We start from the raw sequence: 42590 nt of genomic DNA, 5'->3' as shown, positions 1-42590 counted from the left end.
GGGCCGGATCCGCGAGATCTCGGGCGTGGCGACCTCGATCGCGGCGGCGGTGGAGGAGCAGGGCGCGGCGACCCAGGAGATCGTGCGCAACGTCTCGCAGGCCTCGACGGGAACCGGCGCGGTGACGGTGAACATCGCGGGGGTGGCGGGGGCGGCCGAGGAGACGGGCGCTGCCGCCTCCCAGGTGCTCGCCGCCGCCTCCGAGCTGTCGCGCCAGTCCGAGCACCTCGCCGCGGAGGTCGGCCGTTTCCTGGCCGGCGTGCGCGCGGCCTGAGGTCCGCGGGTCCGCGCTTCGACGGAGCGGACCCTGGAGCGCTCTTGCGCCGAAGTGGACGCCGGTTCGGCGCAAGAGAGCGCGTCAAGACAAGAGGTTAGAGCCGTTCCCGATCGCAACGCGATCGGGAACGGCTCTAGGCATCGGACCCGATCGTCCGGTCCGAACGCGCCGGCCCGCCCGCGCGGGATGCGCCGACCGAGGGAGGGCGGAACCGAGAGACGATGGGATAGACCGCCGGCAGCACCACGAGCGTGAGAAGCGTCGCCGTGATCAGGCCGCCGATCACCACGGTGGCGAGCGGGCGCTGGACCTCGGCGCCGGCGCTGGTCGAGAGCGCCATCGGCAGGAAGCCCAGCGTCGCGACGAGGGCGGTCGTCATCACCGGGCGCAGGCGCATCTCGGCGGCGCGCGTCGCGGCCGCCTCCGGTGCGAGCCCCGCGCGCTCGAGCTCGCGGATGTAGCTCGTCAGCACCACGCCGTTCAGCACCGCGATGCCGAAGGTGGCGATGAAGCCGATCGCCGCCGAGACCGAGAAGGGCAGGTCGCGCAGGTAGAGGGCGAGGATGCCGCCGGTCGCCGCCACCGGCACGTTGAGGAAGATCAGCCCCGCGAGGCGGATGTCGGCGAACATCACGACGAGGAGCACCAGGATGGCCGCCATCGCGGCCGGCACCACCACGGAGAGGCGGGCGGTCGCCTCCTCGAGGTTCTGGAACTGGCCGCTCCACCGCAGGGCGTAGCGGGGCGGCAGGCCGACCTGGCGCCGCACGGCCTCCCGCGCCTCCGCGACGAAGCTCTGCACGTCGCGCCCGCGCACGTTGGCCTGGACCGAGATGCGCCGCTGCAGGCGCTCGCGGCTGATCTGGGCCGGGCCGGCGGCGACCTCGACGGAGGCGACGAGCGACAGCGGGACGAGGGCGCGGCCGCTGCGCCCCACGGGCAGGGCGCGGATATGCTCGAGGTCGCCGCGGTCCGCCGCGGCGAGGCGCACCACGATGTCGGTGATGGCGTTGTCGTCGCGATAGACCATCCCGGCGGTGCGGCCGCCGATCGCCTCGACGGTGTCGAGGACGTCGGCGGCGGTGATGCCGTAGCGGGCGGCCGCCGCGCGATCGACCCGGATCGACAGGGCCGGCATCCCGGCCTGCGCCTCGGCCTTCACGTCCGCCGCGCCCGGCACGGCCGAGACCGCGCGCACGATCGCCTCGGCCTTCTCCTTCAGGATGCCGAGATCGTCGCCGTAGAGGCTGATCGCCACGTCGCCGCGCACCCCCTCCAGGAGGTCGTCCATGCGCATCTGGATCGGCTGCGAGAAGGCGTAGGCCACGCCCGGCACCTCCTCGCGCAGGCGCCGGTCGAAGGCGGCGACGAGCGCCTCCTGCGTGCCGGCGGTCGTCCAGGTCGCGGGGTCGGCGAGGGTGATGAAGCTGTCGGTCGATTCGACGCCCATCGGATCCGTCGGGATCTCGGCGCTGCCGGTGAGCGAGACGACCCGCTTCACCTCGGGAAAGGACCGGAGCACCGCCTCGATCCGCCGGACGACCTCCAGCGAGGCGTCGAGGTTGATGCCGGGCAGCTTCTCCGAGGTGACAACGAGCGAGCCCTCGGAGAGCCGGGGCAGGAACTCGCCCCCGAGGCGCGTGGCTAGCCAGCAGCTTCCTCCGAACAGGGCGAGCGTGAGGAGGATCGTGGCGCCGGCCCGCCGCTCGGCGAGCCGCAGCACCGGCCTGTAGGCGGCCCGCATCCCGAGGACCAGGCGCGTCTCGCGCTCACCCACGCCGGGGCCGGAGAGGACGAGCGCGGCGAGCGCCGGGATCAGCGTCATGGTCAGCGCGAGCGATCCGGCGAGCGCCAGGATGACGGTGAGCGCCATCGGCCGGAACATCTTGCCGGCCACCCCTTCGAGGGCGAGCACCGGCAGGTAGACCAGGATGATGATCGCCACCGCGAACAGGACGGGCCTGGCGACCTCCGCGGTCGCGTCGCGGATCACCGCGTGGGGAGGCTCGCCCGGCCGCTCGCCGCGGGCGCGCAGCACGTTCTCGACCATCACCACCGCGCCGTCGACGATCAGGCCGAAATCGATCGCGCCCAGGCTCATCAGGTTGCCCGAGAGGCCGAAGAGCCGCATGCCCGCGAAGGCGATCAGCATCGAGAGCGGGATCGCCGCCGCGACGACGAGGCCGGCGCGCAGGTTGCCGAGGAGCAGGAGCAGCACGGCCACGACCAGCACCGCGCCCTCCAGCAGGTTGTGCGCGACCGTGCGGATCGTCCGCTCCACCAGGGCGGAACGGTCGTAGTAGGGCACGATCGCCACGCCCGGCGGGAGCTGCGGGCCGAGTTCGGCGATCGTGGCCTTCACCCGCTCCACGACCGCGCTCGCGTTCTCCCCCTGCTGCATCATGGCGATGCCCACGACGGTCTCGCCGGCCGCGTCGCGGCTCACCGCCCCGAGCCGGACCTTGGGCGCCTCCACCACCGCGCCGAGGCTCGCCACCGTGACCGGGATGCCGCCGGGATGGGTCGCCACCACGATCTCGGCGATGTCGGCGGGGCCGCGCGCGAGGCCGAGGCCGCGGATCACCTCCTGCTGGTCGTTGTGCTCGATGTAGGCGCCGCCGCGCGCCATGTTGTTCTCGGCCAGCGCCGCGTAGACCTGGCCGAGGGTCACGCCGTAGCGGTGCAGGCTCTCGGCGGAGACCTGCACCTCGTAGGTCGGGAGCTGGCCGCCGTAGATGTTCACGTCGGCGATGCCGGGCGTCAGCTTGAGGCGCGGCGCGATGGTCCATTGCAGGATCCGCTTCAGCTCCATCGGCGCGTAGGCCGGCCCGCGCAGCTCGAACTGGTAGATCTCGCCGAGCCCCGTCGCCATCGGCCCCATCTGCGGCTCGCCGACACCGGCCGGCATCATCGCCCTGGCCTGGGGCAGGCGCTGGAAGACCTGGGCCCGCGCCTCCGTGAGGGCCACGCCGTCCTCGAAGGTGACGTAGACCGCCGAGACGCCGTAGCGCGAGGTCGAGCGGATGCCCGTGAGGCCCGGCGCCCCCGCCATGGCGCTCTCGACGGGGAAGCTGACCAGGCGCTCGACCTCCAGGGGCCCGAGGCCCGGCGAGAGGGTCAGGATCATCACCTGCTTGGGCGAGATGTCGGGCACCGCGTCGATGGACAGGCCCTGGAGGTTGACGAGGCCGCCCGCGGCGCCCGCGAGCGCGACCACGAGGACGAGCCAGCGGCGGCGGATCAGGAGGGCGAACCATGTCCGCATCGGCTCTAGTCCGTCGAGCCGAGGAGGGCGCGCAGCAGGACGGCCTTGAGGCCGAAGCTGCCCTCCGTCACCACCTGCTCGCCGGGGGCGACGCCGTCCGCCACCTCGACCCAGTCGGCCCGCTGCACGCCGAGCGTGAGCGCGCGCTTCTCGAACCGGTCCTCGCCCGCGCGCACGAAGGCGACGGGGCCGCCCTCCGTCTGCTGCACGGCGGCCGCCGGGATCGTCACGCCCGTGCGCCCGAGGTCGGCCTCGATCGCGACGGAGACGAACATGTTGGCCCGCAGGGCGCCCGCCGGGTTGGCGATCTCGATCCGGGCGGGCGCCGTGTTGCTGACGGGATCGACGGCCGCGTTCACGGAGCGCACCCGGCCCGCGAACTCCGGATGGTCCGGCACGGGCGCCCGCACGCGGGCGGCATCGCCCGCCCGCACGGCGGCGATGTCGCGCCCGTAGAGGTTGGCCAGCACGAGGATCTGCGCCGGATCGGCCACCGTGAAGGCGTCGCGGCCGGTATCGACCATCTCGCCGAGCGTCACGGACGCGCTCGTGACGACGCCGTCGATCGGCGAGACGAGGGCGACCGTGCCCGGCGCCGCCCCGGGCTCCGGCGCGAGGCGCTCGTACTGCGCCGTGTAGAGCTCGACCTTTGCCTCGGCCGAGAGCGTGGCGGCGCGCGCCCGGGCGCGCTCGACCTGGCGCCGGTCGACCTCCGCCTGGGCGACGCCGCCGAACTTCAGCAGGTCCTGGCCCCGCTTCAGGTTCGTCTCCGCGACCTGCTCGGCGGCCCGCGCCTCGGCGAGGCTGGCCCGGGCCTCCGCGAGGCCGTTGCGCGCGTCGAGGAGACCCGCGGCGTCGAGGGTGGCCAGCGTCTGCCCGGCCCGCACCGGATCGCCCGGCTGGACCGCGAGGCTGAGGACGCGCCCCGGCGTGCGCGGCTTCAGATGGGTGACGCGCCGCTCGTCGAAGGCGACCGTGCCGGGCGCGCGCACCGGCAGGACGATCCGCCGGGTCTCTGCCCGGCCGAAGGCGAGCCCCAGGCGCTTCTGGCCCGCCGCGTCGAGGATGACGCGGTTCGGGTCGGCCTCGGCGGGCGCGTCGGGCGCGGCCCGATCGTCGGATGCCGCCGCCTCGTCGGCGCGCGATGCGCCGAGCCCGAGCCGGACGAGCACCGGCCCGAGACTGGGTTCCCAGGCGTCCCTGTCCCACCAGGCGACCGCGCCGAGGGCGCAGGCGAGCGCGAGCAGGACCAGGCCGCGGACGGGCGGGCCGCCCCGTGGCCTCCGGCGCGACGGATCCGGCGAGACCCGGTGCCCGGCATCGGACCGCTCGGGGCACCGCTCGGCCTCGTCCGCGACGCGCGCGACAGTCTCCACGGCCAGCAGCACGACCGCTCCACGTTTCCAGATTAGAGATATTCCAACATCTAGGCCGAGGGCCCGGAGCCGCCATTAAATTCGCGTTCACGCTCCGGCCCCGCCCGCGACGGCGGCGTTGTTCCGTGACAGGACATCCGGGCAGGCGGAGGCAGCGGGACGGGGACGTGGCGAGGCTCCTTCTGATCGAGGACGATGCCGAGACCGCCGGGGAGGTGCTCGCCGACCTGCGCGAGCGCGGGCACGTCGTCGGCTGGGCGGAGACTGCCCCGGACGGCGCGGCGCGGATGCGCGCGGCGACCTGGGACGCGCTCATCCTCGACCGCATGCTCCCGGGCGGCGACGGGCTCGGCCTGCTTCAGGCGCTGCGGCGGGAGGGGGACCGCACGCCGGCCCTGGTGCTCAGCGCGCTCGGCACGGTGGACGAACGCATCCGCGGCCTGCGGGCGGGGGGCGACGACTACCTCACCAAGCCCTTCGTGCTCGCCGAACTCGCCGCCCGGATCGAGGCGCTGCTGCGCCGTCCGGCCGACACCCGCGAGACGATCCTGCGGGTCGGCAGCCTGGAACTCGACCTGATCGCCGGCACGGGCCGGCGGGGAACGCGCGACCTCGCGCTGCTACCGCGCGAACTCAAGCTGCTCGAATACCTGATGCGGCGCCCCGGGCAGGTCGTGACCCGGGCCCTGCTGTTCGAGGAGGTGTGGAACTACCGGTTCACGCCGAAATCGAACCTCATCGACGTCCATCTCGGCCGCTTGCGCCGGAAACTGGAGGCGGAGGGCGAGCCGCCCCTGATCCACAGCACGCGCGGCGTCGGCTTCACCCTCATGCCCGATGACTGACCTCATGCGCTCCACCACCGCGCGCTGGGCGCTCGGCATCGCGCTGTGGTCCGTCCTGCTCGCGCTGGCGACCTTCGCCTTCGTCTACTGGCAGACCGCGGCCTTCCTCAGGGAGGAGCTGGCCGAGACCCTGCGCCTGGAGGTGCGCGCCGCCGCGGCCGACCCGGCGGGCGCGGCCGCGCGCGTGGACACCTGGGTCGCCATGGACCTGCACGCGACGCATTACGGCGGCCTGTTCGGTCCGGACGGGGGGCGCCGCTCGGGCAATCTCGACGCGGTCCCGCCGGATCTGGCGCGGGACGGCGAGGCCTACCGGGTCGGTGCGCGGGTGGACATCGCCGGGCACCGGCTCGACGACGAGATCTGGGCCGCCGCCCTGGCGCTCGCCGACGGCAGCACCGTGGTGGTCGCCCACGACGCCGACGAGATCGACCGGGTGCGGACCCGGAGCCTGCGCGCCCTCGGCCTCGGGCTGGTGCCGACCCTTGTGCTCTCCGGCTTGGGCGGCCTGCTGCTCGCCGGCCGCGCGCGCCGCCGGCTCGCCGCCACCGAGGCGGCGGTGGCGCAGGTGATGCGGGGCGACCTCGGCCGGCGCCTGCCGGTGGGGCGCCACGGGGACGAGTTCGACCGGCTGGCCGGCAACGTCAACCGGATGCTCGACGAGATCGAGCGCCTGCTGGGCGAGGTGCGCAGCGTCGGCGACGCGGTGGCGCACGATCTGCGCACGCCGCTGACCCGGCTCAGGGCGCGGCTGGAACGGACCCGCGATCACGCGGGCAGCGTGGCGGAATTCCGCGCCGCGATCGACCAGGGCCTCGCCTGGATCGACCAGACGCTCGCCATGGTCACCGCGGTGCTGCGCATCGGCGAGATCGAGCACGGGCGGCGCTCCGCGGGCTTCGCGCCGGTGGACCTCGCGCAGGTGGTCCGCGAGGTCGCGGAGTTCTTCGAGCCGATCGCCGAGGACAAGGCGGTCCTCCTCCGCGCCGCGGTGGAGGCGGGCCTGCCGCCCGTGGACGGGGACCGCGACCTGCTCTTCGAGGCGCTGTCGAACCTCGTCGAGAACGCCGTGAAGTTCACCCCGCCCGGCGGAGCCGTGCGGGTCGGCCTGGCGCGATCGGGCATGCACGCCGTCGTCTCCGTCGATGACACGGGGCCGGGCCTTCTCCCGGGCGAGCGCGATCAGGTGTTCCGACGCTTCTACCGGGCGGAGCGGGCCCGCCAGACCCCGGGCAACGGCCTCGGCCTCGGCCTCGTCGCGGCGATCGCCGCGCTGCACGGCTTCTCGGTCGAGGCGGAGGCATCCGCCGAGGGCGGCGCCCGCTTCGCGATCACCGCCCCCCTGCGGGACGAGGCGGCGCGGCGCCGCGCGCAGGCCGAGCCCGCGGATCCGATGCCGTCGCGGGCCGCCGGGCCGGAGGCCTGAGGGCGCTGACGCAGCTTCCGCCCCGAGCGGCCGAGGCAGCGGGACGATCGAGGCGCAGGGATCGCTCGGGCGACGTGCGGGCTTGTCGGCGGAGAATTCTTTATAGTAATTCTAATTCTGAGATGGACGGTCGCGAACGATTGGCGCTCTGGCGTGCCCTCACCCCCGGGCAGCGGGCGATGCTGTGCCGGCTGGATCGCGACGGGCCGCTCCTCACGCTGAAGCCATGGGAGATGCGCACCATCCGCTCGCTGCTCGAGCGCGGGCTGGTCAGGCCGAGACCGCCCTCCCGCGTCGGACGCGAGACCGCGGGGCTGTGGCACCTCAGCGCCAGGGGCCTGCGCATCCTCCCGCGGCCGCCGGCCGGCGGCGGCACCGCGGAGGTTCGCGACAGCCCATGACCCTGCACGGGCTGCTCGACCGGCTCCTCGTTCTCTGCATCGTCCTCGTGCTGGCCGGCACCTGCGCGACGCTGTCGGCGGCGGGCTTCGAGCGCGTCGGCGAGAGCGTCGGGCTCGCGGCCCTCGTGGCCGGCCTCGCCACCGCGTGGTGGCGAGGCTGACGCGGGCCGGGGCAGGCGGAAGGGGCCCTGGACGGAGCTGGGGCGTGCCGCCGCTCCCGGCGAATGCCGCGGCCGCGGCCGGTGCCGTATGGTCGGCGGCGCGATCCGAATGGTCCGCGAGGCGATCCAAGACCGCACCCGACCCTTCCCCGGAGAGAGCGACGACCATGCGCGCCCCGCACGCCGAGAGGCACCTCATCGACCGGATCGGCTGGCTCCGCGCCGCCGTGCTCGGCGCCAACGACGGCCTCGTCTCGACCGCGAGCCTGATCGTGGGCGTCGCGGCCTCCTCGGCCGGAACCGGCGAGATCCTGGTTGCGGGCTGCGCCGGCCTCGTGGCGGGCGCCATGTCGATGGCGGCGGGCGAGTACGTCTCGGTGAGTTCGCAGGCCGACACCGAGCAAGCCGACCTCGCCCGCGAGCGCCGGGAACTCGCCGACGATCCCGCGGCGGAACGGGAGGAGTTGGCCGGCATCTACGTCGCGCGCGGCCTCGACCATGCGCTCGCCCTGCAGGTCGCCGACCAGCTCATGGCCCGGGACGCGCTCGGCGCCCACGCCCGGGACGAGCTCGGGATCTCGGAGATCACGGCGGCGCGCCCGGTCCAGGCGGCGCTCACCTCGGCCGCCACCTTCTCGGCTGGGGCCGCCCTGCCGCTGGCCGTGGCGGCGCTCACGCGCGCCGACCTCGCGGTCTACACGGTCTCGACGGCCTCGCTGGTCTTCCTCGCGATCCTCGGGGCTCTCGGCGCGCGGGCCGGCGGCGCGGGTGTCGCCCGGGCGACGGCGCGGGTGGCCTTCTGGGGGGCGCTCGCCATGGCGGTCACCGCCGGCATCGGGGGGCTCGTCGGCAAGGCGGTGTGATACGGGATCCGGTTGAAGCGTTCGGTTTTGCGGATCCTCTCAGGATGCAGCTTGGGTCCCCTCTCCCATAGGGGAGGGCGATCGCATATGCCGAGCGAGCCTAGCCCCGGTCAGGCGTGGGTCCCCTCTCCCATAGGGAGAGGGACAGGGTGAGGGGTATGAGGCGTCCGAACAGGGCTCGACCTGAACGCGCGTCGATGGCGTGCTCCGTCCTGAGGCGTCATACCCCTCACCCCAACCCTCTCCCTATGGGAGAGGGGGCGCGGCGCGGTTCCAGTGGCGATCTCGGAGACGACCCACGCCATATGCGATCGCCCTGCCCTATGGGAGAGGGGGCACGGCGCAGTTCACCTCACGCGGCCGAACCCATCGACCGGCGACTGTATGAGACTCGCCCAGGATCGCGGGCGCATCCGCGGCAGGGATCCACAAAAGATCCAGGCCGCCGGGCGAGAATCTAGGGGGCGGGGGCGACCCCGCGATAGCCGGGCGTCCGGGCGACCTGGGCCTTCACCGCGGCGATCAGCGCGTCGAGGGCCGGCGCGTCGAGCGAGCGGCTGGCGGCGAGATAGTAGGTCTCCCAGCCCACCGACAGGAAGAACAGGCCGAGCCTCTCGGCCGCCGCGCGCACGCCCAGGCCCGCATCGGCCGCACCGCAGGCGATGGTCGCGGCCACCGCCTGATGGGTGAACTCCTCGACGCCGTAGCCCCGGATCGCGCCCGGGGACAGCCCGGCCTCGTCCAGCAGGCGATCGAACCATTGCCGCGTGCCCGAGCCCTTCTGGCGGTTGACGTAGCGGGCCTCGCCGGCGGCGAGGTCGGCGACCGAGCGGATGCCGAGCGGGTTTCCGGGCGCGAGCAACAGGCCCTGCTCGCGCTCGAACAGCGGGTGCGCCACGAGCCCGGCGCTCGCGTTGACGGCGGAGAACGGCGCGCCCGCCGCCTCCGGCGCCAGGGCCCCGCAATGGAAGCCCGCCGCATCGACCTGCCCGTCGAGGAGGCGCGTCACCGCCGCGTGGCTGCCCATCACCGAGACCTCGATGTCCGCGCGCCCGCTCAGCACCTCGACGAGGAGCGGATCGTGGCTCGCGGCGAGCGCCAGGCCTCCGGCGCCGTCGCCGAGGAGGCTGCGCAGGCGATGCTCGAGGACGCGGGTCTCGCGCCCGAACCCGGCCTCCAGGCCCTCCGCGGCGGCGGAGACGGCCTCGGCCAGCGCGCTGCCGAAGGCGGTCAGCTCCGTGCCGTGGCCGCGGGTCTTGTGCACCAGCGGCCTGCCGAGCGCCGCCTCGTAGGCCTGCAGGCGCGCCCAGGCCGCCCGGTAGGAGAGGCCGAGCGCGTCGGCCAGGCCCTGGACCGAGCGCGCACGCCCGATCGCCTCGAAGACGATCTTCAGGTCCGAGACCGGGATGGCGTTCCGGCCGATCCGCACGGTCCCACCGAGACCGAGCACCACCGACGGGGCTCCCGCGTCTCCGCCCCGCCTCGGTTCCGCACGCTCGTCGGTCTTCTCCACGGCCAGATCTCCCGCGCCGGGCGGGGCCGCATCCGGGCGGGCCTGCCCGAGCCGAACCGCCGTCCCGTGCCCGTCAAGCGGTCGGCCCGCCGCGGACGCCCGCGCCGGGCCATCTCCTAGAGCCCTTCCCGGTCGCGTTGCAATCGGGCCCGGGTCCGAAGCCCGGCTCCGGCGCCGCCCGGTCAGGGGCGCACGGCCGGCGTCTCCAGCGGCAGCGGCGCGGCGCGCGTCGCGAGGTAGAGTTCGAGGGCGACGTAGTCCGGCGCCCCGTACGCGAAGGGCTCGGCCCGCATCCCGGTGAGGCAGTTGCGCAGGCGCCGCTGCAGCGAGCCCATCCCCTGCCATTCGAGGCGGTAGAGCGGGTAGCCGGTCGGCTGCCCCTGCGGGATCACGGCCGCGCCGAGGCGGCGGCCCCAGTGGTCGTCGTGGCAGATCGCGCAGGAGAGGCCGAGCTGGCCCTGGCGCGCCTCGAACAGCGCGCGGCCCTCGGCCCGCGCGGCGCCGAGCCGGGGATCGTCGGGCGGGGCGATCGGCATCCCGCGGGACTGGGCGGCGACGAAGGCCGTCAGCGCCAGCAGGTCGGGGCTCTCGTAGGCGAGGGGATCCGCGCCCTGGTGCGTGCGCCGGCACGCGTTGACCCGGTCCTGAAGATCGATCGGCCGCCCGGTCCGCGCGTCCCAGGCGGGGTAGCGCGCCGCCACGCCGCGCATGCCGACGGCGGCCTCCCCGTGGCAGCCGGCACAGGGCTGCCGGCCGGGGGCCGGCGGCGTCGCCCAGAGCTCGGCCCCGTCCGCGACCGCGAGCATGCCGGGATTGGCGGTCTCGTCCCGCTGCATGGCCTGGATCTCGGGGCCCATCTGGTCGAAGCCGGAGCGCCGGTCGGCCGGCGCGATCGGCTCGGCACCGGCCGGAGCGCCGACGAGCAGCAGCGCCAGGACCGCGGCCGGCGGCGGGAGGCCAGGGCGGCGCGGCACGGCGGGGCTCAGGCCACCGCGATCGGCGCGGACTCGGTCTGGTCGAAGCCGTCGTCGCCGCGCCACGTGAAGGTGAAGCGCCCGCTCGCCGTCGCGACCCAGGTGAAGGTGAGGTAGGGGTTGGCCGCCGAGGCCGGGAACAGCTCGGCCCGGAAGATCTCCTCGCCCTCGAAGCGGCAGACGAACTCCGTGACGATGTTGCGCGGCAGGATGCGGCCGTCCGCGCCGGGGCGGAAGCCCGTCTCCATCGGGTGCGAGATCAGCGTCTTGATCGTGATCACGTCGCCGGCCCTGGCGGTCTTGGGCAGGTTGATCAGGGTGCGGGCCATGCGGGGTCAGCCCTCCAGGCAGGCGGCGAGCGTGACGATCGCGTCGGCACTCGCCGACCAGTAGGTGCCGTCGCTCATCTCGGCGATCGCGGTGATGCGCTGCGTGTCGGCGAGCCGGATGCGCGTCGCGACCTGGGCGCGGCCGGCGCCGGGCCGCAGATGGAGCGTGACGACGTTGGGCTGCGGGTTCCGCTCGTTGAACACGCCGATGCGGCGGACATGGTCCGCCTGCGTCATCGGGCTCTCGACGGAGATGGAGAGCGGCACCGTGTTGCCGTTCTCCACGAGCGGCGGCAGGTCGAGGCTGACGCGGCCCGGCCGGATCGGGTTGTCGCCCGCGAAGCGGCGGATCGCCGATTCGGTCGTCTCGGTGCGCGGCTGCGCCGCCGCGGCCGGCCGCAGGGCGAGCGCCAGCACGCTCCCGGCCGTGCCCGCGAGCACCCGGCGCCGATCGACGGTCCCGCTCCGTCCCGGCTTCATCGTCCTCATGGTCTCCCCTCGGGCTCGCGCAGGGTCGCCAGGAAGGCGACGACGTCCTCGATCTCGCCCGCGCTCAGGATCGGGCGGCCCCGCCACGCCCGGCCCACGCGGGCGAGGCCCGACAGGCTGTAATAGGATGGCATGATGGTGTCCGGGTTCAACGCCCGCCCATCCACGAGCCGCAGGCGCAGCTGCGCCGGGCTCCGGCGGGCGCCGACGCCCGCGAGATCCGGGGCGAGGTTGCCCTGGAAGCGCTCCTCCGGGAAGGGCCCGGCATGGCAGAGCAGGCAGAGCCCGCGGGTGCGGTCGGCCACGATGGCCCGGCCGCGGGCCGGGTCGCCGGCCAAGCCCGCCAGGGGCTCGGGGATCGCGTCGCCGACGACCGCGTAGGGGACCAGGCCCTCCTCGGCCCGCGCCGGGCCGAGCGCGAAGGCCAGCACGGCCGGGAGGAGGGCGGCCCGGCGGCCCCGCCTCACCCGAACACCTCCCGGGTGATCGTCCGGTACCAGCTCTCGCCGTAGGCCGCCTCCTGGCGGCGCACCGCGTCCGGGGCGTCGAGGGGGCTGATCCCGCCCGCGCCCGGCACGTCCGCGAGCTGCCCGTCGGTCGGGCGGAACACGCCCGCGATCGAGATGCCGTCGTCGGGCGCCACGAGGCTGTAGCAGGTGTTGATGAGGCGCGGGGTCTCCGGCTCGCGGCCGGCCAGCAGGTCGATCACCGCCTGCGCGCAGACCTTGCCTTGCGCGTTGGCCGAGAAGGCCGACTTCGGCATCGCCCCGGCGATGGCCGCGTCGCCGATCACGTGGATGCCCGGCACGAGGCGGGACTCGAAGCTCACCGGGTCGATCGGGCACCAGCCGCTGCGGTCGGCGCAACCCGCCTGCGCGGCGATGCGGCCCGCGCGCTGGGGCGGGATGATGCAGGCGACGTCCGCCTTGATCTCGGCGAAGTCGGTGCGCACGACCATCGCCGCCGGATCGACCTCGCTGACCTGCCCGCCTCCGGCGAGCGGCACGACTTCGAGCACGTCCCGGTAGAGCCTGGCCCAGGCCGCCTCGAACAGCTTCTGCTTGGAGAAGGTGTCCTTGGCGTCGAGCAGGATGAGCTTGGCGCGCGGCTTCCGGGCCTTGAGGAAATGCGCGATCAGGCTGGCGCGCTCGTAGGGGCCGGGCGGGCAGCGATAGGGGTTGGCGGGCGCCGAGAGTACCACCGTGCCGCCTTCCGGCATGGCGGCGAGTTGGCGGGCGAGCAGCACGGTCTGCGCGCCGGCCTTCCAGGCGTGCGGCATGGCCTCGGCGGCCGCCGCATCGTAGCCCGGCACGGCATCGAACCGGAGATCGATGCCCGGCGACAGGATCAGACGGTCGTAGGGCAGGGCGGTCCCGTCGCCGAGGCTCACGCGGCGCGCGCCCGCATCGACCGCGCGCGCCGTACCGTGCACGAAGGTGAGCCCGGCGCGGCCGAGCGCGTCGTAACCGAGCGTCTGCGCCTCGATCCCGCGCAGGCCCGCGACGACCTCGTTGCTGCGCGGGCAGGCGACGTAGTTCGGCGACGCCTCCACGAGGGTCGTGTCGACGCCGCCCGCCGCCAGCCAGCGCGCCGCCGTGGCGCCGCCGAACCCGGCGCCGACGACCACGACGCGGGGACGCGTGCCGCCGAGGGCCGGGCAGGCGAGCGTCGCGGCGGCAGCCCCGCCGAGGAGGGCGCGGCGTGTCGGCCCGTGCGGCATCGCGCGCATCAGTGCGATCCTCGGGCCGCGAACCAGGCGGCGATGGCCCGGCTCTCGTCCGCGTCGAACCCCCGGGCGATGCGGTTCATGATGGTGGCCGGCCGCTCGCCCGACCGGAAGGCGGCGAGCGCCGCCACGATCTCGGCCTCGCTCCGTCCCTCGAGCGCGCCCATCGCGGCGCCTTGCGCGTGGCAGCCGGTGCAGGAGGAAGCCCCGGGCGGCGGGCGCAGCTCCGCCGCGCGCGCGGCCGTCCCGCAGGCGAGCGCGAGGGCGAGCAGGAACGGGCTGTACCGTCTCGACATCACCGCCGCTTTCCCGGACGCCCGGAGCGCCAGCGGAGGGTGATCCGGGACCCAGCCGATGCAAGTCGCGAAGCGTCCTGATTCTGCACCGGTGCTGGAGATCGAGCCGCTTCGCGGCACGTCATCGTCTGGATCCCGGATCACCTTCCACTCCGTTCCAGGCGTCCGGGAAAAGGCCGCGCGTCGTCCGTCGGATTCGGCGCGGCCGGTCGTGACCTCATGCCCGGCGCAGGTCCGTGTCCTTCAGCGGCAAGTGCCGCACGCGCTTGCCGGTCGCGGCGAAGACCGCGTTGAGCACCGCCGGGGCCGCCACCGCGATGGTCGGCTCGCCGACGCCGCCCCAGAAGCCGCCGGAGGGCATCAGGATGGTCTCGACCGCCGGCATCGCGTCCATCCGCATCACCGGATAGCTGTCGAAGTTCGTCTGCTCGATGCGCCCGTCCTTCACCGTGCAGGCGCCGTAGAGCGCCGCCGAGAGGCCGTACACGAAGGAGCCCGCCACCTGCGCGTCGATCTGCTGCGGGTTGACCGCGTGGCCCGGGTCGGTCGCCGCGACGATGCGGTGGATCTTCAGCTCGCCCGCGTCCGAGACCGAGACCTCGGCCGCGCCCGCCACGTAGCTGCCGAAGCCCATCGTCTGGCAGATGCCGCGGAACACCCCCTCCGGCGGCTTGCGGTCCCAGCCGATCCTCTCCGCCACCGCCTCCAGCACGGCGCGGTGCTTCGGGTGGTTGCCCATCAGCTTCAGCCGGAAGGCCAGCGGATCCTGGCCCGTCGCGTGGGCCAGCTCGTCCATGAAGCATTCGAGGTAGATGGCGTTCGGGTTCAGGTTCACGCCCCGCCAGAAGCCCGGCAGGATGTGCGGGTTGCGCATGGCGTGATCGACGAGGATGTTCGGGATCGTGTAGCCGATCGCCGCCTCCGGGCCGCCCGGGTTGAGCCCCTGGAAGGTGACGGGATCGCGCCCCTCGACCATGCGCTGGGGCGCGACCGAGGCCAGGATCGATTGGCCGGAGATGCGCATGTGCAGGCCGGTGAGGTTGCCCTCCGTGTCCAGCGCGGCGCGCATGCGGCACTGCGTGACCGGGTGGTACCGGCCGTGCGTCATGTCCTCCTCGCGGGTCCAGATCAGCTTGACCGGCGTGCCGGGCATCTCCCGGGCGATCAGCACCGCCTGCCGCACCCAGTCGTGCGTGGCGCCCCGGCGACCGAAGCCGCCGCCGAGATGGATCTTGTAGACCTCGCAGGACGTGGCCGGCAGGCCGGCTGCGTCGGCGGTCGCGGCGAGCGCCGCCTCGCCGTTCTGGGTCGGGGTCCAGACCTCGCAGCGCTCCGGCGTCCAGAGCGCGGTGGCGTTCATCGGCTCCATCGTGGCGTGGTTCTGGAACGGCACGCCGTAGACGGCCTCCACCACCTTGGCGGCGCCCTTCAGCGCGCCCGCCACGTCGCCGGCCCGGTTGCCGACGAAGGCCTGCTCGGCGTCGAGGCCCTCGCGCAGCACCGCGGCGATGCTCTCGCTCGAAACCTTGGCGTTCGGGCCCTCGTCCCAGACGATCGGCAGCGCGTCGAGCGCGGTCTTGGCGCGCCAGAACGTGTCTGCCACCACCGCGACCGCGCTGTCGCCGACCTGCACGACGCGCTTGACGCCCGGCATGCCCGTCACGGCCGCCGCCTCGAAGCTCTTCACGCCGCCCCCGGTCACCGGGCAGTCGCGGATCGCCGCGTTGAGGAGGCCCGGGAGCTTCAGGTCGATCCCGTAGACCTGGCTGCCGTCGAGCTTCGGCAGCGTGTCGAGCCGCTTCAGCGGCTTGCCCGCGATGGTCCAGTCCCGCGGGTCCTTCAGCGCCACGTCCTTCGGCGGCTCGATCGTCGCGGCCTCGCCCGCCACCGCGCCGTAGGTGGTGCTGCGGCCGGAGGCGGCATGCGTGATCGTGCCCCGCTCCGTGCGGCACTCGGCGGCCGGGACGCCCCAGCCTTTCGCCGCGGCCGCCACCAGCATGGCGCGGGCGGCGGCGCCCCCCTTGCGCACGTACTCGTGCGAATCGCGGATGCCGCGGCTGCCGCCGGTCGAGTAGTCGCCCCAGACGCGCTTGCGCGCGAGGTTCTGGCCCGGGCTCGGATACTCGGTGGTGACGCGGGCCCAGTCGCAGTCGAGCTCCTCGGCGACGAGCTGGGCGAGGCCGGTGAGCGTGCCCTGGCCCATCTCCGAGCGGGCGACGCGGATCACCACCGTCTCGTCGGGCTTGACCACCACCCAGGCGTTCACCTCCGGCGCGGCGGGCGCCCCGTCGCGGGTCGCGGCCCGCGCCAGGAACGGGATGTGGAAGCCGAGGCTGAAGATCCCGGCGCCGGCCAGCAGGGCGCGGCGGGAGGGGCGGGGGGCCCGCGAAGGGGCCTTCCGGTCGATGCGCATCGCTTCTCCCCTCAGCCGGACTGGCCGCGCTCGGCGGCGAGCTTGATGCCCGCGAGCACGCGGTTGTAGGTGCCGCAGCGGCAGATGTTGGTGATCTCGGCCCGGATCTGCTCCTCGCTCGGGCGCGGGGTCTGCGCCAGCAAGGCCGCCGAGGCCATGATCATCCCGGGCTGGCAGAAGCCGCATTGCGGCACGTCGAGTTCGGCCCAGGCCTGCTGGACCGGATGGTCCATCCCCGGCGCGAGCCCCTCGATCGTCACGATCTTCTGCCCCGTCTCGATGGCCGAGAGCGGCAGCGAGCAGGCCCGCACCGCCGCGCCGTCGACGTGCACCGTGCAGGCGCCGCACTGGGCGATGCCGCAGCCGTATTTGGTGCCGGTCAGCCCGATCTGCTCGCGGATCACCCAGAGGAGCGGGGTGTCGGGCTCGGCATCGACCTCGCGCACGACGCCGTTGACGGTGAGACGCGCCATCGAACCCCTCTCTCTGGAACAGGCGTAATGTATACCGTATCGCCACACGAGGCCGCATCTCAAGGGGCGACACCGGGCGATCGCGGGGCACATCCGCGCAGAGGCCGATGCTCCGCGGGGCGGGGGCACTCGCGCGCACGAACGTCCGCCCGAGGCACGGCCGAGCTGCGAGGATGGGGTGAAGGGTTCCGGAACGATGGAGACGCGCCCGCCCATGCACGCGCTGCCGGCCGCCGTCCTGCGGGCGGAGCCGACCGTCTGGCTCAACCCGCACCGGCGCCCCAGCGCGGCGGTCCTGCCCGGCCTCGCCCTCACCGAGGCCGACCTGCGGGACGCGGAGGCGCGCTGGCACCGCTTCGCGCCGCTGCTCGCCCGGCTCTTCGCGGGGCTCGCGGACGGGCGGATCGATTCGGCCCTCGCGCCGCTCGCGCCCGATGTCGCCGCCCGCGTGCTCGGCGGCGCGCCGGGCACGGTCTGGGTCAAGGCGGACCACGACCTGCCGGTCACCGGCTGCATCAAGGCGCGCGGGGGCGTCTACGAGGTGCTGGCCTACGCCGAGCGGCTCGCCGAAGAGGCGGGTCTGCTGACGGATGGGGCGTCCTACGCGGCCTTCGCCACGGGCCCCTTCCGCGACCTCTTCGCCCGGCACACCGTCGCGGTCGGCAGCACGGGCAACCTCGGCTTCAGCGTCGGCGTGGCGGCGCGGGCGCTTGGCTTCGCGGTCGAGGTGCACATGTCGCACGACGCGAAGGCGTGGAAGAAGCGGCGCCTGCGCGCGCTCGGCGCGCGGGTCGTCGAGCATGCGGGCGATTACGGCCGCGCGGTCTCGGCGGCGCGGAGCGCCTTCCGCGACCGCAACGACGCGCATTTCGTCGATGACGAGAACTCTCTCGCCCTGTTCCTCGGCTACGCCGCGGCGGCGCGCGACCTGGCGCGCCAGCTCGGGCAGGCCGGGATCGCGGTCGATGCTGAGCATCCCCTGTTCGTCTACCTGCCCTGCGGCGTGGGCGGGGCGCCGGGCGGCGTGGCCTTCGGGCTGAAACTCCTGTTCGGCGACGCGGTGCGGCCGGTCTTCGTCGAGCCGGTGGCCGCGCCCTGCATGCTGGTGCAGCTCGCCGCAGGGCTCGAGCGGCCCGTCAGCGTCTACGACGTCGGCCTCGACAACCGCACCGCGGCCGACGGCCTGGCCGTGGCGGGCGCCTCCATGCTGGTGGCGCGGACCGTCGGCGCGCTCGTCGAGGCGATCGTGACGGTGACCGACGACGCGCTCTTCGCCTGGGTGAAGGATCTCTGGGACCGGGCGGGGCTGCGCCTCGAACCCTCCGCGGCCGCGGGCTTCGCCGCCGTCGGCCCGTTCGTCGCCGAGGCGGACGGAAGGGACCGGACCCGCGCCACGCACGTGGTCTGGACGACGGGCGGCGCCCACCTGCCGGACGCCGAGTTCGCGGCCGCGCTGGCGCGCGGCTAACGCGCTGGCGCGCGGCTAACGCGCTGGCGCGCGGCTGACGCGCTGGCGCGCGGCTGACGCGCGGCGGGCGCCGCCCGGGCGCCCGCCGCCACCCCGGATCCGCGGCACGGCGTGGTCAGGCGGCGAGCTTGACGGCGTGCTTGCTCTCGATCGTGCGCCGGATCAGGCGGCGGGTCCGTTCGGTGAAGGCCAGCTTGTCCGCGAGGCAGCTTTCCAAGAGGACGCCGACGCCGAAATGGCCGCTCACGTCGGCCATGGCCACGAGGGCCACGTATTCGGCGATGCGCAGGTGCATCAGGTGGTTCGCCTTGACCAGGATGAACAGGGCCTTGGCCGCCGGGGCCTGGATCTCGGCCAGCTCGCGCCGGAAATCCTCGAGGAAGACTTCCTGCAACCGCCCGTTGACCGTGAGCGGCTTCTCGCCGATCAGCTCGAAGCAGCGGTCGAGCGACTTGATCGTCTTGTCCTGGATGAAGGCGCGGGACTGCAGGGCCTCCTGGATGGCCGGGTCGTGCGCGACCTGGCCCAGCTCCTCGTAGATCTTCGTCGCGCGTTCCGCGTGATGCCGCGCATCGCTCAGCATGCGCACGAAAAGCTCCCTCGGTGTCTTGACCGGCATGGCCGTCTCCTCACGCTGTGTCGTTTCGGACGAAGGCATCCCTCGAATGCCGAGACCGCTTCGCGCCCTCGGCCCGTTCCCTGGCCGGACCGGAGGCGGCCTGCCGTCGGCCGCCGCGATGCGCGGACTGCGCCGCACACCGTGACGCCGCGATCGATGCCGCAGCGAAGCGGAGGGTGGATTATGCGTCCGGGACGATCCTCTGCTTGATCGGGCGAGACATCGGCCGCGGCGGGGGCCGTGCGCCCCGCGACCGGGCCGCGCGTCCCCCCGGATCAAGCGGGGTCGGCAGCTCGGCGCTACCGTGCGGCCGACGGCTTGCGAGCGGGCAGGGGACCTCCGAGAGGGCAGGCGGCCTCGCGCCTCGCTCGGGACGCGGTCCTGGTCCCGTCGGCAGGTCCTCCTCTTCCAGCCCGGAGACACCCTCATGAGAACATTGCGGATCGCGTCTTTGGCCTGCGCCGCCCTGCTCGTGGGCGGCGCGATGGCCGAAGCGCGCGGCTTCTATGGCGGGACAGGCTTCCGCGCCGGCGGCGTCCGGGGCGGCGGCATCCACGGCTACCGCGGCGCGGTAGCGGGGGGCTATCGGGGCCGCTACGGCGGGGTCGGCCGCTACGGCGGGGTCGGCCGCTACGGGGCGGTGGGCCGCTACGGCCGATACGGTTACGGATACGGCCGCTACGGATACGGCGTGCGTCCCTACGGCTACGGCCTGGGCGCGGCCGCCGTCGGGGCCGCGGCCGCTGCCGGCTACGGCGCCACCTACGGACGCTGCGGGCCCTACGCCACCTACGATGCCTATGCGGGCATCTGCCGCGCGTACTGACACCCCGCGGACGCGCCTGCGACAGGGCCGAGGCGTGAAGGCCCCGGCCCCCGATCATCCGGCCTGAGCCGGCGGTCCGAGCGGCCCGCCCGGCCGACGGGCCACAGAACGGGTTCGGTCACGCCATGGCCCTCCGGAACGTCGCACCCCTCCTCCTCGCACCCTGCCTCTGCGCGCCCGCGCTGGCGCAGCCGTCCGGCCTGCAGCAGCCCGCGGCGCTGATCCACGGCAATTACTGCGGCGTCGGCAACAACGCGCCGTGGCCGCCCGTCGACGCCCTCGACGCCGCCTGCGCCCGCCACGACGCCTGCACGCCCACCGGCGCCCTGCCGTCCCGGGCCTGCAACCTGCGGCTCGCGTGGGAGACGGACCGCATCTCCCGCGATCCGCGGCAACCGGACGACGTCCGGGCGCTGGCGGGCTTCATCGCCGCCGGGGCCGCCCTCCTGCCCTTCGACCCGAACATGCCGGCGGCGGTCCGGATCCCGGCCGCAGGGCCGGTCCCGGTACGCTACGGCGCGCCCGCGGCCCCGTCCTATCGGCCGGTCCATCGCGCCTACTAGGGTGCGTCCCCGGCGGCGGGAGCCGCGCCCGGCCGCTCGGGCGGGCGCGGCTCGCACGCGGGGACATGCGGGGCGGGCGGCGCGCTCAGCGCCGGAAGCCGCCCCTGTAGCCGCCCCTGTATCCGCCGGCCCGCCCCGCGTGGACGGCCCGGCCGCCATAGACCCGGCCGCCCCGGTAGACGGCGCCACCCCGGTAGACGCCGCCCCGGTACACGGCGCCGCCCCGATATCCGTACCGGGCGCCCCCGCGGTATCCGTAGACCGCCCCGCCCCGGGGACCGTAGACGCCCGGCGCGACGTAGGCGTTCGGGCGGCAGGCGCCGTAGGGGCCCCGGTGGAAGCCGGGCCCGCACCCGCCGGCCGCCTGTGCCGCCGGAATGCCGAGTCCGCCCGCGTCGGGGCTATTCAGGCCGATGAGCGCGGCCAGCGTGAGGGCTGCGAGCGGGATCACCCGTGTCGTCGTCATTGGGACCTCCTCGTTCTCTCCGTCGCGGTGACGTCGTTCGACGATCCTCGACCGGATCCGGGTGCCGCTGCCTCCGGGGGGCGGCTCGCCTCTCTCCAGACGCTCGGCGTCGTGCCGGACCAGCGTCGGAACGCGTGCGTGAAGGCGGCCGCCTCGGAGAATCCCAGGCAGGCCGAGATCTGCGCCAGCGACATGTTGGTGTCGGCCAGGAGCTGCTTGGCGGTCTCGAACCGGATCTGCGCGGAGACCGAGCGGAAGCTCGTGCCCTCGGCCCTCAGGCGGCGGCTGAGGGTGCGCCGATGCACCGCGAGATGCCGGGCGACGGCCTTGCCGGACCACGGGTTCGGGATGAACTCCGCGCGGAGCAGCCGCCGCAGCTGCTGCGAGACCGGGAGCGGGGCCGCGGCCTCCCGGATGCGCGGCTCCGCCATCCGCCGGGCGATCCGGTCCGCGCCCGCGACCGGCTGCGCCAGGAGGCGCGCCGGGAAGGCGAGGGCCGCCCATTCCTGGTCGAACCGGACGGGTGCGCGGAAGAAGTGCCAGTAGGCGTCCGTCTGGTCCGGCGGCGCCCGCGGCAGCAGGAGCTCCGAGGGCGACCAGCGGGGGCCGCACAGCACGCGCACGACGTTGACGACCGTGGCGAGCGCCCCCTCCGCCTGGAGGCCGACCGCCGTCGCGCCGGGCTCGCAGGGAAAATAGTGGAGCAGCGCCAGGTCGGCCTCGACGCAGAGCCTGACCGCGAAGCCGCATGACCAGGCCCAGGGCCGAGTCTCCAGCACGTGCAGCGCCTCGCCGACCGTGTCCGCGTTCCGGACCAGTCCCCTGCTCGGGCCGAGTTCGGCGAGCCCGATGCGCTGTCCCACGAGCAGGCCGAGATGGCCGCATCGGATGCGGCGCGCGCCCAGCTGGAGCAATCGTCCGAGCAGGGCGCTCGGGATCGGTGGCCCGTCGTCCCGGACCGTTGCGGGGTCGAGGCCCGCCTCGCGGAGCAGGCGAGCGGGATCCGCGCCGTGGTCCGAGAGCACCGCACAGGTCGCGCCCGGGACGCCGCGGAGGCCACCGACGCCGCCGCGGCCGGTGAGAGGCTGGACCGCCTCGCGCAGCCGGAACGCGCCGAGGAGATCCCGACTGTCTTCGCGCGCCGGGGCAAGTCGATCGACCATTATAGAAGTCCCATTCCGCGTGCGGGCCGGGCGACTTCAGGGGACCTGCGGGATCTCTACATTGCGATGGATCAATGTCCAACCGCACATGGAGCGAGCAGCTTGCCTCTGGATTATAGATCCTACATTTGATCGAAGCAGATCGACGAGCACGACTTCGCTTGCACCGGGCCCGTCGCCCCGTCTCCGACGCGCGGAAGGGCCCTCGGCCTGCCCATCGCCTCATGCGGCCTCCGGTCGATGGGTTCGGCCGCATGCGGTGAACCGCGCCGCGCCCCCTCTCCCATAGGGAGAGGGTTGGGGTGAGGGGTATGACCTGACAGGACTGAGCACGCCATCGACGCGCGTTCAGGCCCCCGCCTCTTTCGGAAGCCTCATACGCCTCACCCTGTCCCTCTCCCTATGGGAGAGGGGACCCGCGCTTCGTTCCGGGACGATGCGCTAGACCGAACCCATCAACCGGAAACGGTATCAGAACATCCACCGGAAGGCGCGCCGGATGCGGGCGCGACCCATCCGGCCGTCGTGCAGGTGGCGGCGGAAGAGCGTCTGCAGGGCGGATGCCGCGAGGTCGTACTCGGCCCCGCATTGCGCGGCGCGCCCCCTGGGCAGGGTGCCGTCGTCCACGAGGTAGCCGAAGGTCCCGCGGTCGGCGCCGTAGGCGAGGCAGAGCAGGTTGTAGAGGCGCTGGGCGGTCAGGCTGTGGTCGTCGGCGAGCGTCTCCCGATCGGGCGTCTCCTCGGCGGCCTGGCTGCGCATGAGCTGGGCTATGCCGTCGATCGCGTGCCGAGCCTGCCCGGGCGGCAGTTCGAGCAGGACGAGGGCCGCGAACTGGTCGGCCGCGTCCTCCTCCCGGCCGAGCACCGGCACGGCGAGGAGATCGTAGAGGGCATGCCCGAGTTCGTGGAGGAAGACCTGCGCCACGGGGCCGAAGATCGCGCCGTGCCGGGGCGCCCCGGACGCGGACGCGCTCCTGGCGGCGGTCTCCCGCACCTCCCGGACATATTCGTAGCAGACCGTGATGGTCCGGTTCTCGGGCGCGTACCACGCATCGGGCTCGCCGCCGCAGGCCGACAGGCGCAGCGTCAGGGCGTAGGGCAGGCGCACCCCCCTGACGATCGTCCGCAGGCCTTCCAGCACGCGGCGCGCCTTGAGGTCACGGTAGATCGCGCGCGTCTCAGCCTGCGCGGGGCGCTGATAGGCGATGCGGATCGCCGCGCCCCCGGGGCGGGCCGCCCAGGCCGGGAGGGCGGCGGCGAGGGCCAAGCCTGCCGCAAGGCCGAGAGCCCACCGCATCCGGCGGCCTCCGGACCCCGGGTCTCAGTGGGACAGGACGCGCACGACCCGGCGCGAATCGAGATCCACCACCACGGCCTTGTCGTCGGGCGAGATGAAGTAGCCGTAGTAGCCCGACGGATCGAGGCTCGGCACCGACTGGTTGCGGAAGAGGCCCATCTCGATCCAGTCCGGGACGGGGCTGCCGATCCCGACCCGGCGGCCGAACCCGTTCGCGGCGGTGTAGCGCGGCCCCACCTCGAACAGGGTCGCCACGGCGACCGGGGTACCTCCGACCTCGATCTCGCCGGTCGTCGGTCCGCGCGGGTTCACCTGCACGACGAGCGGCTGCGCCCGGACCGACAGGCAGCACAGGGCCGCGATCGCGCCGAGGGCGATCCGGGACATGTTCCGAGATCCAGTCGTCATGAGAGCCTCCGACCTGCGGCCTCCGCGTCGGACGGAGACGCGTGGCCTGGAGGAGGATAGGTCCGCTCCGGACGCGCGCTTGATCGAATGCGCCCTCGGCCGGTCCCGCTTCTTTCAGGACGGCCCTTCCGGCGCGAGCCGTCCGGCGCGAGCCGTCCGGCGCGAGCCGTCCGGCTCGCCCGGCCACGGACGACCGCCGGGTCGGGCTCGCCGGATCCCCTAGGCCGGCAGGACCACGACCTTCGTCTTCACCGGGGTCCGCGCGTAGAGGTGGATCATGTCCTGGCTGAGCAATCCGACGCAGCCGCTGGTGATGCCGCTGCCGATCGATTCGGGCTCGCTGCTGGCGTAGATCGTGTAGAGCGTGTAGGCGCCGTTCTGGTAGAGATGCAGCGTGCGGGCGCCGAGCGGGTTGTCGAGGCCGCCCGGCATGCCGCGGGCGTACTTGGCGGCCTCGGGCTGACGCCGGATCATCTCCTTGGGCGGTGTCCAGGTGGCCCATTCGGACTTGCGGCCGACATAGGCGTCGCCGCTCCACAGGAACCCGTCGCGGCCGACGTTGGCGCCGTACCGGGTAGCGGATCCGTCACCCTCGATGCGGTAGACGTAGAAGTTGCGCGGATCGACGACGATCGTCCCCGGCGCTTCCTTCGATTCGTACCGAACCGTCCGGCGATAGTACTTCGGATCGACCTTGCGGACATCGACCGCCGGGATCGGGAACTTCTCGTCCGGCATCGGTCCGTAGATCCGGGTCGCCTCGGCGAGGATCACGCCGTCGGTGGTCGCGCAGCCGCCCAACCCCAAGGCGCCGAGACCGGCGGCCGAGCCGAACAGAAACGAGCGGCGGTCGAGACGCCTCGCCCGAGCCCCGGGCGAGGCGGTCCCGTCCATCGCGCCGACCTCGGCATTCCCGTCATCCGCCATCGTGATCCCGAACGTTCCCCGGCCGGCAGCGCGCGCCGCGGCGCACGCCCGGCGGCCCTGCTGTCAAGCTGAGAGTGCGGCGCCTCGGCGCTCCAGGCAAGTGCGGCACTCGCCGCCGGTCCGCCGGCCGCCCATCCGCACTCGTCCGGGCGCGTCCCGGGCTGCGGGCGCCGTCCGGTCCCGCCGCGGCGGCCCGCCCCTCGGGCCGTGGCCGGCCCCTGTCGGAGGCCGAACCCTTCGGCTGAACCCTGTCCGGAGGACCGTGACCGAAACGGCAGCGCCGGTCGCACGGCACCCTCGCTTATTGCAGTGCACGGCATTTGTGCAGCTGCACATTTTTGCAGTGCAGTAAAAATCGGGTTTGCCGCGCCATTTGGTCGGCTCTATCGATACGTATAGATAGGATTGTCCGACCGATTCTCAGGATGGTGCCATGCTCGACCGCCGCTCCTTTCTGGCCACCTCGTCCTTCGCCCTCGCATCCCTGACGTCGCCGGCCCTGCTGCGAGGCGCGCGGGCCGCGGGTGCCGACCTCGTCGTCGGGGCGCCGCTGCCGATGTCGGGTGCCTTCGCGGCGAACGGGAAGTTCGCCGCGCTCGGCGCGGCCTTCGCCGCCGAGGAGGCCGGCACGGTTCTGGGACGCAAGGTGGTGGCGCGCGACCTCGACACCGAGGGCAAGCCCGCGACCGCGGCCCGGCGGGTGCAGGAGGCGATGGCCGAGGGCGCCCGGCTGTTCGCCGGCGGGATCCTCTCCTCGGAAGCGCTCGTGATGGGCAAGGAGGTGACGAATGGCGGCGGCGTGTTCTTCACCACCGCCGGCGCCGACGAGATCACCGGCAAGGAGTGCAACCGCGGCACCTTCCGCTGGAGCGTGCCCACCCACGGGGCGATCGCCCAGACCGTGCGCCCGCTGATCGAGCGGATGCCGCAGGCCAAGCGCTGGTACACGATCACGCCGCAATACGTCTTCGGCGAGGGGCTGCTCGGCGCCGCCAAGGCGGTCTTCCAGGAGAAGGGCATCGAGCATGTGGGCAACAGCTACCACGCGCTCGCCGAGAAGGAGTTCAGCGGCTACCTGACCAACGCCATCGCGGCCAAGCCCGACGTGCTGCTGATCCTGAGCTTCGGGTCGCAATCCTCCGACACCCTGCGCCAGGCGGTGAGCTTCGGCCTGAAGAAGCGCATGACCATCGTGCTGGCCTGGGCCTCGGGCCTGGAGCAGTTCGAGGCCCTGGGGCCCGACCTGTGCGAGGGCGTCTATTTCGGCGCGCAGTACTGGCACGGCATCGACACACCGTCGAACAAGGCCTTCGTCGCGAAGGTGCGGGCGACGCGCAAGTTCAGCCCGAACTACTCCTTCGCGGGCTCCTACCTGATGACGAAGCTCCTGCTCGACGGCGCCGCGAAGGCCGGATCCGCGGAAGGGCCCGCCGTCACCAAGGCGCTGGAGGGCTTGACCTATGCGGGTCTCACCGGCGACGAGGAGATCCGCGCCGCCGACCATCAGGTCATCAAGAACTATTACCTGCTCAAAGGAAAGCCCAAGTCGCAGATGGCCGACAAGGACGATTTCGTCGAGATCGTCAGCTCCGGCAAGTCGTTCCTCTCGTCCGAGGCCGCCGGCTGCAAGATGAGCTGAGGCGCGCGGCGGATCGGCCCGGCGGCGCGGAGGCTCGCGTGACCTACCTGTTCCAGATCCTCAACGGCATCGGCCTGGGGATGCTCTACTTCCTGCTCGCGGTGGGACTGAGCATCATCTTCGGGCTGCTGCAGTTCGTGAACTTCGCGCACGGCGCCTTCTACATGCTGGGGGCCTACCTCGCCTACACGATGGTCGAGCGGGGGGTGAGCTTCTGGCTCGCCCTGCCGCTCGCCTTCCTGGCCGTCGGCGCGCTCGCCGCCCTGACCGAGGCCGTGCTGCTGCGCCGGATCTACGCCCAGGCGCACACCTTCCACATCCTCGCGACCGTCGGCCTCGCGCTGGCGGTGCAGGAGATCGTGATCATCGTCTGGGGGCCGATCGGCGCGAACCTCGCCCCGCCCGACAGCCTCTCGGGCGTCGTGATCCTGGGCGACTTCATCTACCCCGAGTACCGCCTCTTCGTGATCGCGCTGACCGCGCTGCTGGCCGGAGGATTGTGGTGGCTCCTGGAGGGCACGCGGCTCGGTGCCATCGTGCGCGCCGGCTCGGAATCGCCCGAGACCATGGCGCTCCTCGGCTACGACACGCGGCGCATCAACACCGCCGTGTTCGGGCTCGGGGCCGGGCTCGCGGGCCTCGCCGGGGCGCTCGCCGCGCCGATCCGCGGGGTCGATCCGTTCATGAGCGTCGAGGCGCTCAGCGTCGCCTTCGTGGTCGTGGTGGTCGGCGGCATGGGGAGCTACGCGGGCGCGCTCGCGGCCGGCCTCGCGGTCGGCATCGCCCAGAGCCTGATGGCCACGCTCTGGCCCGAGGGGGCCCGGCTGATGATCTATCTCGGCATGGCGGCGGTCATCGTGACGATGCCGCGCGGATTGTTCGGACGCGCCTGAGGAGACGAGCGATGACCCGCCTCCTCGAACGCCCCATCGTCCATTTCGGGCTCGCCGCGGCGACCGTGCTGGTCCTGCCGCTCGTCCTCCGCTCGGGCACGCTCGCGAGCGAGATCCTGATCTACGGGCTGGCGGCGGCCGCCTGCAACCTGCTCCTCGGCTATACGGGCCTGCTCTCCTTCGGGCAGGGCATCTTCTTCGGGCTGGGCAGCTACGCGGCCGGCCTCATCCTGCTGCGCGCCGGATGGCCCGCCCCGGCGATGCTGCCGGCCGTGGCGCTCGTCGGAGCCGCGACCGCGACCGCGGTCGGCTGGCTCTCGATCCGGCGGCAGGGCGTCTACTTCGTGATGCTGACGCTCGCCTTCTCGCAGCTGTTCTACTTCCTGGCCTACACGCTCGGCGACCTGACCGGCGGCGACAACGGCCTCCTCAACGTGCCGCGCCCCGCGCTCGGCGGGAAGCCGCTCTCGGATCCCTGGGCCTACTACGCCTTCGTCGCCGCGCTCTTCCTCGGGCTGTTCGCCGCGCTCCAGCGGGTGGCGCTCTCGACCTTCGGCCGCACCCTGCTGGCGATCCGGGACAACGAGGCCAGGGCCAGCGCCATCGGCTTCCCGGTCCGCACCTTCAAGGTCGCGGCCTTCGCGATCTCGGGGGCGGTGACGGCGCTCGCGGGCGCCCTGCACGCCATGCTGATCGGCGTCGCCCCGCTATCGAACATCGAGTACCACACCAGCGAGACGCTGCTGATCATGACGATCATCGGCGGGGCCGGAAACCTGTTCGCCTCGGTGCTCGGCGCCGCCTTCTACCTCGTGGCCGGCGACCTCCTCTCGGCGATCTGGCCGCGCTGGCTGCTGCTGCTCGGCGTCCTCCTCGTCGCCGTCGCCCTGTTCATGCAGCGCGGCCTCTGGGGCCTCGTCGAGCGGGCCGCCGCGCTCGTCGCGCGCGAGCCGCCCCCGGAGCCCGCATCCGCGGACGCCACCCTGCCGGAGGAGAGCCGCCCGTGACCGCCGCCTCCAAAGCCGTCGCGTCTGCCATCGAGCCCCCCGTCGAGCCCGCCCTGGCCGCGGACGGGCTCGGCGTGCGCTACGGCAGCTTCGTCGCGCTCAAGGACATCACCCTGCGGGTGCGCCCGAACAGCGTCCACGCGATCATCGGGCCGAACGGGGCGGGCAAGACCACCCTGTTCCACGCCCTCACCGGCCGTGTCCGCGCGGCGAGCGGGCGCATCACGCTCGGGGGCCGCGACATCACCCGCACCCGCGACGACGACCGGGTGCGCCTCGGCCTCGCCCGCTCCTTCCAGGTCACGAGCCTGTTCGCCACCCTGAGCGTGCGCGAGAACCTGCGGCTCGCAGCCCAGGGGCGCACGCCCTGGGCCGCGCTCGCGCCCTGGCGCGCGGTCTCGGAGCGGGACGCCGCCTTCGCCGTCGTGGACGCGCTCCTCGCGCGCCTCGACCTCGCGGGCGTCGCGGGCCGCCCGGCGGGCGAACTCTCGCACGGCCAGCAGCGGCGGCTCGAGGTCGGCATGGCGATGGCGGCCCGGCCCCGGGTGATCCTGCTCGACGAGCCGACCTCCGGCATGGGCACGGACGACATCGGCGCGATGACCGACCTGATCCGCGACCTCGGCCGCGACCACACCGTGCTGTTCATCGAGCACAACATGGGCATCGTGATGAACATCAGCGACACCGTGACGGTGATGCGCGCCGGGCAGGTCCTGGTCGAGGGGCGGCCCGCGGCGGTGCGCGACGACCCGGAGGTGCGCCGGGCCTATCTCGGCAACATGATCACGGGGGACCTGCGATGAGCGCGGGGGCGGCTCTGCGTCTCGACGACGTCCACGGCTTCTACGGCAAGAGCCACATCCTTCAGGGCGTCAGCCTCGAGGTGGGCCCGGGCGAGATCGTCTGCCTGCTCGGCCGCAACGGCGCGGGCAAGACCTCGACCCTGCGCAGCGCCGCCGGCCTCCTGCCGCCGCGGCGGGGCCGCGTGACCTTCGGGGGCGCCGAGATCGCCGGCTGGGCGCCCCACCGCATCGCCCGCGCCGGCCTCGGCCTGGTGCCGGAGAATCGCGGCATCTTCGGCCTCCTCACGGTCGAGGAGAACCTGCGGATCGCCGTGCGGAAGGGCTCGCCCTGGGCGCTCGCCGACGTCTACCGGATCTTCCCGCGCCTGGAGGAGCGGCGCCGCAACGGCGGCGCGCAGCTCTCCGGCGGCGAGCAGCAGATGCTCGCGATCGCCCGCGCGCTCCTCACCGGCCCCAAGCTCCTGATGCTCGACGAGCCCGTCGAGGGCCTCGCCCCGGTCATCGTCGAGGAGATCGTGGCGCAGATTCGCCTGATCCGGGACGCGGGCGTGCCGATCCTGCTGGTCGAGCAGAACCTCGCCGTCTGCATCAGCCTCGCCGACCGGCACTACATCCTCGAACTCGGCCGGATCGCCTACCACGCCAGCGGGCCGGACTTCGCGCGGGACGAGGCGGCGCGCGACCGCTTCCTCGGCGTGAAGGCCCACTGAGCCCTCTGGCCCGCCCACTCTCGGAAGCCGCCATGCGCATCGTGACCGCTCGCCTGAACCACGAGACGAACACCTTCTCGCCGCTGGCGACGCCGCTCGAAGCCTTCCGGCCCCTCTGGGGCGAGGCGGCCCGCGCGGCGGGCACGGGCAGCGCCACGGCGCTCGGCGCCTTCCTGGCCTTCGCGGAGGCGCGCGGCGCCGGGGTGGCGGTTCCGGTCTCGGCCCACGCCAACCCGAGCGGGCCCGTCGCCGACGCCGCCTTCGAGGCCCTGTCCGGCGCGATCGTGGCGGCGGTCTCCGAGGGGTGCGACGCCATCCTGCTCGACCTCCACGGCGCGATGGTGACGGAGAGCCTGGACGACGGCGAGGGCGAGCTCCTCGCCCGGATCCGCGCGGTCGCGCCGGACGTCCCGCTCGGCGTGGCGCTCGACCTCCACGCCAACGTCACGCCCGGCATGGTCGCGGCCGCGGATGTGATCGTCGGCTTCAAGACCTACCCGCACGTGGACATGGCCGAGACCGGGGCGCACGTCGCCCGTCTCGTCGGCCGCATGCTCGACGCGGGTCTGCGCCCGCACCAGGCTTGGTGCCACCCGCCCCAGCTCGCCCACACCCTGCGGATGGACACCCGCGTGCCGGGACCGATGGCCGACCTCGTGGCCGCCGCGCGCGCCGTCGAGGCGCGGCCCGGCATCCTCGCGGCCACGCTGTTCGGGGGCTTCTCCCTCGCCGACCAGCCGGAGGCCGGCGCGTCCTTCGTCGTCGCGGCCGAGAGCGCCGGGCTGGCGCGGGCCGCGGCGGAGGAACTCGGAGCCGCGCTCTGGGCGCGCCGGGCGGACTTCGTCTACGCGGAGGCGCCGCTCGCGGAATCCCTCGCGGCGGCCCGCGCGGCCGCCGAGGGCCCGGGCGAGGGGCCCGTCCTGCTCCTCGACCACGGCGACAACTGCATGTCGGGCGGCACCTGCGACGTGATGGACGTGCTCGCCGGCTGCCTGGAGGCCGGCCTCGACGGGATCGTCGCCGGGCCGATCTGCGATCCCGACTCCGTGGCCGCCCTGTTCCAGGCCGGGACCGGCGCCGCGGCGGAGATCCGGCTCGGCAACAAGGTGGCGCTGCCGGGCTTCCCGCCCCGGGCACCGCTCGCCCTCGCCGGCCGGGTCGCGGCGCTCGGCGACGGCGGCTACGTCGTCACGGGCCCGACCTATACGGGACAGCGCTTCTCGATGGGCCGCGCCGCCGTGCTCGACACCGGCCGGGCGCGTGTGCTGGTCGTGGAGGAGCCGCACGAGCCCTGGGACCGCGCGATCTTCACGCAGAACGGGCTCGATCCGCGGGCGGCGCGGTTCCTCGTCCTGAAGTCGCGCATGTATTGCCGCCCGGTCTTCGAGCCGATCGCCCGGGCGGTGGTCGAGTGCGCCAGCGCCGGGGTCACCAGCTCCGATTACCGCCTCTTCCCCTTCGCCAAGCTGGCGCGCCCGGCCTACCCGCTCGATCCGGACGCAGCCTGGGGGCCGCGGTGAGCCTCGACGACGACGCGGAGGCGGCACCGCTGCGGCGGATCAAGCTCTCCGATCAGATCGCCGAGGATCTGCGCCGACGCATCGCCCGCGAACGGATGGAACCGGGCCAGCGCCTGCCGAACGAGCGCGCGCTGATGCAGCATTACGGCTGTGCCAAGGGGACGATCCGGGAAGCGCTGAAAGCCCTTGAGGTGCAGGGGCTGGTGACGATGCAGCCCGGCCCCAACGGCGGCGCGGAGATCCGGCCGGTCTCGCTCGATGCCGCGGCCCAGCAGCTGCGCCGCTTCCTGCATTTCCGGCAGCTCGACTTCGCCCAGGTCTACGCCGTGCGGCGCAGCCTCGAAGTCGCGCTGGGCGTCAGCATCGTGGGCCGGATCGACGACGAGGTCCTGCGGCAGCTCGCGAGCAACATCGAGGCCTGCCAGGCGGCGGCCGACGCCGGCGATCGCGCCCGCGGTCGCGTGCTGGAGCTGAAGTTCCACGACATCCTGTGCGACGCCAGCGACAACGCGCTCCTCGCCTTCATGTGCCGGTTCCTGAACAGCCTGCTGCGCGACCTCGTGGAGTTCCGCAGCGCCAGCGCGACGGAGCACGAGGCCTTCGGCGCCCACAACATCGACAGCCATCGCCGGCTCGTCGCCGCCTTCCGGGCGGAGGATGCCGGGGCGGTCGAGGCGGTGATGCACGAGCACATGTGCTGCGCCGAGCATTTCATGCGCCGGCTCGACGCCGCCTTCCACCGCGACCTCCTGAGCGGCGAGCGGACCTAGGCCCCGGGACGGGGCGATCGAGGGCGCGTCCGGCAGGCCGGCGTCGGCGGGTCCGGCGGTCGTGGGGGCGCGGGCCCGCGGTCGCGCGGCGCTGGCGTCGGCCGCCTCGCCCCGAACCCGCCCGACGATCGACCCCGATCACGCCGCGGCGCCGTCCGGGCGACGGGAGGCCGGCATCGGGGCCGATGACGCGAGTCCGTTGCCGAGCAGGAAGCCCGAGACGAGGGCGAGGACGCGCGCGGGATCCTGATCCTGAGGGGCGTGCCCCAGCGCGGGCAGGAGGTGAACCTCCGCATGCGGACAGGCGCGGGCCACGGCATCGATCTGCACTGTCGTGCCGTACCGGTCCCGCTCGCCCTGGATGAGCAGGAGAGGCACGCTCAGGCGCCGCAGGGCCGCCCGGACGTCCCAGCGGCATCGCTCGGGATCGAGCCACGCATCGCTCCAACCCCGGAAGGCGCCGTCCACGTCCGCGTGCTGCGCCGCGAGGCGTCGCCTGAGGCCGCCGGCCTCGAAGGCCGCCCTGGCACGTCGGACGCCCTCGATCGTCGCGGGTTCCACGACGACGTGCGGCGCGATCAGGGCCGCCCCCGAAACGCGCGGGTCGCCCGAGGCGGCCGCGAGGGCGGCGATCGTCGCACCGTCCGAGTGGCCGACGAGGACGGTGCGCCGGAGGCCGGCCGCGTCGAGCACGCGCGGGAGAACCTCCGCCGCCTCGCGCTCGAGATAGTCGAGGGGGCGGGGCAGGGCGACCGGGCTCGATCGTCCGTAGCCCGCGCGGGAATAGGCGAGGACCGGGCATCCCGACGCCTCGGCGAGCGCGTCGGCGAACGGCCACCAGCCATCGGCCGAACCGAGGCCCTCGTGAAGGAGCACGATCGTGGGGGAATGGCCCGGTCGTGGGCCGGAGCGGCGGTACTCGAGACGCTGCGGACCGAGGTCGAGGAAGCCCGCGGCGGGTTCCTCGCAAACCTCGCACGGCCCGGATGCCATCGGCGCTCTCCTGCGTGATCGTGAGGGTCGGGATCGCCGACGGGATCGGCCGGATGCGCTGTCCGGCATCGCGTCCTCACCCGCGCTCGAGGTTGCCCCGCGTCTCCGGCATCATGACCGCGCCGATCAGGTAGGCGACCGTGACCAGCGTCGAGAAGATCGCCAGCACCATCGTGATCTGCCCCGGTCCGTCGGCGGTGAGCGAGACGAGGGTGGGCAGCATGCCCCCCAGCGCGAAGCCGATGTTCCAGCTCAACCCCGTCCCGGTGGCGCGCAGAGCGGTCGGAAAGGTCTCGTTGAGGAAGATCAGCAGCGGGCCGTAGCTCCCGTTCGCCACGAAGGCGAGGAGCATGGCGTAGAGCCCGATCTCGAGGTTGTCCGTGGCGCGTCCGAGCGCCAGGAACAGCACCGGGAAGGCGACGAGCCGCACCGCGCCCATCAGGAGGAAGCAGCGCTTGCGCCCGATATGCTGGCTCAACTCGCCCAGGCCGCAGGCGCCGGCCGCGGCGGCGAGGCTCGCGCCGATCAGCATCATCGAGGCGGTCCCGTTGGGCAGGCCGTTCACGAGCTTCAGCACGGTCGGGAGGTAGCCCACGGTCAGGTAGTAGGCCGAGCCGCCGCCGAAGGAGAGCAGCGAGGCGAGCAGGAAGCTGCGGGCGTGCTCGGCCGAGAACAGGGCCCGCACCGGCGAGACGACCGGCACGGCGTCGGCGCGGCGGGCCGCCTTCGCGGCCTGGAGCTGCCGGAAGATCGGCGATTCCTCGAGGTTGCGGAACAGCACCAGACCGACCACCGAGGTGAGGAGGCCGGAGAAGAACATCACCCGCCAGCCCCAGGCCGCGAAGGCCTCGCCGGGCGCCAGCAGCGAGACGATCGAGAACACGAGCGAGGCGAGCAGGCCGCCGATCGCCGCGCCGCCGCCCCCGACGGAGCCCGACATCAGGCCGCGCCAGCGCTCGGGCACCGACTCGGTGCCGATCGTGTGCGAGGCCGCGACCACGCCGCCGACGAAGATGCCCTGGATCAGCCGGAAGGCGAGGAAGATCGCGGTGGCGACCCAGCCGATCTGGCCGACGGTCGGCAGGAGGCCGAAGGCGGCCGTCGAGAGGCCGACGCCCATCACCGCCACCATCAGGGCGCGCCGCCGGCCGAAGCGGTCCGCATAGCTGCCGAACAGGGCCGAGCCGAGCGGGCGGATCAGCAGCGTCACCGCGAAGGATGCGTAGGCTCCGGCCAGCGACAGCATCGGCTTGTCGGCCGGGAAGAACAGGGCCCCGACGACCGGCGCCACGTAGAGCAGGATGAACAGGTCGAACAGGTCGAGGCCCCAGCCGAACAACGAGGCGAGCGCCGCGGTCGCGGTCTGGCGCGTGGTCGGCTTCGGCAGGGCCGCGGGTGCGGCCAGCGTCGTGGTGGCGTCCATGTCTCGTCTCCCTCGGGGCTCGCGCGCGAGCCCGCCCCTGTGCCGCCCGCCGGTCTTGATGCCGGCGCGGCGGTCGCGATCCTCGGCTAGCGGCCGGTGAACTGCGGCTGGCGCTTCTCGTGGAAGGCCTCGACGCCCTCGCGGAAGTCGTCCGCCTGGCGCAGGCGGCTGTAGCAGTGGCCCTCGAGTTCGATCGCGATCGCGAGGCTCGAATCCTCGGTGTCGTTGAGGAGCTTCTTGGCGGTGCGCTGGGCGATCGGCGAGAAGGCGCGCAGCTCCTCGACGAGCGCGTCGACCGTCTTCTCGAGGTCCGCGTCGGGGACGCACTCGGTGGCGATGCCCCAGTCGAGCGCCTGCCGTCCCGGGATGCGCTTGGAGCGCATCACGATGTCCTTGGTGCGGGTGATGCCGACGATCTTCTGCAGGCGGGCCGAGCCGCCCGATCCCGGGATCTGGCCGAGCTTCTGCTCGGGGAGCGCGTAGCGGCAGGTCTCGGAGACGATGCGGAAATCGCAGGCGAGCGAGATCTCGAAGCCGACGCCGAAGGTGTAGCCGCGGTTGGCCGCGATCACCGGCTTGGTGCAGCGCGCGGGCGCGGCGATGTTCCAGGCGAGCTTCGAGACGTGCTCGGGCGAGGCCTCCAGGAAGCCCTTGATGTAGCCGCCCGACGAGAAGTGCTCGCCCTCGGCCCTGAGCACGATCACGCGCACCCGCGGATCCTCGTCGAGCGCCTCGAAGGCCTTCCGGATCTCGTCGCGCTGGGGCATCGCGATCACGTTCATCGGCGGCCGGTTCAGGACCACGTCGGCGCGCTCGCGGGCGGGGTCGATCTCGACGCGGAAGCCGTCGAAGTTCGTCAGGCGGGGATCGTCGGTCATCGGCACTCTCGTCTCGGAGGGGGATCGTCTCGGAAGGGGATCGGGTGCGGGTCAGGCGGCGGTCGGCTCGCCGGCGGGCGCCGCCTTGGCCTTGGACTTGGCCTCGGTCTCAGCCCCGGTCTCGGCCTCGTACGCGCCCGCCACGAGCTGGCGGCGCAGGAGCTTGCCGACCGGCGATTTCGGGATCTCGGCCACGAAGACGTAGGCGCGGGGCAGCTTGTGGCTCGGCAGACCGGCGGCGCGGCAATGGGCGTCGAGGGCGGGGCCGTCGGTGCCGTAGCGGCGCTTGACGAAGGCGGTGACGCGCTTGCCCCAGCGCTCGTCGGGCAGGCCGACCACCGCCACCTCGGAGACCGCGGGGTGCAGCGAGAGGCAGCTCTCGATCTCGACCGGCGAGACGTTCTCGCCGCCGGTGATGATCATGTCGTCGACCCGGCCCGTGACGAAGATGTCGCCGTCCGCGTCCGCGAAGCCCGTGTCGCCGGTGAAGTACCAGCCGCCGCGGAACGCCTTCGCGTCCGCCTCGGGGCGCCGCCAGTAGCCCTCGAAGGCCTCGTCGCCGCTGGCGATCACGGCGATCTCGCCCTCCTCGCCGGGAGCGGCGGTCGCCTCCGGGTCGGCGGCGCCGAGCGGCACCACGCGCACCAGGGTGTTGAGGCCGGCCCGGCCCGCGGAGCCGGGCTTCGTGGCGGCGTCCTGGTTGATCGTGAAGGTGTAGACCTCCGACGAGCCGTAATGGTTGACGAAGAGGTCGGGCCGGAACGCCTCGGTGAGCCTCGCGAGCAGGCCGTCGGTCATCGGCGCGCCGGCGAAGCCGAGCTTGCGCACCGAGGCGGTGTCCGTCCCGGCGAAATCCGGGTGGTGCACGAGGTCGTGGTAGAGGGTCGGCACGAGGTAGAGGTTCGTGACCCGCTCGGCCGCGATCAGGCGGAGCGCCCCGGGCACGTCGAAGCGCGGCAGGCAGACGAAGGCCCCGCCGATCAGCGACATGGCGATGAGCGAGCGCACGCCCATCGTGTGGTAGAGCGGCATGACGCCGAGCGTCCGCTCGCCGCGCGCGTAGAGGTTCTGCGCCACATGGGCGAGCGCGGCGGCGCGCTCCGCGCGGTGGCGGCGGGGCACGCCCTTCGGCTTGGCGGTGGTGCCCGAGGTGTAGAGCATCAGCGAGGTGGCCTCCGCGCCGACGCGGGGGCGGGCCGGCTCCGCCCCGGGCCGCGCGAGATCGGCGAAGGAAATCGTCCCCGAGCCCGTGCCCTGGCCGACGGCGATGCGCGGCAGGCTCCGGGCGGCGGCGCTTGCCCGCACGGCGGCGGCCGAGACGGCCTCGTAGGCGAGTGCCCGGGCGTCGGAATTCTCGATCGCGAAATCGATCTCGTCGGGCTTGGCGCGCCAGTTGATCGGCGTCAGCACGAGGCCGGCGAACTGGCAGGCCCAGTGCAGCGTCGCCGCCTCCAGCCGGTTCTGCAGCACGGTGACGAGGTGGTCGCCGGGCTTGAGGCCGAGACGGTCGAGGCCGGCGACCGTGTCGGAGATCCGCGCGTACCAGGCCGCGTAGGTCAGCCGGGTCTCGCCGTCCACGATCGCGAGCGCCCGGGGATCGCGCGAGACGCTCGCGAGGAAGCTGGTGCCGAGGTCAAGCATGGGCCTTCTCCGCGTCGGTCGCCTCTCGGGTCGCGGGCCCGGACGGGTCCTCGCCGCGCAGGATGGCGGCGGCCTCGAGGGCCGCCGCGAGGATCGGGGCATAGCCGGTGCAGCGGCAGAGATGGCCGCCGACGACCTCGGTGAGCTCCGCGCGCCCCGCCCGCGGCCGCAGGCGCAGGTAGGCGTCGAGCGACATCAGGATCCCGGCGGTGCAGAAGCCGCATTGCAGGGCGTGGTGGCGCCGGAAGGCCGCCTGCAGCACGCCGAGGCGTCCGGGCTCGGGAGCCAGCCCCTCGACGGTTCGCAGGTCGCAGCCCTCGACCCCGACCGCCAGCGTCAGGCAGGCGCGGGCCGGCACGCCGTCGATCGCGACCGTGCAGGCGCCGCAGACGCCGTGCTCGCAGCCGACATGCGTCCCGGTGAGCCCGAGCCCATGGCGGAGCGCGTCGGTGAGCAGCGTGCGCGGCTCGACCTCGACCTCGGCGGGCGCGCCGTTCAGGGTGAAGCGCACGCGGTGGCGCGCGCCGGCGTCTAGCTGCGGCATCGGAGAGAGTCCTGTCGTGCCTCGCTCAGCACGCGGCGGCCGAGCTGGCGCACGAGGTCGCGGCGGTAGCGGGCGGTGGCGTGGAGATCCTCGCCCGCGCCGAGGTCCCAGGCGAAGGCGTTGAGGGCGTCGTCGAGGGCGGAGCCGTCGAGGAGCGGGAAGTCCCGCGCGGTCGGCCGGTCGGCGACGCCGCCGACCGCGAGGCGCATGCGCCGGGCGTCCACGACCGCCGCGCAGGCCACGATGGCGAAGTCGCCGTGGCGGCGCCCGACCTCGGCGAAGGCGTAGCCGGTCCCCGCCGCCCGGGTCGGGTAACGGACCGCCTCGATCAGCTCGTCGTCGGCACGCTCCGTGACCATCATGCCGGTGAAGAAGTCCTCGGCGCGCACGCTCCGCCGACGCTTGCGCGCGCGCAGCCGCACCTCGCCCTCCAGCGCCACGAGGCAGAGCGGGATCTCGGCGCTCGGGTCCGCGTGGGCGACCGAGCCGCACAGCGTGCCCCGCGCCCGGGTCTGGACGTGCCCGACCCAGGGCAGAGCGGCGGCGAGCAGCGGCAGGTCGTCGGCGAGCCCCGGCCGGTCGAGCAGGATCGCCTGGCGCACACCCGCCGGGATCACGAGCGCGCCGCGCTCCGGCACCGGCTCGCGCAGGGCCTGGATCCGCATCACGTCGACGAGCACGGCGGGCTTCGTCAGCCGCATGTTGAGCATGGGCAGGAGGGACTGGCCGCCCGCCACGACCCGGGCCTCGTCGCCGTGCCGCGCGAGCGCGTCGAGCGCCTGGTCGAGGCTGTCCGCGCGCAGGTAGCCGAAGGGTGCGGGCTTCATCGCGTGATCCCCAGGCGGGCCAGCAGGCGGCGCAGCAGGCCGGGCGCGGTCGCGCCCCCGCCCGCGCGCCGCGCGAGGGCGGCGAAGAAGCCGCCGATGATCACGCGGGCGGCGCCGTCGAGCAGGCGCCCGCCCACCGCCGCGACCTTGCCGCCGACCGCGGCCTCGTAGGCGTAGCCGATCCGCGTGCCCGGCCCCTCGGGCGTCAGGGTGATGCGGCCGGAGCCGCCGCCGTTGCCGAGCGCGCCCGTCACCGTGCCGGCGAGCGTCGCCGCGCGCGGGGGGTCGAGGTCGGAGAGCCGGATGTCGGCCTTGTAGCGGCCCTTCACCGGCCCGACGCCGAGGGTGACCTCGGCGGTGAAATGCGTGTCCGAGCGCTTGCGCACCCCGTGCGCGCCCGGGATCACCGAGGCCAGCACCTCGGGATCGAGCAGCATCGCCCAGACGGCCTCGGGCGGCGCCGCGACGCGCGCCGAGCCCTCGCCGCGCATCGTACGGTCGCCGGGCTTCGATCCCCGAGAGGGCGCGCCCTGCCCGGCGCGCCCGGCGGGCGGAGCCGGCTCGTCGCGGCCGGCGGCGAGCGCGGCGAGTTTGGCCGGGGTCAGCGGCAGGTCGATCGCCTCCAGGGAGAGCGCGTCCGCCACCGCGTTGGCGAGGCAGACCGGGGTCGACATGCAATTGCCCTCGCCGACGCCCTTGGCGCCGAGCGGCGTGAAGGGCGACGGGCTCTCGACGTGCAGGACCGTGAGCTCCGGCATCTCGGTCGCGGTCGGGAGGAGGTAGTCGGCGAGCGTTCCGGACAGGAAGGCGCCGTCCGCGCCGTAGGCGAGTTCCTCGTAGACCGCGGCGCCCAGCGCCTGCGCGAAGCCGCCGCGCACCTGCCCCTCGACCATGCCGGGATGCAGGATCCGCCCGCAATCGTGCATCGTGACGTAGCGGTCGATCGCGATCTTGCCGGTGACCGGATCGATCTCGACCCCGCAGAAATCGAAGATGAAGCCGTGGCAGAGCGAGGAATTCACCGCATCGGCCTCGTCCGGCGCCGTGAGCTGCGGCGGCGTCCAGAAGGCGGTCTCGCGGATCGGCGCGCCGTCCATGTCGGGCAGGAGGCCCGGCGACCAGTGGGCCGTCGCCGCAACGCGGGCGAAGGGGAGCGACGCGTCCGGGTTCGTGCGCGAGCCGACCCGGCCGCCCGCGAAGACGAGGTCGTCGGCGCGCAGGTTGAGCTGGGCCGCCGCCACCGCCGCGAGCTTTTCGCGCAGCCTGAGCGCCGCCTGGTGCGCGACGCCCGCCACCGCAGCGGCGAAGCGGCTCGAATAGTTGCCCGAGGCGATCGACCACGCGTCCTTGGCGGTGTCGAGGTCGGCCGTGACCCGGACCTGGTCGAGGCCGATCCCGAACACGTCCGCCACCACCTGCGCCAGCACGGTGCGGTGGCCCTGGCCCTGCGGCACGGAGGCGACCTGCACGGTCACCGCGCCGACCGGATCGAGCGTGATGGTGGCGGTGGCCTGCGCCCCGTTCTTCGGGCCGGCCTTGGCGCGCTCGGCCGCGGTGAGGACGGTGGTGATGTAGCCCATGTTCGAGACGCTGGGCTCGACCGCCGCGGTATAGCCGATCCCGTAGAGGCGGCCCGCGGCGCGGGCCTCGGCGCGGCGGCGGACGAGTTCGGCGAGCCCGCCGTCGCGCGCGGCCACGTCGAGGGCGTGCTGGTAGTTGCCGGAATCGTAGAGCGCGCCGGTCGCCGTGCGGTACGGGAAGGCGTCGGCCGGGATCAGGTTGCGGCGGATCACCTCGAGCGGGTCGAGGCCGAGCGTCACGGCGATGCGCTGCATCAGCCGTTCCAGGGGATAGTAGACCTGCGGGCCGCCGAAGCCGCGCACCAGCCCGGTCGGCGTCTTGTTGGTCAGCACCACGCGGTTGCGCATCCGCACGTTCCGGATCGCGTAGGCGCCGGTCATGTTGCCGTGCATGCGGTAGAGCGTGGCGGGCTCGGGCGCGCGCAGATACGCCCCGCAATCCTCGACCTGATCCCAGTCGAGGGCCTCGACGCGGCCCGCGTCGTCGAAGGCGGCCGTGAGCGTGGTGACGCGGTTGGTGGCCGAGACCGAGGCGGCGAGGTGCTCCAGCCGGTCCTCGACCCATTTCACCGGACGGCCGACCCTGCGGGCGGCCGCCGCGATCAGGACCGCGTAGGGCGCGACGCCCTGCTTCACGCCGAAGCTGCCGCCGGAATCGGGGGGCGTGCGCAGGCGCAGGCGGTTGCCCGGCACCTTGAGCGCCCGGGCGAGCACGGCGTGGATGCTGAACGGGCCCTGGAAGTTGGCGAGCACGTCGTAGCTGTCGTCGGCGGCGTCGTACTCGGCGACGACCCCGTAGGTCTCCATCGGGCAGCCGGTGTTGCGCGGGTAGCGGACCGTCACCGAGAGCGTGTGCTTCGCCCGCCCGAAAGCAGCTTCGGGGTCGCCGTACCGGAAGGCGCGGTCGCTGACTTGGTTCGCGCCGACGCCGTCGTGGAGGATGGGGGCGTCGGGCGCCAGCGCCGCGAGCGGGTCGACCACGGCCGGGCGCGGCCGGTAGGCGACCTCGATGAGGTCGCAGCCGTCCTCCGCGACGTAGCGGTCGCTCCCCAGGACGACGGCGACCGGCTCGCCGACGTAGCGGACCCGGTCGACCGCGACGGCGCGGGCATCCACGGCCGCGCGGACCGCCGGGACGAGGCCCGCGGTGATGTCGAGGAGGTCGCGCCCGGTGATCACGGCCGCGATGCCCGGCAGCGCCAGCGCGGCGGCGGCGTCGATCTCGACGATGTCCGCGTGCGCGTGGGGCGAGCGCAGGATCGCCGCGTGCAGCGTGCCCGGCTTCGTGCCCAGATCGTCGATGTAGCGCCCGCGCCCCGACAGAAGGCCCGCGTCCTCGACGCGCTCGACCGACCGTCCGACGAACGGGATGTGCTCGATGCCCAACGTTCGCTTCCTCGCCCAGGGCTCTTGCCGGCCCGGTTCGAGGAGGATGCATCGCGTGCCACGCGACGGAGGATCCCGCCGCGTCTCGCGACTTACCCAGACGTCTCAAAAAGCGCCGCGGCAGGATGCGCGGCGGCGCTCAGGCCGGCGGCGGGGCGCCCCGGCGCACGATGCCGCGGAAGACGCTCGGCGGGACGCCGACATGGTCGCGGAAGAAGCGCGAGAAATGCGCGGGCGTGGAGAAGCCGAGGCCGAGCGAGAGCTCCGTCAGGCCCTGGTCGGTGCCGACGATGGTCCGGACCGCGCGCTCGACCCGGACGGCGTTCTTGAAGACGTTGGGCGAGGCGCCGGTCGTCTGCTCGAACAGGCGGTAGAAGTGGGCCCGCGAGAGCCCGACCTCGCGCGCGAGCGCGTCGATGCCGCTCCCGGTCCCGGGCTCGGCCCGGATCCGGGCGATGGCCCGCTGCACGCGCCAGTCCCGGTTGCGGCTCGCCCCCCGCAGGGAGGACCCGGCCTCGCGCCACGCGGTGAAGCGCTCGATCAGGGCGATCATCAGCCCGGGCAGCAGGGTCTCGCGGATGCGGCGCGAATCCGGCGCGTAGACCATCTCGCCCGCGAGGTCCCGGGCGAGTTGCCGGATCCGGGCCGTGATCAGGCCGACCGGCTGCTCGAAGAAGCCCGGCGCGCCGCTCGCCGCCCAGTTGTCGCGGAAGGATCCGAGCCAGGCCGGCTCGATGTAGAGCGCGAGGATCATCGCCTTGTCGCGCGCCGGATCGTGCAGGTAGGCGTGCGTCTCCCAGGCGTTGACGAGGACGGCCTGCTCGTCGGTGAGGCGGACGACGCGCTCGCCGACCAGGAACTGCGTGTCGTCGCCCTCGACCTTCAGCAGGACATGGCAGTGATGATGCGCGTGCCGGACGAGGCCGCGGTCCATGTCGAGCAGGGCCACACGGCCGAAATCGCCGTGGGCAATCTCGAGAGCTTCGGACATCCCTCACGGATACCACACCGCCCGAGGTGCGGCCATCGAGCGCCGACCAAGGCAGGTCGCCCGCGGATGCGCGGACCCGCCCGGATCTCGATGCCATCCGCTGGCGCGTCGCACAGCACGCCGGCGTCAGTACCAGTAGGCTCGCCGATAATAGACCCGCGGATAGCCCCAGCCATAGGTGCGCCAGAAGGCGCGACGATAGACACGGTAGTCGGTATCGTAGCCCCGCCAGCCATAGGGCGACCAGTAGGCTCGCCGGTAGCGGCGGACGTAGACGGGATACGGATAGGAGGCTGGATAATAGGCCGGGTACCCGTACCAGTAGGGATCGATCGGCGCCGTTGCAGCGGCCGCCAGCCCCAGGGCACCCCCGACGACGGCGCCGGTCGCCAGGGCCGCGCCCCAGCCTGGTCCCCACC

41 protein-coding genes and 1 pseudogene (1 of these 42 only partly in view) are annotated in these 42590 nt (G+C 73.7%); 16 read left to right on the top strand and 26 right to left on the bottom strand.

Annotation, left to right across the window (positions count from 1 at the left end; translation table 11 throughout):
* Nucleotides 1-274, top strand: a pseudogene (locus tag MFF56_RS10975) (methyl-accepting chemotaxis protein); the annotation flags it as partial.
* Nucleotides 275-410: 136 nt separating this feature from the next.
* On the opposite strand, the gene MFF56_RS10970 reads toward MFF56_RS10975, so the two are convergent.
* Both MFF56_RS10970 and MFF56_RS10965 read right to left on the bottom strand, forming a co-directional pair.
* The gene (locus tag MFF56_RS10970; RefSeq protein ID WP_066919464.1) at nucleotides 411-3542 is read right to left on the bottom strand and encodes an efflux RND transporter permease subunit; all 3132 of its coding nucleotides are present in this window, start codon (nucleotides 3540-3542) and stop codon (nucleotides 411-413) included.
* Nucleotides 3543-3547: 5 nt separating this feature from the next.
* On the bottom strand, nucleotides 3548-4930 hold the full coding sequence (locus MFF56_RS10965) for an efflux RND transporter periplasmic adaptor subunit (RefSeq protein WP_082772887.1): 1383 nt from the start codon (nucleotides 4928-4930) through the stop codon (nucleotides 3548-3550).
* Nucleotides 4931-5085: 155 nt separating this feature from the next.
* Between MFF56_RS10965 and MFF56_RS10960 the strand changes: the two genes are divergently transcribed.
* The 5 genes from MFF56_RS10960 (at nucleotide 5086) to MFF56_RS10940 (ending at nucleotide 8614) form a co-directional block, all read left to right on the top strand.
* Entirely contained in the window at nucleotides 5086-5763 is a 678-nt protein-coding gene (locus MFF56_RS10960; protein ID WP_066919466.1) for a response regulator transcription factor, read from the top strand.
* Between the two features lie 4 nt (nucleotides 5764-5767).
* Nucleotides 5768-7189, top strand: coding sequence for a HAMP domain-containing sensor histidine kinase (locus MFF56_RS10955; RefSeq protein WP_373324047.1), 1422 nt, complete (start codon nucleotides 5768-5770; stop codon nucleotides 7187-7189).
* A gap of 122 nt (nucleotides 7190-7311) precedes the next feature.
* The gene (locus MFF56_RS10950; RefSeq protein WP_238230008.1) at nucleotides 7312-7590 is read left to right on the top strand and encodes a hypothetical protein; all 279 of its coding nucleotides are present in this window, start codon (nucleotides 7312-7314) and stop codon (nucleotides 7588-7590) included.
* Entirely contained in the window at nucleotides 7587-7751 is a 165-nt protein-coding gene (locus MFF56_RS10945) for a hypothetical protein (protein WP_156453907.1), read from the top strand. The genes MFF56_RS10950 and MFF56_RS10945 overlap by 4 nt, the downstream gene beginning before the upstream one ends.
* A 167-nt stretch (nucleotides 7752-7918) precedes the next feature.
* Complete coding sequence (locus MFF56_RS10940; RefSeq protein ID WP_066925369.1) at nucleotides 7919-8614, top strand: VIT1/CCC1 transporter family protein; 696 nt, start codon at nucleotides 7919-7921, stop codon at nucleotides 8612-8614.
* A 457-nt stretch (nucleotides 8615-9071) separates the two neighbouring features.
* Here MFF56_RS10940 and MFF56_RS10935 read toward each other — a convergent pair whose 3' ends face one another.
* The 9 genes from MFF56_RS10935 to MFF56_RS10895 form a co-directional block, all read right to left on the bottom strand.
* Nucleotides 9072-10127 carry a substrate-binding domain-containing protein gene (locus MFF56_RS10935; RefSeq protein ID WP_066924604.1) on the bottom strand — a complete coding sequence of 352 codons (1056 nt, stop codon included), beginning with the start codon at nucleotides 10125-10127 and terminating at the stop codon, nucleotides 9072-9074.
* A 182-nt stretch (nucleotides 10128-10309) separates the two neighbouring features.
* A complete protein-coding gene (gene soxA, locus MFF56_RS10930) occupies nucleotides 10310-11101 on the bottom strand; it encodes a sulfur oxidation c-type cytochrome SoxA (protein ID WP_066924602.1) in 792 nt (263 codons plus the stop codon).
* An 8-nt stretch (nucleotides 11102-11109) separates the two neighbouring features.
* Nucleotides 11110-11430 (bottom strand): thiosulfate oxidation carrier complex protein SoxZ, encoded by a 321-nt coding sequence (locus MFF56_RS10925; protein WP_066924600.1) that lies wholly within the window; start codon nucleotides 11428-11430, stop codon nucleotides 11110-11112.
* Between the two features lie 6 nt (nucleotides 11431-11436).
* Nucleotides 11437-11919 (bottom strand): SoxY-related AACIE arm protein, encoded by a 483-nt coding sequence (locus MFF56_RS10920; RefSeq protein ID WP_066924599.1) that lies wholly within the window; start codon nucleotides 11917-11919, stop codon nucleotides 11437-11439.
* Complete coding sequence (gene soxX / locus MFF56_RS10915) at nucleotides 11916-12386, bottom strand: sulfur oxidation c-type cytochrome SoxX (protein WP_197430662.1); 471 nt, start codon at nucleotides 12384-12386, stop codon at nucleotides 11916-11918. The genes MFF56_RS10920 and soxX overlap by 4 nt, the downstream gene beginning before the upstream one ends.
* The gene (locus tag MFF56_RS10910) at nucleotides 12383-13639 is read right to left on the bottom strand and encodes an NAD(P)/FAD-dependent oxidoreductase (protein WP_066924606.1); all 1257 of its coding nucleotides are present in this window, start codon (nucleotides 13637-13639) and stop codon (nucleotides 12383-12385) included. Before MFF56_RS10910 ends, soxX begins: the two co-directional genes overlap by 4 nt.
* A gap of 8 nt (nucleotides 13640-13647) precedes the next feature.
* On the bottom strand, nucleotides 13648-13941 hold the full coding sequence (locus tag MFF56_RS10905) for a c-type cytochrome (RefSeq protein ID WP_066924592.1): 294 nt from the start codon (nucleotides 13939-13941) through the stop codon (nucleotides 13648-13650).
* Nucleotides 13942-14158: 217 nt separating this feature from the next.
* A complete protein-coding gene (locus MFF56_RS10900; protein WP_238230007.1) occupies nucleotides 14159-16354 on the bottom strand; it encodes a xanthine dehydrogenase family protein molybdopterin-binding subunit in 2196 nt (731 codons plus the stop codon).
* Nucleotides 16355-16365: 11 nt separating this feature from the next.
* On the bottom strand, nucleotides 16366-16827 hold the full coding sequence (locus MFF56_RS10895; protein ID WP_066921847.1) for a (2Fe-2S)-binding protein: 462 nt from the start codon (nucleotides 16825-16827) through the stop codon (nucleotides 16366-16368).
* 214 nt (nucleotides 16828-17041) lie between these two features.
* Between MFF56_RS10895 and dsdA the strand changes: the two genes are divergently transcribed.
* On the top strand, nucleotides 17042-18295 hold the full coding sequence (gene dsdA / locus MFF56_RS10890; protein ID WP_238230006.1) for a D-serine ammonia-lyase: 1254 nt from the start codon (nucleotides 17042-17044) through the stop codon (nucleotides 18293-18295).
* Between the two features lie 115 nt (nucleotides 18296-18410).
* Here dsdA and MFF56_RS10885 read toward each other — a convergent pair whose 3' ends face one another.
* Nucleotides 18411-18914 carry a DUF892 family protein gene (locus MFF56_RS10885; RefSeq protein ID WP_066921851.1) on the bottom strand — a complete coding sequence of 168 codons (504 nt, stop codon included), beginning with the start codon at nucleotides 18912-18914 and terminating at the stop codon, nucleotides 18411-18413.
* Nucleotides 18915-19341: 427 nt separating this feature from the next.
* Between MFF56_RS10885 and MFF56_RS10880 the strand changes: the two genes are divergently transcribed.
* Both MFF56_RS10880 and MFF56_RS10875 read left to right on the top strand, forming a co-directional pair.
* The gene (locus MFF56_RS10880) at nucleotides 19342-19740 is read left to right on the top strand and encodes a hypothetical protein (RefSeq protein ID WP_238230005.1); all 399 of its coding nucleotides are present in this window, start codon (nucleotides 19342-19344) and stop codon (nucleotides 19738-19740) included.
* A gap of 125 nt (nucleotides 19741-19865) precedes the next feature.
* On the top strand, nucleotides 19866-20303 hold the full coding sequence (locus MFF56_RS10875; RefSeq protein WP_066921518.1) for a phospholipase A2 family protein: 438 nt from the start codon (nucleotides 19866-19868) through the stop codon (nucleotides 20301-20303).
* An 85-nt stretch (nucleotides 20304-20388) separates the two neighbouring features.
* Here the strand turns inward: MFF56_RS10875 and MFF56_RS10870 are convergent, their stop codons facing one another.
* From MFF56_RS10870 to MFF56_RS10850, 5 genes are all read right to left on the bottom strand, one after another.
* Nucleotides 20389-20769 (bottom strand): GCG_CRPN prefix-to-repeats domain-containing protein, encoded by a 381-nt coding sequence (locus MFF56_RS10870; RefSeq protein ID WP_066921516.1) that lies wholly within the window; start codon nucleotides 20767-20769, stop codon nucleotides 20389-20391.
* Complete coding sequence (locus tag MFF56_RS10865) at nucleotides 20766-21932, bottom strand: AraC family transcriptional regulator (RefSeq protein WP_082772996.1); 1167 nt, start codon at nucleotides 21930-21932, stop codon at nucleotides 20766-20768. The genes MFF56_RS10870 and MFF56_RS10865 overlap by 4 nt, the downstream gene beginning before the upstream one ends.
* 471 nt (nucleotides 21933-22403) lie before the next feature.
* Nucleotides 22404-23228, bottom strand: coding sequence for a DUF4344 domain-containing metallopeptidase (locus tag MFF56_RS10860; RefSeq protein ID WP_066919680.1), 825 nt, complete (start codon nucleotides 23226-23228; stop codon nucleotides 22404-22406).
* A 24-nt stretch (nucleotides 23229-23252) separates the two neighbouring features.
* Entirely contained in the window at nucleotides 23253-23615 is a 363-nt protein-coding gene (locus MFF56_RS10855; protein WP_066919682.1) for a hypothetical protein, read from the bottom strand.
* 240 nt (nucleotides 23616-23855) lie between these two features.
* Nucleotides 23856-24563: a L,D-transpeptidase gene (locus MFF56_RS10850; protein ID WP_066919684.1), complete on the bottom strand. Its 708-nt coding sequence runs from the start codon at nucleotides 24561-24563 to the stop codon at nucleotides 23856-23858.
* A 433-nt stretch (nucleotides 24564-24996) separates the two neighbouring features.
* Here MFF56_RS10850 and MFF56_RS10845 point away from each other — a divergent pair, with 433 nt between their 5' ends.
* The 7 genes from MFF56_RS10845 to MFF56_RS10815 are packed head-to-tail and all read left to right on the top strand — an operon-like array spanning nucleotide 24997 to nucleotide 31908.
* Nucleotides 24997-26202, top strand: coding sequence for an ABC transporter substrate-binding protein (locus MFF56_RS10845; protein WP_066919686.1), 1206 nt, complete (start codon nucleotides 24997-24999; stop codon nucleotides 26200-26202).
* 38 nt (nucleotides 26203-26240) lie between these two features.
* Nucleotides 26241-27095 carry a branched-chain amino acid ABC transporter permease gene (locus MFF56_RS10840; protein WP_082772904.1) on the top strand — a complete coding sequence of 285 codons (855 nt, stop codon included), beginning with the start codon at nucleotides 26241-26243 and terminating at the stop codon, nucleotides 27093-27095.
* A gap of 11 nt (nucleotides 27096-27106) precedes the next feature.
* On the top strand, nucleotides 27107-28102 hold the full coding sequence (locus MFF56_RS10835) for a branched-chain amino acid ABC transporter permease (RefSeq protein WP_066919688.1): 996 nt from the start codon (nucleotides 27107-27109) through the stop codon (nucleotides 28100-28102).
* On the top strand, nucleotides 28099-28908 hold the full coding sequence (locus MFF56_RS10830; RefSeq protein ID WP_238230004.1) for an ABC transporter ATP-binding protein: 810 nt from the start codon (nucleotides 28099-28101) through the stop codon (nucleotides 28906-28908). Before MFF56_RS10835 ends, MFF56_RS10830 begins: the two co-directional genes overlap by 4 nt.
* Nucleotides 28905-29618, top strand: a complete 714-nt coding sequence (locus MFF56_RS10825) for an ABC transporter ATP-binding protein (protein WP_066919690.1) — start codon at nucleotides 28905-28907, stop codon at nucleotides 29616-29618. The genes MFF56_RS10830 and MFF56_RS10825 overlap by 4 nt, the downstream gene beginning before the upstream one ends.
* A 32-nt stretch (nucleotides 29619-29650) precedes the next feature.
* A complete protein-coding gene (locus MFF56_RS10820; protein ID WP_066919692.1) occupies nucleotides 29651-31138 on the top strand; it encodes a M81 family metallopeptidase in 1488 nt (495 codons plus the stop codon).
* Nucleotides 31135-31908, top strand: coding sequence for a FadR/GntR family transcriptional regulator (locus MFF56_RS10815; protein WP_066919694.1), 774 nt, complete (start codon nucleotides 31135-31137; stop codon nucleotides 31906-31908). The genes MFF56_RS10820 and MFF56_RS10815 overlap by 4 nt, the downstream gene beginning before the upstream one ends.
* A gap of 138 nt (nucleotides 31909-32046) precedes the next feature.
* On the opposite strand, the gene MFF56_RS10810 is transcribed toward MFF56_RS10815, so the two are convergent.
* The 9 genes from MFF56_RS10810 to MFF56_RS10770 form a co-directional block, all read right to left on the bottom strand.
* Complete coding sequence (locus MFF56_RS10810) at nucleotides 32047-32901, bottom strand: alpha/beta fold hydrolase (RefSeq protein WP_238230003.1); 855 nt, start codon at nucleotides 32899-32901, stop codon at nucleotides 32047-32049.
* Between the two features lie 76 nt (nucleotides 32902-32977).
* Complete coding sequence (locus MFF56_RS10805; protein WP_066923365.1) at nucleotides 32978-34324, bottom strand: MFS transporter; 1347 nt, start codon at nucleotides 34322-34324, stop codon at nucleotides 32978-32980.
* Nucleotides 34325-34410: 86 nt separating this feature from the next.
* Nucleotides 34411-35202: an enoyl-CoA hydratase/isomerase family protein gene (locus MFF56_RS10800; protein WP_066923362.1), complete on the bottom strand. Its 792-nt coding sequence runs from the start codon at nucleotides 35200-35202 to the stop codon at nucleotides 34411-34413.
* A 51-nt stretch (nucleotides 35203-35253) separates the two neighbouring features.
* On the bottom strand, nucleotides 35254-36843 hold the full coding sequence (locus tag MFF56_RS10795; RefSeq protein ID WP_066923359.1) for an AMP-binding protein: 1590 nt from the start codon (nucleotides 36841-36843) through the stop codon (nucleotides 35254-35256).
* On the bottom strand, nucleotides 36836-37387 hold the full coding sequence (locus MFF56_RS10790; RefSeq protein WP_066923357.1) for a (2Fe-2S)-binding protein: 552 nt from the start codon (nucleotides 37385-37387) through the stop codon (nucleotides 36836-36838). The genes MFF56_RS10795 and MFF56_RS10790 overlap by 8 nt, the downstream gene beginning before the upstream one ends.
* Nucleotides 37375-38214, bottom strand: coding sequence for an FAD binding domain-containing protein (locus tag MFF56_RS10785; RefSeq protein WP_238230002.1), 840 nt, complete (start codon nucleotides 38212-38214; stop codon nucleotides 37375-37377). The genes MFF56_RS10790 and MFF56_RS10785 overlap by 13 nt, the downstream gene beginning before the upstream one ends.
* Nucleotides 38211-41180: a xanthine dehydrogenase family protein molybdopterin-binding subunit gene (locus MFF56_RS10780; RefSeq protein ID WP_238230001.1), complete on the bottom strand. Its 2970-nt coding sequence runs from the start codon at nucleotides 41178-41180 to the stop codon at nucleotides 38211-38213. Before MFF56_RS10780 ends, MFF56_RS10785 begins: the two co-directional genes overlap by 4 nt.
* A gap of 139 nt (nucleotides 41181-41319) precedes the next feature.
* Nucleotides 41320-42171: a helix-turn-helix domain-containing protein gene (locus tag MFF56_RS10775; protein ID WP_066918284.1), complete on the bottom strand. Its 852-nt coding sequence runs from the start codon at nucleotides 42169-42171 to the stop codon at nucleotides 41320-41322.
* Between the two features lie 126 nt (nucleotides 42172-42297).
* Nucleotides 42298-42590: the 3' portion of a hypothetical protein gene (locus MFF56_RS10770; protein ID WP_156453449.1), read on the bottom strand. Its footprint extends 13 nt past the window's final position; the window shows 293 of its 306 coding nt (coding positions 14-306); its start codon lies off the right edge, out of view; the stop codon is at nucleotides 42298-42300.

The sequence above is a fragment of the Methylobacterium hispanicum genome, assembly GCF_022179285.1.
Taxonomy (GTDB): Bacteria; Pseudomonadota; Alphaproteobacteria; order Rhizobiales; family Beijerinckiaceae; genus Methylobacterium; species Methylobacterium hispanicum.
Note: the sequence above shows the minus strand (reverse complement) of the source record. Positions and strands in the feature narration are given on the sequence as shown.

Excerpts from the sequence above, each read along its gene's own strand:
- MFF56_RS10895 (WP_066921847.1), bottom strand. The coding sequence starts at position 16,827 with ATGGCGCGTCTCACCGTCAACGGCGTCGTGCGCGAGGTCGATGCCGAG.
- MFF56_RS10970 (WP_066919464.1), bottom strand. The coding sequence starts at position 3,542 with ATGCGGACATGGTTCGCCCTCCTGATCCGCCGCCGCTGGCTCGTCCTC.
- MFF56_RS10785 (WP_238230002.1), bottom strand. The coding sequence starts at position 38,214 with ATGAAGCCCGCACCCTTCGGCTACCTGCGCGCGGACAGCCTCGACCAG.
- dsdA (WP_238230006.1), top strand. The coding sequence starts at position 17,042 with ATGCACGCGCTGCCGGCCGCCGTCCTGCGGGCGGAGCCGACCGTCTGG.
- MFF56_RS10945 (WP_156453907.1), top strand. The coding sequence starts at position 7,587 with ATGACCCTGCACGGGCTGCTCGACCGGCTCCTCGTTCTCTGCATCGTC.
- MFF56_RS10905 (WP_066924592.1), bottom strand. The coding sequence starts at position 13,941 with ATGTCGAGACGGTACAGCCCGTTCCTGCTCGCCCTCGCGCTCGCCTGC.
- MFF56_RS10885 (WP_066921851.1), bottom strand. The coding sequence starts at position 18,914 with ATGCCGGTCAAGACACCGAGGGAGCTTTTCGTGCGCATGCTGAGCGAT.
- MFF56_RS10860 (WP_066919680.1), bottom strand. The coding sequence starts at position 23,228 with ATGCGGTGGGCTCTCGGCCTTGCGGCAGGCTTGGCCCTCGCCGCCGCC.
- MFF56_RS10820 (WP_066919692.1), top strand. The coding sequence starts at position 29,651 with ATGCGCATCGTGACCGCTCGCCTGAACCACGAGACGAACACCTTCTCG.
- MFF56_RS10950 (WP_238230008.1), top strand. The coding sequence starts at position 7,312 with ATGGACGGTCGCGAACGATTGGCGCTCTGGCGTGCCCTCACCCCCGGG.
- MFF56_RS10775 (WP_066918284.1), bottom strand. The coding sequence starts at position 42,171 with ATGTCCGAAGCTCTCGAGATTGCCCACGGCGATTTCGGCCGTGTGGCC.
- MFF56_RS10795 (WP_066923359.1), bottom strand. The coding sequence starts at position 36,843 with ATGCTTGACCTCGGCACCAGCTTCCTCGCGAGCGTCTCGCGCGATCCC.
- MFF56_RS10845 (WP_066919686.1), top strand. The coding sequence starts at position 24,997 with ATGCTCGACCGCCGCTCCTTTCTGGCCACCTCGTCCTTCGCCCTCGCA.
- MFF56_RS10955 (WP_373324047.1), top strand. The coding sequence starts at position 5,768 with ATGCGCTCCACCACCGCGCGCTGGGCGCTCGGCATCGCGCTGTGGTCC.
- MFF56_RS10900 (WP_238230007.1), bottom strand. The coding sequence starts at position 16,354 with ATGCGCATCGACCGGAAGGCCCCTTCGCGGGCCCCCCGCCCCTCCCGC.
- MFF56_RS10800 (WP_066923362.1), bottom strand. The coding sequence starts at position 35,202 with ATGACCGACGATCCCCGCCTGACGAACTTCGACGGCTTCCGCGTCGAG.
- MFF56_RS10790 (WP_066923357.1), bottom strand. The coding sequence starts at position 37,387 with ATGCCGCAGCTAGACGCCGGCGCGCGCCACCGCGTGCGCTTCACCCTG.
- MFF56_RS10940 (WP_066925369.1), top strand. The coding sequence starts at position 7,919 with ATGCGCGCCCCGCACGCCGAGAGGCACCTCATCGACCGGATCGGCTGG.
- MFF56_RS10925 (WP_066924600.1), bottom strand. The coding sequence starts at position 11,430 with ATGGCCCGCACCCTGATCAACCTGCCCAAGACCGCCAGGGCCGGCGAC.
- MFF56_RS10870 (WP_066921516.1), bottom strand. The coding sequence starts at position 20,769 with ATGACGACGACACGGGTGATCCCGCTCGCAGCCCTCACGCTGGCCGCG.
- MFF56_RS10875 (WP_066921518.1), top strand. The coding sequence starts at position 19,866 with ATGGCCCTCCGGAACGTCGCACCCCTCCTCCTCGCACCCTGCCTCTGC.
- MFF56_RS10810 (WP_238230003.1), bottom strand. The coding sequence starts at position 32,901 with ATGGCATCCGGGCCGTGCGAGGTTTGCGAGGAACCCGCCGCGGGCTTC.
- MFF56_RS10865 (WP_082772996.1), bottom strand. The coding sequence starts at position 21,932 with ATGGTCGATCGACTTGCCCCGGCGCGCGAAGACAGTCGGGATCTCCTC.
- MFF56_RS10850 (WP_066919684.1), bottom strand. The coding sequence starts at position 24,563 with ATGGCGGATGACGGGAATGCCGAGGTCGGCGCGATGGACGGGACCGCC.
- MFF56_RS10880 (WP_238230005.1), top strand. The coding sequence starts at position 19,342 with ATGAGAACATTGCGGATCGCGTCTTTGGCCTGCGCCGCCCTGCTCGTG.
- MFF56_RS10835 (WP_066919688.1), top strand. The coding sequence starts at position 27,107 with ATGACCCGCCTCCTCGAACGCCCCATCGTCCATTTCGGGCTCGCCGCG.
- MFF56_RS10825 (WP_066919690.1), top strand. The coding sequence starts at position 28,905 with ATGAGCGCGGGGGCGGCTCTGCGTCTCGACGACGTCCACGGCTTCTAC.
- MFF56_RS10920 (WP_066924599.1), bottom strand. The coding sequence starts at position 11,919 with ATGAGGACGATGAAGCCGGGACGGAGCGGGACCGTCGATCGGCGCCGG.
- MFF56_RS10910 (WP_066924606.1), bottom strand. The coding sequence starts at position 13,639 with ATGCCGCACGGGCCGACACGCCGCGCCCTCCTCGGCGGGGCTGCCGCC.
- MFF56_RS10805 (WP_066923365.1), bottom strand. The coding sequence starts at position 34,324 with ATGGACGCCACCACGACGCTGGCCGCACCCGCGGCCCTGCCGAAGCCG.
- MFF56_RS10855 (WP_066919682.1), bottom strand. The coding sequence starts at position 23,615 with ATGTCCCGGATCGCCCTCGGCGCGATCGCGGCCCTGTGCTGCCTGTCG.